General features: G+C 63.8%; 63 protein-coding genes, 1 tRNA gene and 1 pseudogene (2 of these 65 running past the window's edge). 23 read left to right on the top strand and 42 right to left on the bottom strand.

The features are described 5' to 3' along the window. Both J6525_RS12325 and J6525_RS12330 read left to right on the top strand, forming a co-directional pair. Nucleotides 1–176 carry the 3' portion of a hypothetical protein gene (locus J6525_RS12325; RefSeq protein WP_225644686.1) on the top strand. The gene continues 145 nt to the left of window position 1, outside the view, so only the last 176 of its 321 coding nucleotides appear in the window; its start codon lies beyond the left edge, outside the window; the stop codon is at nt 174–176. A 105-nt stretch (nt 177–281) separates the two neighbouring features. Continuing rightward, nucleotides 282–506: a hypothetical protein gene (locus J6525_RS12330; RefSeq protein ID WP_225644688.1), complete on the top strand. Its 225-nt coding sequence runs from the start codon at nt 282–284 to the stop codon at nt 504–506. Between the two features lie 18 nt (nt 507–524). Here J6525_RS12330 and J6525_RS12335 read toward each other — a convergent pair whose 3' ends face one another. The 3 genes from J6525_RS12335 to J6525_RS12345 form a co-directional block, all read right to left on the bottom strand. Continuing rightward, nucleotides 525–692: a hypothetical protein gene (locus tag J6525_RS12335; protein ID WP_225644690.1), complete on the bottom strand. Its 168-nt coding sequence runs from the start codon at nt 690–692 to the stop codon at nt 525–527. A gap of 122 nt (nt 693–814) precedes the next feature. Continuing rightward, nucleotides 815–1081 (bottom strand): PilZ domain-containing protein, encoded by a 267-nt coding sequence (locus J6525_RS47455; protein WP_376708485.1) that lies wholly within the window; start codon nt 1079–1081, stop codon nt 815–817. Nucleotides 1082–1158: 77 nt separating this feature from the next. Then, nucleotides 1159–1575: a hypothetical protein gene (locus J6525_RS12345; protein ID WP_225644692.1), complete on the bottom strand. Its 417-nt coding sequence runs from the start codon at nt 1573–1575 to the stop codon at nt 1159–1161. A 217-nt stretch (nt 1576–1792) separates the two neighbouring features. Between J6525_RS12345 and J6525_RS12350 the strand changes: the two genes are divergently transcribed. Both J6525_RS12350 and J6525_RS12355 read left to right on the top strand, forming a co-directional pair. Beyond that, nucleotides 1793–2062, top strand: a complete 270-nt coding sequence (locus J6525_RS12350) for a hypothetical protein (RefSeq protein ID WP_225644693.1) — start codon at nt 1793–1795, stop codon at nt 2060–2062. Nucleotides 2063–2651: 589 nt separating this feature from the next. Then, nucleotides 2652–2804, top strand: coding sequence for a hypothetical protein (locus J6525_RS12355; RefSeq protein ID WP_225644695.1), 153 nt, complete (start codon nt 2652–2654; stop codon nt 2802–2804). 9 nt (nt 2805–2813) lie between these two features. Here the strand turns inward: J6525_RS12355 and J6525_RS12360 are convergent, their stop codons facing one another. The 19 genes from J6525_RS12360 to J6525_RS12450 all read right to left on the bottom strand — a co-directional run bounded on the left by J6525_RS12360 (nt 2814) and on the right by J6525_RS12450 (nt 17917). Further along, on the bottom strand, nt 2814–3176 hold the full coding sequence (locus tag J6525_RS12360) for a hypothetical protein (RefSeq protein ID WP_225644698.1): 363 nt from the start codon (nt 3174–3176) through the stop codon (nt 2814–2816). After that, complete coding sequence (locus J6525_RS12365) at nt 3154–3429, bottom strand: hypothetical protein (protein WP_225644700.1); 276 nt, start codon at nt 3427–3429, stop codon at nt 3154–3156. Before J6525_RS12365 ends, J6525_RS12360 begins: the two co-directional genes overlap by 23 nt. A gap of 9 nt (nt 3430–3438) precedes the next feature. Then, entirely contained in the window at nt 3439–5898 is a 2460-nt protein-coding gene (locus J6525_RS12370) for a phage tail tape measure protein (protein ID WP_225644702.1), read from the bottom strand. A 196-nt stretch (nt 5899–6094) separates the two neighbouring features. Next, nucleotides 6095–6949 carry a hypothetical protein gene (locus J6525_RS12375; protein WP_225644704.1) on the bottom strand — a complete coding sequence of 285 codons (855 nt, stop codon included), beginning with the start codon at nt 6947–6949 and terminating at the stop codon, nt 6095–6097. Continuing rightward, nucleotides 6946–8208 carry a S49 family peptidase gene (locus J6525_RS12380; RefSeq protein ID WP_225644706.1) on the bottom strand — a complete coding sequence of 421 codons (1263 nt, stop codon included), beginning with the start codon at nt 8206–8208 and terminating at the stop codon, nt 6946–6948. Before J6525_RS12380 ends, J6525_RS12375 begins: the two co-directional genes overlap by 4 nt. After that, nucleotides 8205–8411: a hypothetical protein gene (locus tag J6525_RS12385; protein WP_225644708.1), complete on the bottom strand. Its 207-nt coding sequence runs from the start codon at nt 8409–8411 to the stop codon at nt 8205–8207. The genes J6525_RS12380 and J6525_RS12385 overlap by 4 nt, the downstream gene beginning before the upstream one ends. Nucleotides 8412–8772: 361 nt before the next feature. Continuing rightward, nucleotides 8773–8943: a hypothetical protein gene (locus J6525_RS12390; RefSeq protein WP_225644710.1), complete on the bottom strand. Its 171-nt coding sequence runs from the start codon at nt 8941–8943 to the stop codon at nt 8773–8775. 105 nt (nt 8944–9048) lie between these two features. Further along, nucleotides 9049–10125: an AAA family ATPase gene (locus J6525_RS12395; RefSeq protein WP_225644712.1), complete on the bottom strand. Its 1077-nt coding sequence runs from the start codon at nt 10123–10125 to the stop codon at nt 9049–9051. Nucleotides 10126–10237: 112 nt separating this feature from the next. Beyond that, a complete protein-coding gene (locus J6525_RS12400; RefSeq protein ID WP_225644734.1) occupies nt 10238–10867 on the bottom strand; it encodes a hypothetical protein in 630 nt (209 codons plus the stop codon). A gap of 208 nt (nt 10868–11075) precedes the next feature. Next, nucleotides 11076–11276, bottom strand: coding sequence for a helix-turn-helix transcriptional regulator (locus J6525_RS12405; RefSeq protein ID WP_225644736.1), 201 nt, complete (start codon nt 11274–11276; stop codon nt 11076–11078). 294 nt (nt 11277–11570) lie between these two features. Then, nucleotides 11571–12578: a hypothetical protein gene (locus tag J6525_RS12410; RefSeq protein ID WP_225644739.1), complete on the bottom strand. Its 1008-nt coding sequence runs from the start codon at nt 12576–12578 to the stop codon at nt 11571–11573. 7 nt (nt 12579–12585) lie between these two features. Further along, complete coding sequence (locus J6525_RS12415) at nt 12586–12951, bottom strand: hypothetical protein (protein WP_225644741.1); 366 nt, start codon at nt 12949–12951, stop codon at nt 12586–12588. A 120-nt stretch (nt 12952–13071) separates the two neighbouring features. Continuing rightward, a tRNA-Pro gene (locus J6525_RS12420) sits at nt 13072–13149 on the bottom strand. 99 nt (nt 13150–13248) lie between these two features. Beyond that, on the bottom strand, nt 13249–13842 hold the full coding sequence (locus J6525_RS12425; protein ID WP_225644743.1) for a MerR family transcriptional regulator: 594 nt from the start codon (nt 13840–13842) through the stop codon (nt 13249–13251). 127 nt (nt 13843–13969) lie between these two features. Continuing rightward, entirely contained in the window at nt 13970–14305 is a 336-nt protein-coding gene (locus J6525_RS12430) for an integration host factor subunit alpha (RefSeq protein ID WP_035631661.1), read from the bottom strand. A 130-nt stretch (nt 14306–14435) separates the two neighbouring features. Then, a complete protein-coding gene (locus tag J6525_RS12435) occupies nt 14436–15413 on the bottom strand; it encodes a beta-ketoacyl-ACP synthase III (RefSeq protein ID WP_225644745.1) in 978 nt (325 codons plus the stop codon). Then, nucleotides 15410–16465, bottom strand: a complete 1056-nt coding sequence (gene plsX / locus J6525_RS12440; RefSeq protein WP_225158932.1) for a phosphate acyltransferase PlsX — start codon at nt 16463–16465, stop codon at nt 15410–15412. Before plsX ends, J6525_RS12435 begins: the two co-directional genes overlap by 4 nt. Nucleotides 16466–16775: 310 nt before the next feature. Then, on the bottom strand, nt 16776–17369 hold the full coding sequence (locus J6525_RS12445; RefSeq protein ID WP_225644747.1) for a YceD family protein: 594 nt from the start codon (nt 17367–17369) through the stop codon (nt 16776–16778). Continuing rightward, a complete protein-coding gene (locus J6525_RS12450) occupies nt 17366–17917 on the bottom strand; it encodes a ubiquinol-cytochrome C chaperone family protein (RefSeq protein ID WP_225644749.1) in 552 nt (183 codons plus the stop codon). The genes J6525_RS12445 and J6525_RS12450 overlap by 4 nt, the downstream gene beginning before the upstream one ends. Before the next feature lie 137 nt (nt 17918–18054). Between J6525_RS12450 and J6525_RS12455 the strand changes: the two genes are divergently transcribed. Together J6525_RS12455 and J6525_RS12460 are read left to right on the top strand one after the other, a co-directional pair. Continuing rightward, entirely contained in the window at nt 18055–18531 is a 477-nt protein-coding gene (locus tag J6525_RS12455; RefSeq protein WP_076834359.1) for an outer membrane protein assembly factor BamE, read from the top strand. A 154-nt stretch (nt 18532–18685) separates the two neighbouring features. Then, nucleotides 18686–19693 (top strand): Bug family tripartite tricarboxylate transporter substrate binding protein, encoded by a 1008-nt coding sequence (locus J6525_RS12460; protein ID WP_225644751.1) that lies wholly within the window; start codon nt 18686–18688, stop codon nt 19691–19693. Between the two features lie 42 nt (nt 19694–19735). Here the strand turns inward: J6525_RS12460 and J6525_RS12465 are convergent, their stop codons facing one another. The 9 genes from J6525_RS12465 to glyA all read right to left on the bottom strand — a co-directional run bounded on the left by J6525_RS12465 (nt 19736) and on the right by glyA (nt 28433). Next, a complete protein-coding gene (locus J6525_RS12465) occupies nt 19736–19891 on the bottom strand; it encodes a hypothetical protein (protein ID WP_167350400.1) in 156 nt (51 codons plus the stop codon). Nucleotides 19892–19979: 88 nt separating this feature from the next. Then, nucleotides 19980–22100 carry a sodium-translocating pyrophosphatase gene (locus tag J6525_RS12470; protein ID WP_225644752.1) on the bottom strand — a complete coding sequence of 707 codons (2121 nt, stop codon included), beginning with the start codon at nt 22098–22100 and terminating at the stop codon, nt 19980–19982. Between the two features lie 285 nt (nt 22101–22385). Continuing rightward, nucleotides 22386–23387, bottom strand: coding sequence for a thiamine-phosphate kinase (thiL, locus tag J6525_RS12475; protein WP_092078000.1), 1002 nt, complete (start codon nt 23385–23387; stop codon nt 22386–22388). A gap of 136 nt (nt 23388–23523) precedes the next feature. After that, entirely contained in the window at nt 23524–24018 is a 495-nt protein-coding gene (gene nusB / locus J6525_RS12480; RefSeq protein WP_038385411.1) for a transcription antitermination factor NusB, read from the bottom strand. 2 nt (nt 24019–24020) lie between these two features. Then, complete coding sequence (ribH, locus tag J6525_RS12485) at nt 24021–24512, bottom strand: 6,7-dimethyl-8-ribityllumazine synthase (RefSeq protein ID WP_225644754.1); 492 nt, start codon at nt 24510–24512, stop codon at nt 24021–24023. 234 nt (nt 24513–24746) lie between these two features. Beyond that, a complete protein-coding gene (locus J6525_RS12490) occupies nt 24747–25355 on the bottom strand; it encodes a riboflavin synthase (protein ID WP_092078003.1) in 609 nt (202 codons plus the stop codon). Between the two features lie 110 nt (nt 25356–25465). Next, on the bottom strand, nt 25466–26626 hold the full coding sequence (gene ribD / locus J6525_RS12495; protein ID WP_225644756.1) for a bifunctional diaminohydroxyphosphoribosylaminopyrimidine deaminase/5-amino-6-(5-phosphoribosylamino)uracil reductase RibD: 1161 nt from the start codon (nt 26624–26626) through the stop codon (nt 25466–25468). Next, the gene (gene nrdR / locus J6525_RS12500; RefSeq protein ID WP_016844999.1) at nt 26623–27105 is read right to left on the bottom strand and encodes a transcriptional regulator NrdR; all 483 of its coding nucleotides are present in this window, start codon (nt 27103–27105) and stop codon (nt 26623–26625) included. Before nrdR ends, ribD begins: the two co-directional genes overlap by 4 nt. Before the next feature lie 26 nt (nt 27106–27131). Beyond that, entirely contained in the window at nt 27132–28433 is a 1302-nt protein-coding gene (gene glyA, locus J6525_RS12505) for a serine hydroxymethyltransferase (RefSeq protein ID WP_057020726.1), read from the bottom strand. Between the two features lie 608 nt (nt 28434–29041). Between glyA and J6525_RS12510 the strand changes: the two genes are divergently transcribed. Further along, nucleotides 29042–31318: a TonB-dependent siderophore receptor gene (locus J6525_RS12510; protein ID WP_225644758.1), complete on the top strand. Its 2277-nt coding sequence runs from the start codon at nt 29042–29044 to the stop codon at nt 31316–31318. Nucleotides 31319–31509: 191 nt separating this feature from the next. On the opposite strand, the gene J6525_RS12515 is transcribed toward J6525_RS12510, so the two are convergent. The 3 genes from J6525_RS12515 to J6525_RS12525 are packed head-to-tail and all read right to left on the bottom strand — an operon-like array spanning nt 31510 to nt 34474. Continuing rightward, nucleotides 31510–33009 carry a tripartite tricarboxylate transporter permease gene (locus J6525_RS12515; RefSeq protein ID WP_092078013.1) on the bottom strand — a complete coding sequence of 500 codons (1500 nt, stop codon included), beginning with the start codon at nt 33007–33009 and terminating at the stop codon, nt 31510–31512. Further along, on the bottom strand, nt 33009–33506 hold the full coding sequence (locus J6525_RS12520) for a tripartite tricarboxylate transporter TctB family protein (protein WP_092078416.1): 498 nt from the start codon (nt 33504–33506) through the stop codon (nt 33009–33011). The genes J6525_RS12515 and J6525_RS12520 overlap by 1 nt, the downstream gene beginning before the upstream one ends. Beyond that, nucleotides 33506–34474 carry a Bug family tripartite tricarboxylate transporter substrate binding protein gene (locus J6525_RS12525; protein WP_092078017.1) on the bottom strand — a complete coding sequence of 323 codons (969 nt, stop codon included), beginning with the start codon at nt 34472–34474 and terminating at the stop codon, nt 33506–33508. Before J6525_RS12525 ends, J6525_RS12520 begins: the two co-directional genes overlap by 1 nt. Nucleotides 34475–34804: 330 nt before the next feature. On the opposite strand from J6525_RS12525, the gene J6525_RS12530 reads away from it, so the two are divergent. The 7 genes from J6525_RS12530 (at nt 34805) to J6525_RS12565 (ending at nt 38371) form a co-directional block, all read left to right on the top strand. Next, the gene (locus tag J6525_RS12530; RefSeq protein ID WP_092078020.1) at nt 34805–35038 is read left to right on the top strand and encodes a hypothetical protein; all 234 of its coding nucleotides are present in this window, start codon (nt 34805–34807) and stop codon (nt 35036–35038) included. A gap of 108 nt (nt 35039–35146) precedes the next feature. Further along, complete coding sequence (locus tag J6525_RS12535) at nt 35147–35536, top strand: PRC-barrel domain-containing protein (RefSeq protein ID WP_028340955.1); 390 nt, start codon at nt 35147–35149, stop codon at nt 35534–35536. Between the two features lie 532 nt (nt 35537–36068). Next, on the top strand, nt 36069–36524 hold the full coding sequence (locus J6525_RS12540; protein WP_057020733.1) for an Hsp20 family protein: 456 nt from the start codon (nt 36069–36071) through the stop codon (nt 36522–36524). Nucleotides 36525–36612: 88 nt separating this feature from the next. Continuing rightward, nucleotides 36613–36936 (top strand): hypothetical protein, encoded by a 324-nt coding sequence (locus J6525_RS12545; RefSeq protein WP_092078022.1) that lies wholly within the window; start codon nt 36613–36615, stop codon nt 36934–36936. Between the two features lie 9 nt (nt 36937–36945). Next, complete coding sequence (locus J6525_RS12550; RefSeq protein WP_225644760.1) at nt 36946–37251, top strand: hypothetical protein; 306 nt, start codon at nt 36946–36948, stop codon at nt 37249–37251. Beyond that, entirely contained in the window at nt 37248–37430 is a 183-nt protein-coding gene (locus J6525_RS12555; RefSeq protein ID WP_057020734.1) for a hypothetical protein, read from the top strand. The genes J6525_RS12550 and J6525_RS12555 overlap by 4 nt, the downstream gene beginning before the upstream one ends. 767 nt (nt 37431–38197) lie before the next feature. Further along, the gene (locus tag J6525_RS12565; protein ID WP_225644762.1) at nt 38198–38371 is read left to right on the top strand and encodes a hypothetical protein; all 174 of its coding nucleotides are present in this window, start codon (nt 38198–38200) and stop codon (nt 38369–38371) included. A 330-nt stretch (nt 38372–38701) separates the two neighbouring features. On the opposite strand, the gene J6525_RS12570 is transcribed toward J6525_RS12565, so the two are convergent. After that, nucleotides 38702–38959 carry a DUF3551 domain-containing protein gene (locus tag J6525_RS12570; RefSeq protein ID WP_092078420.1) on the bottom strand — a complete coding sequence of 86 codons (258 nt, stop codon included), beginning with the start codon at nt 38957–38959 and terminating at the stop codon, nt 38702–38704. A 185-nt stretch (nt 38960–39144) separates the two neighbouring features. On the opposite strand from J6525_RS12570, the gene J6525_RS12575 reads away from it, so the two are divergent. After that, on the top strand, nt 39145–39525 hold the full coding sequence (locus J6525_RS12575; RefSeq protein WP_141341081.1) for a hypothetical protein: 381 nt from the start codon (nt 39145–39147) through the stop codon (nt 39523–39525). 243 nt (nt 39526–39768) lie between these two features. On the opposite strand, the gene J6525_RS12580 is transcribed toward J6525_RS12575, so the two are convergent. The 4 genes from J6525_RS12580 to J6525_RS12595 form a co-directional block, all read right to left on the bottom strand. After that, a complete protein-coding gene (locus J6525_RS12580) occupies nt 39769–39990 on the bottom strand; it encodes a hypothetical protein (protein WP_016845010.1) in 222 nt (73 codons plus the stop codon). A gap of 20 nt (nt 39991–40010) precedes the next feature. Continuing rightward, the gene (locus J6525_RS12585) at nt 40011–40241 is read right to left on the bottom strand and encodes a hypothetical protein (protein WP_016845011.1); all 231 of its coding nucleotides are present in this window, start codon (nt 40239–40241) and stop codon (nt 40011–40013) included. Nucleotides 40242–40444: 203 nt separating this feature from the next. Beyond that, nucleotides 40445–40963 carry a transcriptional regulator LdtR gene (gene ldtR / locus J6525_RS12590; protein ID WP_018271925.1) on the bottom strand — a complete coding sequence of 173 codons (519 nt, stop codon included), beginning with the start codon at nt 40961–40963 and terminating at the stop codon, nt 40445–40447. A 664-nt stretch (nt 40964–41627) separates the two neighbouring features. Further along, on the bottom strand, nt 41628–42089 hold the full coding sequence (locus J6525_RS12595; protein ID WP_016845013.1) for a DUF6163 family protein: 462 nt from the start codon (nt 42087–42089) through the stop codon (nt 41628–41630). A 213-nt stretch (nt 42090–42302) separates the two neighbouring features. On the opposite strand from J6525_RS12595, the gene hemB reads away from it, so the two are divergent. The 3 genes from hemB (at nt 42303) to J6525_RS12610 (ending at nt 44974) form a co-directional block, all read left to right on the top strand. Then, complete coding sequence (gene hemB / locus J6525_RS12600) at nt 42303–43367, top strand: porphobilinogen synthase (RefSeq protein WP_092078028.1); 1065 nt, start codon at nt 42303–42305, stop codon at nt 43365–43367. Between the two features lie 186 nt (nt 43368–43553). Further along, nucleotides 43554–44111 (top strand): RDD family protein, encoded by a 558-nt coding sequence (locus J6525_RS12605; RefSeq protein ID WP_092078031.1) that lies wholly within the window; start codon nt 43554–43556, stop codon nt 44109–44111. Between the two features lie 86 nt (nt 44112–44197). Further along, on the top strand, nt 44198–44974 hold the full coding sequence (locus J6525_RS12610) for an arginyltransferase (RefSeq protein ID WP_092078034.1): 777 nt from the start codon (nt 44198–44200) through the stop codon (nt 44972–44974). Here J6525_RS12610 and J6525_RS12615 read toward each other — a convergent pair. After that, nucleotides 44971–46344: an Nramp family divalent metal transporter gene (locus J6525_RS12615; RefSeq protein ID WP_225644764.1), complete on the bottom strand. Its 1374-nt coding sequence runs from the start codon at nt 46342–46344 to the stop codon at nt 44971–44973. The two genes, J6525_RS12610 and J6525_RS12615, sit on opposite strands and share 4 nt — an antisense overlap. A 121-nt stretch (nt 46345–46465) precedes the next feature. Here J6525_RS12615 and J6525_RS12620 point away from each other — a divergent pair, with 121 nt between their 5' ends. The 4 genes from J6525_RS12620 (at nt 46466) to J6525_RS12635 (ending at nt 51398) form a co-directional block, all read left to right on the top strand. Then, a complete protein-coding gene (locus tag J6525_RS12620; RefSeq protein ID WP_225644766.1) occupies nt 46466–47596 on the top strand; it encodes a PspA/IM30 family protein in 1131 nt (376 codons plus the stop codon). Further along, a complete protein-coding gene (locus tag J6525_RS12625; RefSeq protein ID WP_225644767.1) occupies nt 47593–48255 on the top strand; it encodes an OB-fold-containig protein in 663 nt (220 codons plus the stop codon). The genes J6525_RS12620 and J6525_RS12625 overlap by 4 nt, the downstream gene beginning before the upstream one ends. A gap of 3 nt (nt 48256–48258) precedes the next feature. Beyond that, entirely contained in the window at nt 48259–50013 is a 1755-nt protein-coding gene (locus J6525_RS12630; protein ID WP_092078048.1) for a flotillin family protein, read from the top strand. A 143-nt stretch (nt 50014–50156) separates the two neighbouring features. Beyond that, complete coding sequence (locus J6525_RS12635; RefSeq protein ID WP_035631662.1) at nt 50157–51398, top strand: MFS transporter; 1242 nt, start codon at nt 50157–50159, stop codon at nt 51396–51398. A 107-nt stretch (nt 51399–51505) separates the two neighbouring features. On the opposite strand, the gene J6525_RS12640 is transcribed toward J6525_RS12635, so the two are convergent. After that, nucleotides 51506–52762 (bottom strand): adenylate/guanylate cyclase domain-containing protein, encoded by a 1257-nt coding sequence (locus tag J6525_RS12640; protein WP_050384941.1) that lies wholly within the window; start codon nt 52760–52762, stop codon nt 51506–51508. 174 nt (nt 52763–52936) lie between these two features. Between J6525_RS12640 and J6525_RS12645 the strand changes: the two genes are divergently transcribed. Beyond that, complete coding sequence (locus tag J6525_RS12645; RefSeq protein ID WP_092078054.1) at nt 52937–53128, top strand: hypothetical protein; 192 nt, start codon at nt 52937–52939, stop codon at nt 53126–53128. On the opposite strand, the pseudogene J6525_RS12650 reads toward J6525_RS12645, so the two are convergent. Continuing rightward, nucleotides 53129–53796: pseudogene (locus tag J6525_RS12650) on the bottom strand (DMT family transporter) (it continues 212 nt past the right edge of the window). It lies immediately after the preceding gene.

The raw sequence follows: 53796 nt of genomic DNA on the forward strand, positions 1-53796 counted from the left end.
ACACACTGATGGGCGGCCGGTATACGCCGGCCGTCAAAGCCTTCTTCGACCGCGAGTACCGGGTAAAGGGTGATGAGCAGATTTCAACGCCCCATGTGCCGGCCAGATTGGGGGCGTCTCATGGTCGGAGCCCAGCGGCGTTGGGGGCACGGGAAAAGCGGCGGCCGCCAGACTAGAGGCTGATCGGCTAGAGGCGTCGGCGCCGGCCTATGTCTGCGGCCTGCGTTGCCGCCCTCCTCCCGGCATGGCAGGCTGCCTTCATTGGTGATCGGGGGGAATAGATGAACCGTCTTCAAAAATTCGTTGAGCGAGGCGCCTATGGCGAAGGACCCGGCCGAACCGCCTACGCTCTCGATCCAGCCAAACTGCCCGTACCGACCGCGGGCTTCGATTGGCGCGTCGTCAGCGACTTCCGTCCAGGCGCAGCGATCTTGGCCGATCAGGGCTTGAAAGCAATTTTCCAGCAGGCGCTCGAAAACGGCTTCGCGTTGGTATCGCGCGATTGAAACGGCGCTAGGCTCTGATCAAGTCTCGGGCGTTTCACTCGACAATGGGGCCGATTTTTCGGGTCGATCGACGCGCCGTTCGTAGTGAGTTGCCAGCTGCAGAAGCCGCAACTTGATGAAGGGATCAGCTTGTTCAGCAAGCGCCCGCACAGTCCGCGCCCGCTCCTTGCAAAACTCGTCGTCCATGGCGTCCCCGCTGAATGCCCGCGGGATTGTGCCAGTTGAGCGGTTGGACTGTGTGTGATGCAGGTTACATTGCCATAGAAGTTTTCTCCGTTCGCAGACGTTTTGGGAGGCAATCACGCATTTCACTCCGTAGCGAATGCGACGCCAACCCATCCATCTTTGCGCCAGACGACGCTGCAGGAGAAGGCTTTGCTGGGTGGAACGATAAGCGTGAACTGGTCAGGAAGAGACGATGGCGGATCATCTGCCTTCAACGCCGCGCCGTTCTCTGTGATGTCGCGCACGACACAGCACAGTGACATGTCACCAAACCTGATCAACGCATTATCCAACGATGGATTGCGCACAGACTTTCGCCTGTCGGGAAAAGAAATCATTTCCGTGCCCATCAACAACTAATGCAAATAAGATCGATGCTGCGCGAGAAAGCTTGCGTTTCTGCTAACGACGAAACTGGCTGGCCGCTTCACGCTCTGCGCCGATTGGATCGCCCTTTCCCCGGGCGACGCCGCGGCCTCTGACGATGACTTCGGGGAGGATCAGACAATCTTGCAGCTTCCGTCGCGGCTTGCCCCTCAGGCTCGCTAGTTGGCTGATCGTCGACTGATCGGAGCGGCGATCTTCGAACGGCGACCGCCGTTTCGAGGGCGGCCAGGAATTGCCGCCCCTCCTCCGTGATTTCCCAGCCGTTAGCATCGCGAAACACGAACTTAGCCGAGAAGATATTCAGATCAGGCGCATGTTCGGCTAACCGCTTCATGCGATCGGTCCAGTCCTTGCCGCTGTTCATCAAGATCGCAACGGCGTGCCGGACTTCGGCAACGGAGGCCCGCCCGGCGGACTGGCCGGCCAGCACTTTCAAGACGGTCAGTTGGAAGGACACTTCCACGTCTCCGGTCTGGCTGGGTACGCAGTCTCGGCGAGATCGGTTAACCGCCGGTCAAAAATCTGACTGATGCGCCGGCTTATCCCCTCGCCAACTCGAATTTTCCTGATCGATAACCGATCGTTCACCAAAATCACCCTAACTTAATCGTGGCCCTGAAGGCCTCAGACGGTCGCCGTCGTGCGCGTTGAGTATGGTGACGGCGACCCCTTCCATGAGCGAAAAATCAACCAAGAGGCGAAACAGCGTTCAGCGCGACGCTCCGATCGGGCGAGGCGCGAGCGTGGCGCAGGCGGCTTCGATCTGGACGAGTGCTCGCCATAGCTTTTTCAACGGCTTGGTGATTGCAGTTATCACGGGCGCTGTGCTCAGCTTTCTGTTGATCGCCAAGCATTACTCGTGGTCGTTGGGCGGTGGAGGAATTTGCGATCGTGGCGAGCGGCCGCAGATCGGCGCTTCCGATTGCACAAAGCGCCGTTCGTAGTGGACCGCTAGTTGCAGAAGGCGCAGCTTGATAAAGGGATCAGCCCCTTCGGCCAGCGCGCGAACGGTCCATGCCCTCTCCTTGCAGAACTCGTGGTCCAAGTGTCCTCGCTGAAAGCCTACAGCGGGATAGTCTCGGCTAAGCGGCTGGGCTGCGCGTGACGTAGGTTACATTGCCGTGGGTTTTCCCCGCAATTCACCGGATACGTAAAACGTCAAAGCCGCGCGGGCACGCCGTCGCCCGCCTGACGTCAGCCTTCGTAAGCCCCTTGCCGGACCTTGACGGTGGCGTCGACTGTCCGTCGAACGATGCCCGGGTCGCGGGCGGCGATCAACGTTACCCGTTAACCTCAAACAGCAAGGTTAAGAACTGAATGGCGTTGCTGCGCCTCGGTCTACGTCCAATCATTGTGCCAGCCGCGCTGATTGGCTTTGGTCATGCGTACCGCGCGGTCAGGGGCCGCCGTTCTCCGGGAGAGACTGTGGCCCCGCCCAATCTGGCGACCCCGATGACAGACACCAGCTCCAAAAGAACGAGGATGCCCGGCGCAGAAAGCAGCGTCAGTGTCATGTTCGTTTGTGAGGGCTGCATGGCCGTCTACGAAGCCAGCCAAGTATCGCGACCGGCGGCGACTAAGTACTTCAGATGCGAGCAATGCGACGGCATCGTTTATCGGTGGTCCGGCAACTACGATTACGTGCAATGGAAGCGCTATCCGAAGGAACAGGGGGGTAAGCGCTGACCCTGCCCCTCAACGCGGCCGATCATCCACTGGCGCGCGCTGAATGCCACGCAGCACTGGCAGCCGGCTGTAACGACGCAGAACCTTTTCCCATCCGCCCGGCTTAAACGATCGCTTCGTGAAGCCGTCGACCGTCCACGACGCACCCAGGACCTTCTCGCCATCGAATTTCACGATCAACGTTGCTTCCTGCGCGTCGTCGTCGACACGACGACGCAACGACAGGGCCATCTCGTTGAAACGAAACTCATAGGAGCGAACGCGCCCACCCTCGGGAAGATCGAGATAGCCGCCATTATCGTTGCGCCGGAGGATGGCGACGGCGATCTTTACCAGCGACTTGATCCGCTCAGTTCGTTCGACCGTGTTCATGTTCGCCGTTGAGTACCTGAACTTCCGCCGCGATTTTCGCGATGCCCTCGCCGATCGGGATCAAAGTTGGGTTGCGGGTACCGATCAGAGCGATTGCGATGTCGTCGCCAAGCTTGGGGTTTTTCAGGATCGCCGCGACCGCGGTGCAAGCGGCTTCCACAACAGGCAAGAGGGTTGGGAGCCGCCTCAGCGTCGCCGCGATGATGCTGGCCGCTTCAGTGATCGCTGCATCGTCCGCCTGATCGCTCGCCATTTTCAAACCTCAAAAGTGCGGACCCTGCTTCCCGCTGATCGCCGGCGCCGGCGCGGCGGCGTCCGGCGACGAATGCCCCAGCGACCCGGGGCCGTTCCCGTTGTTGATCGTCCCGGCGAGCCGGATCGCGGCTTGCGCTTGCTTCACGACTTCCAGAAGCGACGACCCGGCTTCGACGGTCACCTTGTTTTCGACTTCGCCGTGAACCTCGCCCTGAACGCCGACGTCGACCTTCCCGCCGCCCGCGCCGCCGACGCCCGTTCCGTACGTCATCGTTGGCGAGACTTCAGGGACGTCAGGCGCCATCGGGTAGCCCCACGCGCGGCGGTACATATCGCGCATCGATCCGCCGCGCTGCCGGCGAAGTCGCTCGCCGCTTGTCAGGCCCTCGTAACCGGCATCCTCAACCGACTTGTGCATCGCGTAGAGGCCGCCGACCGTGGCCGCGCCCGCGGCGACGAACGGCAGCGCCGGGGCAGCCGTGGCCCATAGCGCAGAGCCGACGCCAGCGCCTGCGGCGGTCGTCCCTGCGCTTGCTGCGGCGCTGGCAGCCGCGCCAGCGGCCTTGCTGCCGCTAAGGACAGCTGCCGCAGACGTCAGGGCGGCAGCTGAAGCGTCCAGCGCGACCGCCGACGACGTCAAGCCGCCGCCGGTGGTCAGAAGTTGGAGCAATTTATAGCCGCCATAGGCATACGCGGCTTTGCCGGCAACGCCCGCGGCAATTGCGCCGCCGGCGACGACGCCGGGCGGCAGTTCCGCGGATTTCTGGATCGCCTGCCCTAGCAGGTCGGTGATCTTCGTCAGAAGACCGCCCTTGCCGTCGGCATCGAACGCCCGGCCGACAGCGGTTTCGAGGTTCTTAACCGCGCCCTCGAAACGACTGACGGCGCCGTCAAAGCCGGCCATCCGTTCCGCGGCGATCTTGCCGGCGTAGCCTTCCGACCCGCCTTCGATTTCGCCGATGATATGCTTCAGCGTGTCGCCGTCGCCCAGCGCGGTCGCGATGCGGCCGCCCTGCTTCGAACCGAACAGCGCATTCGCCAGCGGGAGATTGTTCGCCAGCTTCGGGATCAGGTCTTTGATGAAAGCGTTCGTGTCGACTTCGTTGACCGACTTGTCACGGTAGCGGCCCGCAGCGCCGGCGATCGACTTCAGCGACTTCGCGTCGGTCCCTTCCAGCTTGTCGCGCAGAAGGGCGGTCACGGCCGGGTTGAACTTCGCCGGGTCGGAAATCATCGCCTTGTCCGCGAAGATTTTGCCAAGCCCCGCGCGCGTGCCCTTGTCCAGCTTCACGCCGTACCGTGCCGCGACGTCTTCGGCGAACGGGTCGACCGCCAAATTGTCCGGAACGCGCTGATAGTTTTTGTAGTTCAGCCCGTTCGCGAGAAGCGCCGTTTTCGCGCCGGCGGTCGGCGCCTGCGCCGTCGACATGAGCGCGCGAAACGCGACGCCGGCTTCGTCGCCGCCGATGTTCGCCTTCTTCAAGATGCCGCCGAAGCCGAGAAGCGACGCTTCGCTGATCTTGCCCATCCGCGCCGGCGTCGCGCCGAACTTGTAAAGCTGCTGGATGTCTTCGGGCGTCATGCCGGAAATCTTCGCAGCCTTGACCTGATAGTCCGCCGTCTGTTGCGCCGACTTCTGCGCTTCTTCCAGCGTTCCCATTGACTTTTTGAAGCCAAAGATCGCGCCTTCCATCTGCTTCACGGCGTCGGGAAGCTTCAAGTCCAGCGCCGATCCCAGCGACGCGGCCGGCCCCATCATGCCCATGATCTGATCGCGCTTGACGCCGCGAGCCGCCAATTCGCGCTGCGCTTCCAGAACCTGAATGTCGTTAAATTTCGTCGTGGCGCCCATATGGATCGCCTGCTTAACGAGCGGCCCCTGTTCTTCGTCCGAAATGCCCATGACGGCCTTCGCGAAGCGGCGTTCGCGATCAAACTCGCGATAGGTATGCGCGACAGCGCGCGCTCCGGCCTTGACTTCATGGCCGGCAAAGGCGCCGACAGCTGCGGCCGCGCCTGAGATCGCGACCTGCCGGTTCTGCCGGCGGACAGCCCGGCGTTCTTCCCTTTCGAGAACGGCGCCGGTCTGTTCGACCGCCTTCCGCAGCCGCGTATGATGCGCGGCCGCCTGCTGGATATCGACGCCCATCCCCTGAAGCGCGCGCTTATTGGCTAGGACGGCGTCCTTCTGCATGTCGAACGCCTTCGCGGTCGCCCGGACCTGCGACTGCGCGCGGCGAAGGTTCTGTTCCATTTCGCGCGTCGGCGCGGCGACGCCCTTCATCGCCCGCGCTGCGCCTTCGACGGCGACCTGTGCGTCGCGATATCGCTGACGGGCAGCCGCGAAGCTGCCCCGCGATACGTCGAACTTGTCGATCGCCGCCATCTGCGTCTTAGCGCGTTCCAACGCCTTCGCGACCTGATCGACAGCCTTCGCAGTCTTTCCAGACTTCGCCAGCCCGTCCATCTTCTTCGCGATCGCGTCGAAGACCTTCCCGGTCTTGTCTTCGGCCGTGATGATTGCCTTGGCTTCGATGATTTTAGCGATTGTCGCCTCCTATTGAGAAGGGCCGCGAGCGTCTTGCCTCGCTCGCGGCCCTGTCGACGCGGTTCGCTTCGGCGGCAGTAGCGGCCTGCGGGGCGTCGATTAGCGTACCGAGGAACTAAGCGGCGTCCGATCCCACATCGTAGAGCGCGATGAACTCTTCGAGAATTGGACGCGCGACTTTGCCGCGTTGGTTCGCTTCAATGGTGGACAAGGTCGCGCCGACTGCATCCGGAACGATGAATTTTCCGTCGAAGAGCGGGCCAGCGCCGTCCCATCGCGGAAAATGCAACTCGGTCGAGATTGGCGGGGCATATCGCGCATCTTCGGCCGGATGATACCGAACGTGGCGGAACTGTCGCTTTATGCATCGGTTCGCCGGAGCATATGGTCCGTTGGACAGCATGCCGCCTTGAACACCATCTTGGTCGCCGACGCGATGGCCCGTTGAGGAGTAGACCCACTGCTCGACTTGCTTGCTCGAAATATCGAGGCGAGGCAGCGACGCGGCGCCACGAGCAAGATCGTCCGCATATACAAGGTGAGAAAAGCCCTCCGGCGCCGCCCTATTCAACAGATCGGTAGCCGTCCGAGCGTCCGCCAATTCGCGGAGCATGGGGCCGAGAATATCCCAAGCGCGTCGAAGCGCCTTCTGTGCAGACGCCGCGGCCTTTGCGTTCGCGTCCTTCTGCTCAGCGTGGCGCCGTGCGAATTCTGCACGCGCCTCGCTGGCAAGAGCGTCTTCATGCTCAGCGACGAGGATTTCGCGGCGCTCTGTCTGAAGCACCGCCTTTCGTTCTGCGGTGGCAATAGCCTCTTCGAATTTGCTGGCCGCGGCGTCGTCCCCGTCGCGGATTGCCTCGCGACGACGGGTTTGCAGGTCAGTGAGCGCCGCCGTTCCGGTCGCAATTTCCTTGTCCAGAGCATCGATCCGGACACTCAGCGCCGCGGACTTTGATTTCGAGAAGATCATGGCGTCTCCTTAGCGGCGGGCTGCCCCGCGATTTCGAGAACTAGACCGAGCGGGGATGCGCCCGCGCGGCGGGCATCTGAGCGAAGAACCTCAGCTTCGGTCGGGCAAAGCATGAGCGCTCCCCTTATCGCTTCGATCGAAATGTTCGTCTGCGATGCAAGGTGTTGAGCGAATTGCCGCCGACCCTGAGCCTCGGGCAAGCTCATTACCGCGTCGATACGCGCCATCGCCGCTGCTAGGCCGCCATCGGCCACGCTCAGTTGAAACCCTTCCGCGCGCCCTTCGGCACGCGCGGATGCGAGATCAGCTGACGTGAACGCCAAAGCTGCGGCAGCCTGTGACAGGCGGCGCGCCGGCGCCGCCGCGGTCAATTGCGCTAGCACGCTTTCAAAAGTACCGACTTCATCGGCAAGACCGACCGCGACTGCATCGGCTCCGATGAAGGTTCGCGCTTCGGTCGCGCGAATTGCGGCTTCGCCCACGCTGGCGCGCCCCTTGGCTACGGTGGCGACGAACAGATCATAGAAGCGATCGATTTCGCCTTGAAGTTCGCCCTTCACTTCGGCCGTCAGTTTTTCGTATGGGTTACCGTCGACCTTCCGCGAGCCAGCGAAAATCAGCGTCGGCACAATTCCCTCATTGTGCAGCCGCTTCGAATAGTCGGCGTGCAGCATCACCACGCCAACCGACCCCGAAACTCCCGAAGAAGTCGTGACGATCCGCGACGCGGCTGATGCGATCGCATAACCGGCGCTAGCGGCCATGCCGTTGATCACAGCGACGACTTCCTTAGCCCGCGCAGCTTCGCGGACGGCGTCGCCGGCTTCGAAAGCGCCGACCGCTTCGCCACCGGGCGTGTCCATGTCCAAGATGATCGACGATACTGCCGGATCAGCGGCGGCTCGGCCGATCGCGAACTTGAACCCTTCATATGACGTCAGGCCGCTGTAGGCGCCCACCCATGCGCCGCGGTTCACAAGCGAGCCGATGACCGGGATAATCGCGACGCCTTCTGCGGTTGTCCGGTACGGCTTGCGGCCGGCAGAGGGGTTCTTAGGATCAACAAGCTCGTAATTCCCGACGAACCTGGAAGAGCCGGGAGCGGCCTTTTTGAGATAATCCGCTTCGACGGCGCCAAGGGTGGCGCTATCGATCCCGATCCGACCGTCGAGAACCGACGCAATCAGCGACAGCTTGTCAGGGTGGATCATAAGCGGCCGGTTAAGAACCCGGTCTGCGACGTGGAACAGGACTGTCATTGTCCGCTTCCTTCAATCGCCATGCGCGCAACTTCGAGGGCGACCCCAGCTGAATTGACCAGCTCCTTCGCTCGGATGGCGCCGATAAGGTCGCCGCCGGCCAGGGCCGTGCGGTATGCGCGCTCGGCTGCGCGGAGCGCCGCCGCAGCGTCCGCCAGATTTCCAGCCTTCCTGGCTGGCGAGAGGTTCTTCCGAATGTTCATCCGTACGCTCGATCGTGATGACGATGCGGCGAACGCTATTCGATGAGAAACGGGGAGCGCGATCCCGAAATAATTGTTGGGCTAACGCATTGGTGCCTCGGTGAATTCTCGGGTCGGCCCGTAAGGAAACCGCAACCTCGATTTCCGGGAATATCCAGATTTTTTGGGGCATTTCGTGCCGCACCCATCGGGCGCCCGTCATACGGTCCCTAAACGTTTTTGAGCGCCGGCCTTGGATGGTTCGGCAGTCCCTTTGCCGCTGACGCCCGTGCGTTATTTCTGAACGGACGGCGTTCGACGCGCGCGCATCCAGCGCGCGCCAGCGGCCAGCCTAATCGATCCACGCGACCATGCTGCTACGTCACAGGGGAATTTCGTCGTTCAGGTCGTGCGGGTAGCGCTCGAATATGTCGTCGATCGCCCGCTGGGTCTGGGACGGTAGCTTGCTGGGCCTTCTCAACTGCTGATCCGGTGCAGGATGCAATTGTTGGCCGTGTTCACCGGTGAACCAACCATCGTCGACATATCTCATCAGACCATCCGTTCTGCTGGTAACCCCAATAAGCCCAATTGGGCTTGTTGGGCTTCTCATTGGGGTTCGGCCAAGCCCAATCCCCAACCCCAACACGCCCCCCTCTTAGAGGGGGGCGTTGGGCCTGTTGGGGGTGGCCCCGGACCCCAACGTGATCGTCTTGTTCTCAAAGGTAATCAGATCAGCGTCCCGGAGTTCGACCAATACCTTCCGGAACTGCTCTGCCGTGCTATCGGCTGATTTGCCTTCAATTAGCTTCCGTTCCCGGGCTGTCTGCAAACAGGCCTGACGGTTGGCGAGACGGTCGACTGCCAATTCCGCAATGAGGGACAGAACCTTTTCGGATCGCGACGGCTCCGCGTTGTGCGCCTCGATGATCGGTCCCTCTTCGTCTTCGGCTATCTCTGCCGAGATCACAATCTCAGGATCAGCATTTTGAGTATCACGGTACTCGATAGGTACGAGCCGGAATGGCAAAGCCTGACCTTCAGCGACGGCATTCGCTTTTGTCACGACGAGCCGCTTAATCTTTCCCTTTGCGTTTTTCACCTGCAATTCGACGTCGACCGCGCCGATCAGTGCGGTCGATCCGCGCATCTCCCCGTCACCACCTTTGCCGGCATGATGAACGAACAGGACCGCAGCTGATGGCACCTGCTCTACGAGCCGCGTGAGACCTTCAACGACGCGCCCCATGTCGCGCGCGCTGTTTTCATCCAGGCCGGGCATGCATCGAGCCAACGTGTCGATCACGATGATGCCGGGGCAGGATCGCTCATGCTCGCAAACCTGACGAACCCGGTTGGCGAGGTCTGTAACCTCGTCTTGGTTCGACAGATCGGGGCGAGCCATTGCGACGTAGAGCGGCGCTTTGGCCTTGCGCCGGATCGCCAATAGGCGTCGCGCGGCCTCCTGGCCGCGCTCGGCAGCTATATAGATCGCCGGCCCCTGAAGCACGTTGCGCCCCAGAAAGGGCCTTCCCTCCGCGATGCAAGTCAGAAGAAGCTGGGCAACCGTTGATTTCCCCTCGCCCGCCGGCGCCACGATCGCGCCGATTTCACCGACGGCGAGCAAGCCCTGGATTACCTCTTCACGAGCCGGCCGCTCCGGAAGAGCGTCCAGCCGATGCAGAGAGAAGCCGCGTTGATTGCGGTTGTTTTTTAGCGGGATTGGATCAGCCATAAATGCCCCGCATGGTGCGCCAGCTCTCTTGTTGCACGATCGGTTTTGATAGGACGGCAGCCGCTCGGATTGCGATCCCGAAGAAATTGCCATGACAACACATTGTTGATCTTCAGGTTTTCTGGTTCGTGCGAAGGCTCTCCGCCAACAAATTTGCGCGTCGTGTCAGCGGCTGATCGTCTGGCGGGAAGTTCGACTTTGCGATCGATGACAACTTGGCCGTGATGGTCTTCAACATCGCAGTCCATCCAAGTTCCGAAAGAGCTTCAACAACCGCCCTCGATCGAACCGGATCAGGCGATCCTTCAGCAGCCAGCTTGATGAACATCCCAAGGAAGGCCGCGGACGATGCGATCCAGTTCGCCTCTGCGACTGTCCGCGGTTGATCGCATTTCGCAATTAGTCCCTGAGACTTGCCCTTCAAAGTGGCGTTGTCCGGACCACCACTCAAATGGAGAAGGATGCCTTCAGCAATGCGCGCATCGATTGGTCGTTTCGAAATCAAGGCGACCACGGCGTAGGCTGCCAAATACCGCGGCAAGCCCATGTAGGCTTCAGCACAGAAGACCATTGCGACGGCAAAGCGATCGTCATCTTCAAAGAAGGCCAGCGTTGTACCGATCGGCCGCCCTCGCTTCGGCCGCGCGAACGCCGCGGCCCGCCGTTGACGGTCTTCTTGCGTTCGCTTTCGACGCGACCGCTTCGCTTGTCCTGTAGTGTTGCTTGATCTATCTGTCGCCATGTCCGGCGTCCCTACAACGTCGGTGGTTTAACGGGCTCGCCTGCGTTGCCGCGCAGAGTGCGAGCCTTTCGCTTTCGAGCGCATTTGCATTGAAAATGGCGGCGCGCTGCGCAGACGAAACAACGCGCCGCCGATGCGCCGACCGGGTACATCCGCCGGCTGGCGCTTGTACTGCGCAGGCGTGCTAACTTGCGCAGCAAGGTAAAGATCAGGCTGACCGGGACTGTTCGGCGTATGCATCCAGATCGGCGACCGTGTATCGGACCAGCGCGCCGAACCGATGATAGGGCGGCCCGAATTTGCGCATGCGCCACTTCGCCAGCGTCGACGTCGACACGTTCAAATATTCCGCAGCGGCGCGGTCGTCGATATAGCGCGATCCCGCGGCGCCTGTGGCCTTCGTTTGCATTCCAAATCCTCCGCATGGCGACGCGCCGAACGCGCCGGAACAGCGAGGAAGATAAGCGCGATCCCAGCTCGCTATGACAAATAAATCGCTGGGATGGGCATGCTGATGACAAAAAAATTCAACAAGGCTGTTTCGGTCCGCGTTCGCGAGGACGAGCGAGCTGAGAGACAAACGAGAAAAAGACCCGAGGGCGCCCGCGTTGCCTTGCTCGTATCTAGCGCCAGCCACCCTTACCGGGACATGCGTTGATGCTCGTGGCGGTCCTCAACGATCCGAGGACTGCCCCGCGGGGGCTTACTCGATAACGATTTCGGGAAGCCGCGGCGTTGGCAGATCAAGACAACCATCCAGATTGATTGATCTGGGTTCATCTTCCGTTTGGCCGATGTGAAGGACTAAGCCTTCACGACGCATGTAGACTTGAAGCGGGGCATCAAGCCGCGACCCCCATTGCCTGATGGTGGCGACGTTCAGCGGCGTTACAAACTGGCGACACTCGTTGATTTCTGCGATCGCGTTTCCGGCTACGCGCATCGCTCGGTTAAAGCGCCGCGCAACGCGATCACGGTCGTCGTCGTCGGCCTTCTCGATGTCGTCCGGCAGGTCCAGATTTTCCAGAAGGCGCTGGGCAGTTTCCACCTTTTGCGCCATCGACGTCCGGGCCGGGTCCAGCAGCTGAGTACCCGTGACAGTCGAATAGCGCGTGTAAAACTGCTTCCCGTCGGTTCCTCCCGATACGACCATAAGCGCGCCGTCGCGCATGTAGCGCCACAAGTCGATCTGAAGGGTCCTCTTCAACTTCGGCCCGAGGATATCTTGCAAGTCGTCCAAATGCCTTGCGATTGGCTTTGCCCGTTCAAGGGCGGATGACGCCTCCTTCGCCTTCCACAGGTTGCCGATCAGATACCTGATGCTGCCTTCGCGTCGGATGCGATCCTGAAGGTCCTTGTATGCGGCTTGGTGTCCTTCAGGGTTGATGCGCCGGAAACAATGCTGGCCCATCAGCCGGACAAGGTGGGTTTCGGGAAACCATGCGATCAGCCCCGTATTGAATTTCGCCGTTACGGGCGTGCAGCACGGGCACGGCGCCTCTTGCCCCTTGGGCAGTTGAAAGTCGGCGACGTACTGGACTTCCGCCCCTTCGCCCGGCTTGGTGTGGGTGTGCCCGCGCCACGTATAGGTGGGGTTGCCCGATTTGACCCAATCGCGCACTTCCTCCACGACCGACTTGTCGGGAAGCGTTGGAAAGTCAGGCTTTGGTCGCAGGGCGCTTTCCGGGATTTCGATGCGATCTAGGGGCATGGCACATTCACTTGGAAGGGCAACTGATCCCGGCCGGCATGTGATTTTTGCAAGCCCAGTCGTGATAGGCGACCCATCCTTGCGCGCCGCATCCGATGCCGCCGACGATCGTGAACAGGGCGACGGCGATGCCGATGGCGGATTGCATCCACGTCAGATCGACCCGCCGGCCGATGATTTCGACCGGCTTCCCATTCCAATACAGGCGCCCATCGTTATCGATGCCGAGACCGTCCGCCTCCCCCATCGAGATCGGTCGCACGTAGCGAGGCCACCGGCTCTTATCGATCGTTTGAACGGGAATGCGCTTCAGTTCGTCTTCGCGCTCGGCGTTCTTTTGTTCTCGCCGAATTCGCTCTTCCTCAGTTTCCACCGCGCCCCACCTTTACCCGGTCGTTTTTGTTTCCGTGCTTACATCGTGCTTACATGACGCCGAACGCAAAAGCGGACCAACAAGGTCCGCGACGCAACACACTGAAATCACTTTGAAAAATGGTCGGAGCGAGAGGATTTGAACCTCCGACCCCTAGTCTCCCAGACTAGTGCGCTAACCGGGCTGCGCCACGCTCCGATGCCGTTCCATTAGCTGCGATCCTGCGTTCGCGCAAGGCAAAGCAGGCTTCTGACGACTGCAATCCGCGCACCGGTTCCCTTGGCGGGCTTCCTTGCCTCAGCCGTCCTTCATCGCCGCGTCGATCATCTGTCGGCAGGCGACCAGCTCTTGCAGCACGCGTTCGAGCCGCTCCCGATCGGCTGACGGAACGGAGGGACGAACCGGCGGCGCGGCGGGCGCCTTGCCCGGCTGGGCGTGCGCCTTGTAGGTCGACAGGATCGGATCCTCGTCGGGATCGACGAATCGGTAGTCGATCCCCTTCTCGTCGCCATCACCCTCCTCGCCGTCGAAATCGAGCCCGTCGCTGCTCTCGAGGTCGTCGGGCTCGGCCATGCTGTTGCCGACGGCTTCCTCGACCGCGCCGAACGAGACCGCCGCGGTCTGGTCGGCGATGCCCTGCACCGATTTGATGCCGTGCTCCTTCAGGATCCGCTGCACACCGCGGATGGTGTAGCCCTCGCCGTACAGCAGCCGGCGGATGCCCTTGAGCAGGTCGACGTCGTCGGGGCGATAATAGCGGCGTCCGCCGCTGCGCTTCATCGGCTTGATCTGCGCGAAGCGCGTTTCCCAGAATCTCAGCACATGCTGGGGAATATCGAGTTCATCAGCGACCTCGCTGATGGTACGGAACGCATCCGGCGCCTTGTCCAAATGCCCGCTCCTTTGAGCTCAATGCCTGGAGCCTTTCCGTTCCGATTGAATCGGAACGGGGCTCCGGATTCTAGGTTTGCCGCGCTTTCTTCACGCGAACCGGGTATCCACTTCGCTTGAAAACGCTCTAGTCGGCCTTGCTGCCGTCGCCATTGGTGACGACATGGCCATTGATCCGCTGCTTCAGGATCGCCGACGGCTTGAACACCATCACCCGCCGCGGCGAAATCGGCACCTCGGTGCCGGTCTTCGGATTACGGCCGATACGCTGGCCCTTCTTGCGCACCATGAAGGAGCCGAATGAGGACAGCTTCACTGTCTCGCCCTTTTCCAGGCAATCAGTGATCTCCTTCAGCACCAACTCGACAAATGCCGACGATTCCGTGCGCGACAGACCCACCTTTTGGTAGACCGCCTCACACAAATCGACGCGCGTAACTGTTTTTCCGGTTCCCGTGGTCATCGCCTGCCCCGCACTCTCGGCGAACAATTTCTTGACTGAAATTAAAAGCTTAGCGCGCAATGGTCAACAGCGACCAGCATCCAGGCGCAGGAAAGATACCGGCAACCTGTCGATACTGTTTGGCGATGCGCTACCAGCGCACGAGCGCCGAGCCCCAGGTGAAGCCGCCCCCCATCGCCTCGAACAGCACCAAATCGCCCTTCTTGACGCGCCCGTCCTTCACGGCGACCGACAGCGCGAGCGGGATCGAGGCCGCCGACGTGTTGCCGTGCTTGTCGACCGTCAGGACCACTTTCTGCGGCGCAATATGAAGCTTATGCGCCGACGCATCGATGATTCGCTTGTTGGCCTGGTGCGGGATGAACCAGGTGATGTCCTCGGCAGTGAAGCCGGTGGCGTTGAAGGCGTCGACGATCACGTCGGTGATCATGCCGACGGCGTGCTTGAACACCTCGCGGCCCTCCATCCGGAGGTATCCGACCGTCCTGGTCGAACCGGGCCCGCCATCGACGAACAGCTTCGCCTTGTGGCGGCCGTCGGAGCGCAGATGCGTCGTCAACACGCCGGGGTCGCTGGTGGTGCCGGAATGCTGCTGCGCCTCCAGCACGACCGCGCCGGCGCCGTCGCCGAACAGCACGCAGGTGCCGCGGTCGCTCCAGTCAAGGATGCGCGAGAAGGTTTCGGCACCGATCACCAGCGCCCGCTTGTGGGTGCCGGCGCGCAGGAAATTATCGGCGGTGGCCAGCGCGAAAACGAAGCCGGAGCAGACCGCCTGCAGGTCGAAGGCGACGCCATGGTTGATGCCGAGCGCGTGCTGGACGGCGACCGCGGTGGCGGGAAAGGTGTTGTCCGGCGTCGAGGTCGCGAGCACGATCAGGTCGATCGACTGCGCATCGACTTGCGCGTGGGCGAGCGCGGCCTGCGCCGCCTTGATCGCCAGATGCGAGGTGAATTCGTCGTCGGCCGCGATGTGGCGCTCGCTGATGCCGGTGCGCTGCACGATCCATTCGTCCGACGTGTCGATCCGGCTGGCCAGTTCGGCATTGGTCAAAACCCGCTCCGGCAAATAAGAGCCGCAGCCGAGCACTACCGAACGTATCGCAGTCACGAGACAGCCTCCTGCGCGGTCTGCGCCTGCACCAGCGCACTGCCGTCGCGATTAAGCATCTGATTGATCTTGGTGAGGAGATCGTAGTGGGCCATCTCATAGCCAACATCGACCGCGTAAGCAAAGCCTTCCGTGTTGACGCCGCCATGGCTCTTGACCACCACGCCCTTCAGGCCGAGCAGCAGGCCGCCATTCGACTTGTTGGGATCGAGCTTGTCGCGCAGCTTCCGGAATGCACCGCGGGCCAGCAGATAGCCGATGCGCGAGATCCAGCTCGAACCGATCGCCTCGCGCAACAGGTCGAACATCTGGCGGGCAGTGCCTTCGGCGGTCTTGAGCGCGATATTGCCGCTGAATCCTTCGGACACGATTACGTCGGCACGCCCCTTGCCGATGCCATCCCCTTCGACGAAGCCGATATAGTTGATGTCAGATAGGGCGCGCAGCATTTCGGCGGCCTCGCGGATTTCCTCATGGCCCTTGACCTCCTCCTCTCCGATGTTGAGGAGGCCGACGGTGGGGCGTTCGATGTTGAACAGCACGCTGGCCATCGCGCTCCCCATCACTGCCAGTGTCGCGAGATGATGGGCGTCGCCGCCGATCGTGGCACCAAGGTCGAGCACCACGGAGTCACCGCGCAGAGTCGGCCAAACTCCGGCGAGCGCCGGGCGGTCGACGCCCGGCAGCGTCCGCAGATTGATGCTGCCCATCGCCATCAGCGCGCCGCTGTTGCCGGCGGAGACCGCGACATCGGCCTCGCCATGCTTCACGGCGTCGATCGCGAGCCACATCGATGACGCCCGCCGGGTCCGCCGCAGCGCCTGGCTCGGCTTCTCATCGTTCTTCACGGCGACGTCGGTATGGATCACTTTCGATACCGCCTTCAGCGCCGGATGCTTGGCGAGCTCCGGCTCGATCTGGGCCCGGTCCCCGATCAACAGGAATTCGCTGTCGGGATGACGGCTCAGCGAGATCGCAGCGCCGGGAATGACGACGGCAGCGCCGACATCGCCCCCCATGGCGTCAAGCGCTATTCGAACCTTTTGAGGCATGAACGTCCCGGAAGCCTGCTTTCCCGCAGCCCTTCAGACGAGGACCGCGAGCTTGAAGTCACCGCCGTTAATGGCGCGCGGCGAAACACCAACTCGCGTCCCGGCCGGGCCGCGACAATAGCGTGTCCTCGGTCCGACACAACCTCTTGACCGCAAATGAGGCAGCTGCCGAACCGTCACGCAACACATCAGAACATACCAGAAATACATTGTATTTCAATGTATTATGACACGCATTTGAAGTAACTAGGAGCAGTGCTCGCGCAAGCTTGCAGGCAAGCCATCCCCGCAAATGTGGCGCCAGGCGCCCTCAACTTCCCTTGGGCTTCTTGCCGTCCGGCTTTTCCGTCAGCGCCTTCAGCGCCGCGAAAGGATGATTTTCCGGGTCAGGCGCTTCAGCCTTCTGTTCAAAGACCGCATCCACCTTGCGCGGATACGGGTCTATGCCGAGAAAAAGCGCATCGGTGGCGAGCCGGCCGATGTCGATGAAACCGCCGACGATCGCCTCCGGCGGGTCCGGCGTTTCCTCATCGCTGTCGTCGGCGTCGTCGATCAGGTCGGCCATTTGCGGGATCTGCTCGGGCGGCGCGAACACCACATCGATCGGCTCATCGATCTCGTTCTCGATCGGATCGAGCGTCACCACGCAGGTCTGCCCGACCGTGGCCTTAACTCTGCCGGTGACATGGTAGCTGCCGTCGCGTTTGGGCTGCAGGTCGAACTCTGCACGTGCGGAGACGACCTCCCTCAACCCAGCAACTTCGGCCATCGCGTTGCGCGCCGCCTCGTCGGCCGCGATCTCGCGATGCAGGCCGGTCTCCGGAATCTGCGCGACATTGACGAGAACCCGCCAGGGGTCGCGGTCGCGCCGTGCATCGGGCTGCCCTGTGGTGCCGCCGCTCATGCCGCCGTCCCCGCAGCCTGTGGTACTGGAAAGCGCCACGCGCCCTTGGCCAACGCCGCGAGATCGGCGCGCGCCAGCTCTTCGATCGCCTCCCTGGCGTAGGCGGCGAGCTCGCGGCCCTTGTCGATGTTCTGACCGTTGAGGATGTTCTTGCAGAACGACTCGGCCAAGGCCGCCTCGCTGTCGGTCAGCGCCAAATCATAGGCTGCGGTGCGGCCGTAGAAGGCTTCACCGAACGCCTGCATGCGCTTCGGCACCGTGAGGTCGCCGACGCCCATTTCGCGCAGATTGTCGTCCATATCGATGCAGAAATGATCAAACAGGGCCTGGGACAGCGCGACGCCGCCCTCGACGGATTTCAGTCGCCGCAGCACCAGCCACAGATGCATCAGAAGCAGGTCAAAACGGCCATTAACCGTGTCCGGAACGCCCAAGTCACGGTAAAACAACGGTTCTCGCGCCTGCGTCACGATCATGCCATAGATGGTCTCAATGGTGCTGCGCGCGGGCACCCGGGGTCTTCTGAAGTGATTGAACGGCCAAAGCATGACGGGTTCCGGCTGCCGGTCCCCAAAGGGTCGCCTGTTGAGAGGTCGCCCATTGGAGCTCGGCATGATTGCAATCCATTGAGCTGCCCGGTACGTCAATGCCTCGGCCGATGCAAGGGGACGGATCAGTTCCGCCGATGAACCACATTCTTTCACGACAGTCTCGCGCCGCTTCCGCGCGCGGGTTCTTTTCGCGTCTCCGCGCCGTCGCGGCGATTGGCCTCGTCTGCGCCGCACTCGGCGGCTGCGCCGGGGAACAATTCCAGAAGGGCTACATCCTGCCCGAGGGGGCGCTCGAGCAGATCCCGATCGGCGCGAGCCAGGACCAGGTGCTCATCGTGCTCGGCACGCCCTCGACGGTCGCAACGCTGGACGGCGAGGTGTTTTATTACATCTCGCAACGGACCTCCCGCCCGGTCGCCTTCATGAATCAGCGGGTGATCGACCAGCGCGTGATCGCGGTCTATTTCGACAAGAACCGGCAGGTGCGCCGACTGGCCAATTACGGCCTGAAGGACGGCAAGATCTTCGACTTCGTCAGCCGGTCCACGCCGACGTCGGGCCAGGAAATGTCCTACCTGACACCGCTCTTCAAGCTGCTGAGCTTCAACTAGAGCGTTTTCGAGCGAAGTGGGCTCCGGTTCGCGTGAGACAACGCGTCAAACCGGAGTCCAGAGCATAAGCCGCTGCGCCAAGTTGTCGCTTGCCCGAGGGGCAAGCGGTCCCCTAGTTTGCTCGCAAACAAGAGCCTGAGCAGGGGGTAAACGCATGACAGCCAAGAGATTTTCCCGTCGTACGGTATTGTCGGGCACGGCCGCATTGACGGCCGCGGCGATCCTGCCGCGCGCGAGCCTCGGCGCCGGTGACTGGTGGCCGACCGAGACCGTCCGCATCATCGTGCCGGCGGCGGCCGGCGGCTCGACCGACGTGATGGGGCGGCTGCTCGCGGCGCATTTGCAGCCGCTCTGGGGCCAGTCGGTGGTGGTGGAGAATCGCTCCGGCGCCGGCGGCACCATCGGCACATCCGAGGTCACACGCGCCAAGGGCGACGGCCACACCATCCTGATAGGCAATCCCGGCCCCAACGCGATCGCCTACAGCATCTTCCGCAACCTGACCTACAAGGCCGACCAGTTGCAGCCGGTCTCCAACATGATCCGGATTCCGAACATTGTGTCGGCGCATCCGTCGACCGGTCTCAAGTCGATCCCCGAATTGATCGCCTTCCTGAAGAAGAATCCGGACAAGCTCACCTACGGCTCGTCCGGCACCGGACAAAGCCCTCACCTCACCGGTGCCTGGTTCCTGCAGCTCACCGGGTTGAAGATGACGCACGTGCCGTTCCGCGGCGCCGGTCCCGCATTGCAGGCCGGGCTCGCCGGCGACATCCAGATCCTGTTCGACAATCTCTATCCGTCGCTGCCGCAGGTGCAGGACGGCAAACTCAACGGCCTCTGTGTCACCACGCCGGAGCGCAGCGATTCCGCACCGAACCTGCCGACAATGCGCGAGGGCGCGCCGGAACTGGCAAAGTTCGACGTCTCGTCCTGGTTCGGCGTGTTCCTGCCGAAGACCGCGCCTGCCCCGGTGCTCGACGAGTTGAACCGCCAGGTCAAGGCGATGCTGGAGCGCGACGACGTCAAGAAGAACATCGCCGGCATGGGCGCGCGCGCCGACTACGGCACGCCCCAGCAATTCTCCGATTTCGTCGATGCCGAGACGAAGAAGTTCGCGGCGATCATCGAGAAGGAAGGGTTGCAGATGGAGGTCAAGTAGCAGCCGCCGTCACGACGTTTCCTGAGCACGTTGCGGCCAACGCTACGAAGACTTGTTGATCTTCTTGACCTTGGCGTCGGTCGCTTCAATCGACATCGCCAGTTCCATGATCGCCTTCGAGAGCAGCTCGATGGCCTCCTTCTGATCCTGCGATTTGGAGGCGCGGAGCGCGTAGTTCCGTGCAGATGAGAGCGACATCGATTGATCTCCGTGTTGTTCGCGTCTGGTTCAAAAATAAAACCCCGCGGCTTTCACCGCGGGGCTTCGTTTCAGTCGTGTCCGCCGCTCAGTGCGCCAGGATCGCCAGCAGCAGCAGCGCCACGATGTTGGTGATCTTGATCATCGGGTTCACCGCCGGGCCCGCCGTGTCCTTGTAGGGATCGCCGACGGTATCGCCGGTCACCGCGGACTTGTGGGCGTCAGAGCCCTTGCCGCCGTAGTGGCCGTCCTCGATGTACTTCTTGGCGTTGTCCCATGCGCCGCCGCCCGAGGTCATCGAGATCGCGACGAACAAACCGGTGACGATGACGCCGAGCAACATGGCACCGACCGCGGAGAATGCCGCCGACTTGCCGGCTGCACCACCGCCCGCGATCACATAGATCAGGAAGTAGACCACGATCGGCGACAGCACCGGCAGCAGCGACGGGATGATCATCTCCTTGATCGCCGCCCGGGTCAGCAGGTCGACCGCCTTGCCGTAGTCCGGCTTGTCGGTGCCCTGCATGATGCCGGGCTTCTCGCGGAACTGACGGCGCACTTCCTCGACGATCGCACCGGCGGCGCGACCGACTGCGGTCATGCCCATCGCACCGAACAGGTACGGCAGCAGACCGCCGAACAGCAGGCCGACCACGACGTAAGGATTGTTCAGGGAGAAGTCCGGGTTGACGCCCTTGAAGTAGGCATGGGCATTGGCGTCGCTGATGAAGAATTTGAGGTCCTGATTATAGGCCGCAAACAGCACCAGCGCACCGAGACCGGCCGAGCCGATCGCGTAGCCCTTGGTCACCGCCTTGGTGGTGTTGCCGACCGCGTCGAGCGCGTCGGTCGACTTGCGCACCTCCTTGGGCAGCCCCGCCATCTCGGCGATGCCGCCGGCGTTGTCGGTGACCGGGCCGAAGGCGTCGAGCGCGACGATCATGCCGGCCAGCGCCAGCATGGTGGCGGTCGCGATCGCGATGCCGAACAGGCCGGCAAGGCTGTAGGTGACGAGGATGCCGGCGATGATCACGATCGCGGGCAGCGCGGTCGCTTCCATCGAGACCGCGAGGCCCTGGATCACGTTGGTGCCGTGACCGGTGACCGAGGCCGAGGCGATCGACTTCACCGGGCGATAGTCGGTGCCGGTGTAGTATTCGGTGATCCAGATGATCAGGCCGGTGACGACGAGACCGACCACGCCACACCAGAACAGCGCCATGCCGGTATAGTCGACGCCGTCGAGCTTGCCGAAGCCGACCAGCCAATTGATCACGAGCGCGACGCCGACCAGCGACAGGATGCCGGTGGCGATCAGGCCCTTATAGAGGGCGCCCATGATGGACTGGCTGGCACCGAGCTTGACGAAGAAGGTGCCGATGATCGAGGTGATGATGCAGATGCCGCCGATCGCGAGCGGCAGCGTCATCATGTTCACCAGGATCGGCGTCTTGGCGAAGAAGATCGCCGCGAGCACCATGGTGGCGACCGCGGTCACCGCGTAGGTCTCGAACAGGTCCGCCGCCATGCCGGCGCAGTCGCCGACATTGTCGCCGACGTTGTCGGCGATGGTGGCCGGGTTACGCGGATCGTCCTCGGGGATGCCGGCCTCGACCTTGCCGACGAGGTCGCCGCCGACGTCCGCACCCTTGGTGAAGATGCCGCCGCCGAGACGGGCGAAGATCGAGATCAGCGAGGCGCCGAAGCCGAGCGCCACCATGGCGTCGACCACGGTGCGGCTGCCCGCTTCCAGACCCATGAACTTGACCAGCACCATGAAGTAGATGGTGACGCCAAGCAGCGCGAGACCGGCAACCAGCATGCCGGTGATCGCGCCCGCCTTGAAGGCGAGCTCGAGGCCGCCGGCGAGCGAGGTGGTTGCCGCCTGCGCGGTGCGGACGTTGGCGCGCACCGAGACGTTCATGCCGATGAAGCCGGCAGCCCCCGACAGGATGGCGCCGATCGCAAAGCCGATCGCCACCGGCAGGCCCAGGAAGTAGGCCAGCACCACGAAGATCACGATACCGACCATGCCGATCGTGGTGTACTGCCGCCGCAGATAGGCCTGTGCGCCCTCGCGCACCGCGGCCGCGATTTCCTGCATGCGCGGATTACCCGCATCCGCGTTCAAGACCGACTGCGTCGCCCAGATCGCGTAGACGATGGAAAGCGCCCCGCAGAGCACAATCAACCATAAAGCTGTCATGTTGCCTCAGATCCTTGATGTAACCCCCGCGCCTTCTTGTGCCGCTAGGGGGCGGCAGGCGCTTATTTTGCGAGGACAATCCTCCCCAAAAACGGATTGCCTCAAATCGGGCGCGACCTTGCCAAAATCGTTACCGCTGTGCAACGCCACCTGTGGCCGAAAACGCCGATATCGGCAGCTATTTAGAAGGAAAATCGGCGCGATCAGGCGCGGGAAGTCCAGAGCCGCTTCCGTTCCGACGCGTTTTCTTAACGCGAACCGGTGCCCACTTCGCTCGAAAACGCTCTAGAAATGGCTGTAGGACAGCCGCTTCAACTTCAGTTCCCGCCCCTGCCCGTCAAGGAAGCTTGGTGGCGACAAGCCTGCGATCAGGCCGCCGATTGCGGTCACCGCGACCTTGGCCTGCCGTGCGTCGCGCAGAAACGCGTCGACATGATCGCTCGGGACCGCGCACAAGAGCTCGTAATCGTCACCGCCGGCCACCAAGGTCTCGATACCGATCGCCTTGCGCGCGAGCAGCCCTGCGGCCGCGGACGACAACGGGATGCTCGGCACGTTGATCACGCCCGCCACACCACTGGCTGCGCAAAGCTTGGTCAGATCGCCGGCAAGACCGTCGGACACATCCATCGCAGCGCTGGCGTGGGTGCGGACGGCCGTGGCCAAGGCGTTGCGCGGCTGCGGAACACGGTAACGGGCAGCAAGAAAATCCCGCCCGACGACATCGTCCGCCAGAGCCGCGGCGACCGGGCCACCCCGGAGCACATCGAGGCCGAGCGCGGCGTCTCCGATCGTGCCGGTGACGAACACACGGTCGCCCGCCTGCGCCCCTGCGCGATGCACCATCGTACCCTGCGGCACCCGGCCGAACGCAGTGATCGAGATCATCAACGGCCCCGGCGTCGAGACCGTGTCGCCACCGAGCAGCGGGCAGCCGAAATGTGCGGCGTCCTCGCCGAGCGCCCGGGCAAACGGCTTCAGCCAGGCCTCCTCGGCGCCGCGCAGCGCCAGCGTCAGCACGAAGCCCGCCGGCACCGCGCCCTTGGCGGCGATGTCGGAGAGGTTCACCCGCAGCGCCTTGCGCGCCAGCGTGTCGGGCGGATCATCGCGGAGGAAATGCACGCCCTCGACGATGGCGTCCGTGGTGACCACGATGTCCTCGCCGGCCGCCCTCAGCGCGGCGGCGTCGTCGTCGAGCCCGAACGCCCCCGGTTCGGTCGCGAGCGGCTTGAAATAGCGCGCGATCAGGGAGTCTTCGCCGGATATCGGTTTGTCGCTCTGCGTCACGATAGCAGCCCCGTCATCCTGAGGTGCGAGCGGAGCGAGCCTCGAAGGATGCACGGCCCCAGCCGGGCCGCCGCCCTTCGAGACGGCCGCTGCGCGGCCTCCTCAGGGTGACGGTCAAGCGATCATATGTCTCCACTCAGCTCCGCACAAACTCGTCGCCGCGGAACTGGCGCGCGATCTGGTCGAGCACGGCGTTGACCATGCCGGTTTCGTCCTTCTCGACGAAGGCGTGCGCGACGTCGACATATTCGGAGACCACCACGCGGCCCGGCACGTCCTTGCGGTGCTCGAGCTCGTAGGAGCCTGCCCGCAGCACCGCGCGCAGGATGGCGTCGATCCGTTTCAGCGGCCAGCCCTTCGACAGCGCCTCGTCGATCAGCGGATCGAGCTTGGCCTGGTCGCGCACCACGCCGGAGACCACGTCGCGGAAAAACGCGGCTTCCGCCGGCAGGTATTTCTCGCCCTCGACCTCGTTGCCGAGCCAGTGGCTCTCGAACTCGGCGAAGATGTCGTTGATGCCGGCGCCGCCAATGTCCATCTGGTAGAGCGCCTGCACCGCCGCGAGCCGTGCCGCGCCGCGGCGGTTGGCTTTTCTGTCGGGAGCTTTCGCGGGCTTCTTGTTGTCAGCCATGGTCAGGCCTTTGCCAGGCGGCGTTTGATCCGCAGCATCGCCAGCGCCGCACGCGCCGCGTCGCCGCCCTTGTTCAGCTCGCTGGCGCGCGCCCGCGCCCAGGCCTGCGCCTCGGTGTCGACGGTGAGGATGCCGTTGCCGAGCGGGAATTTCCGGCTGACGGCCAAATCCATCAATCCGCGCGAGGATTCCTGCGAGACGATTTCGAAATGGATGGTGTCGCCGCGCACCACGCAGCCGAGCGCGATCGCCGCGTCATAGGGCTTGCCGTTCGTTTCAGCCGCATCGATCGCGATCGCGATCGCCGCCGGAATCTCCAGCGCGCCCGGCACCGTGATCACGTCATGGCTGGCGCCTGCGGCCTTGATCTCGGCGAGCGCGCCTTCCAGCAACGCATCCTGGATGTCGTCATAAAACCGCGCCTCGACGATCAGCACGCGTGCGCCGGTAATGTCGGTCTGGTCCTTCAGGGGTGCGCGCCGCGCGTCAGCCATCTACGTATCCATTTCATATTGTTGACATTTACCGATAACGTTGGATGTCAACGTTTCGCGAGTTTGTAGTCGCCCCGACGACTGAAGCCAAGCACGAATGCCTCAGGCACTGTCATTCCGGGATGGTCCGAAGGACCAGACCGCAGGTGCACAATAGTGCACCGGGGAATCTCGAGATTCCGGGTTCGATGCTTCGCATCGCCCCGGAATGACTGCCGCTTGACCGCTATGCCGTCATTTCATCTCCGACAGCCGCGCCGCGTAGCGGGCCATCAGATCGACCTCGATATTGACCTCGCTGCCGGCCTTCCAGCCGCTCAGGGTCGTGACACCAAGCGTGTGCGGGATGATCAGCACCGAAAAGCTGACGTCGTCGACCGTATTCACGGTCAGCGACACGCCGTCCAGCGTGACCGATCCCTTCGCCGCGATGAAACGCGCCAGTTCGCGGCTGGTTCGCAGCTCGAAGCGCGCCATGTCGGGCAGATCGTCGCGCTTGACGATGGTGGCGATGCCGTCGGCATGCCCCGCCACGATGTGACCGCCGAGCTCGTCGCCGATCTTGAGCGCGCGCTCGAGGTTGAGCCGGCCGCCCTGCCCCCAATGCTTGGCGGTGGTCATGCCGAGCGTCTCAGCCGCCGCATCGACATCGAACCAGGTCTTGCCATCGGCGGTGCCGGAGGCGACGACGGTGAGGCAGACGCCATTGCAGGCGATCGAGGCGCCGTCGGCGATCGTGGTCTGGTCGTAGTCGCAGGCAATCCGCATCCGGTGCAGCTGCCCCTGCGCGACCTGCTGCAGGCTGGTGATCTCACCGATATCGGTGACAATTCCCGTGAACACAACAAACCTCTTACTCTTCGTCATGGCCGGGCTTGACCCGGCCATCCACGACTTACTTCACTGCTGGCGACCAAGACGTGGATGCCCGGGTCAAGCCCGGGCATGACGACCTAGGATCGATCGTAGATAGTCAAAACATCTTTGGCCAAGGCTTCGCTAGCACGAAGCCGGAAGGCGGGCGACTGCGTGATTGCGTCGAGCGGCATTGCGTCCAGCGCGGGAACGCCGTCGGCACCGATCGCATCAGGTCCGCGCAACAGCCAGATCTCGTCGACAAGGCCGGCTGCCACGAAAGAATTTGCCACGCGCGATCCGCCCTCGACCAGCAGGCGCGAGATCCCCTTCTCCGCCAGCGCATGCAGGACGGACGGCAGATCGAGCCCTTGGGACGCGCCGGCGGCGACGCGGATCACCTGCGCGCCGGCGGCACCTAGCTTCACCGCGGCAGGCGCCTCCGCCATATCCGAGCTCAGCACCCAGAGCGGCGTCTCGCGCGCCGAATGCACCAGGCGGCTGTCGCCAGCGATCCGCAGCGCGCGGTCCAGCACCAGGCGCACCGGCGAGCGCGCCGCCATGCCGGGCAGCCGGCAGGTCAAAAGCGGATCGTCGGCCTTGACCGTGCCGATGCCGACCAGGATCGCATCGCTCTGCGCGCGCAGCAGATGCACCCGGGTCCGCGCGGCCTCTCCGGTGATCGTAACTGTTTTGCCGCCGCTTGCAGCGATCTTGTCGTCGACGGACACCGCGAGCTTGAGGATCACATGCGGGCGCTTGTCGCGGATACGGCGGAAGTGCCCGGCATGGTCGCGCGCGGCCTCTTCCGCGCACAGCCCGACATCGACCGCGATGCCTGCGGCACGCAGCCCGGCGTGCCCCTGCCCCGCGACTTCCGGATTGGGATCCTCGATCGCCGAGACGACGCGTGCGAGCCCGGCCGCAACCACAGCATCGGCGCAAGGCGGCGAGCGACCGAAATGCGAGCAGGGTTCGAGCGTCACGTAGAGCGTGGCGCCGCGCGCGGCATCGCCGGCGCGCCTGAGTGCCTCGACCTCGGCATGCGGCCGGCCGCCTGCTTGCGTCCAGCCGCGGCCGACGATCACGCCGTCCTTGATGATGACGGCGCCGACCGCCGGATTGGGCCAGGTGCGCCCGAGCCCGCGCCGGCCAAGCGCCAGCGCCAGCTGCATGAAGCGCAGATCGGCCGCCTTTGCCGCTTCCTTGGCCTCTTTGGCCTTCTGCGCGAACTGGTCTTCCAGAATGCGGAAGATCATTTGCGTAGCGTCGCGAGCCGCGGGTCCTCTTCGCCGGTCAATTCGTCGAGCACGGCCTCGAAGTCCTTGGCCTCGCGGAAATTGCGGTAGACCGAGGCGAAGCGCACATAGGCGACGTCGTCGAGCTGGCGCAGATGCTCCATCACGATCTCGCCGATCGCCTCCGAGGAGACCTCGGCCTCACCGCCGCTTTCGAGCTCGCGCACGATGGTGGACACCATCTTCTCCACCCGCTCGGATTCCACCGGGCGCTTGCGCAAGGAGATCTGCAGCGAGCGCACCAGCTTGTCGCGGTCGAACGGCACGCGGCGGCCGTTGCGCTTGATCACGGTCAGCTCGCGCAGCTGCACCCGCTCGAAGGTCGTGAAACGGAAGTTGCAGGCCATGCAGACGCGACGCCTGCGAATGACCGCGGAGTCCTCGGTCGGACGCGAGTCCTTGACCTGCGTGTCGAGAGAATTGCAACTCGGGCAGCGCATCCGACGGGACCTCTAGCAGCGACCTTTTACTGATAGATCGGGAAGCGATCGGTCAGCGCCTTGACGCGCTCCTTGATCGCGGCCTCGACCAGCGGCGCCTTGCCGTCCGGCGACTGCGCCAGCGCGTTCAACACTTCGGCGATCATGCCGCCGACCTGCTTGAACTCGGCGACGCCGAAGCCGCGCGTGGTCGCCGCCGGCGTGCCGAGACGCAGGCCGGACGTGACGAACGGCTTTTCGGGATCGAACGGGATGCCGTTCTTGTTGCAGGTGATGGCGGCGCGCACCAGCGCCTTCTCCGAGATGTTGCCCTTCAGGCCCTTCGGCCTGAGGTCGACAAGCATCAGATGGTTGTCGGTGCCGCCCGAGACGATGTCGAGGCCGTGGCCGCGCAGCGTCTCCGCCAGCGCCTTGGCGTTCTCGACCACGTTCTTGGCGTAGACCTTGAAGTCCGGCCGCAGCGCTTCGGCGAACGCCACCGCCTTGGCGGCGATGACGTGCATCAGCGGACCGCCCTGCAGGCCCGGGAAGATCGCCGAGTTCAGCTTCTTGGCCAGCGTCTCGTCATTGGTGAGGATCAGGCCGCCGCGCGGACCGCGCAGCGACTTGTGCGTCGTCGTGGTGGTGACGTGGGCGTGCGGCACCGGCGAGGCATGGACGCCGCCGGCCACGAGGCCCGCGAAATGCGCCATGTCGACCAGCAGATACGCGCCGACGGAATCCGCGATCTCGCGGAAGCGCTTGAAGTCCCAGGCGCGCGAATAGGCCGAGCCGCCGGCGATGATCAGCTTCGGCTTGACCTGCTCGGCCAGCTTCTGCACCTCGTCCATGTCGATGATCTGGTCCTCGCGGCGCACGGTGTAGTGCGCGGCCTTGAACCACTTGCCTGACATGTTGACCGGCGAACCATGGGTGAGATGGCCGCCGGCCGCGAGGTCGAGGCCCATGAAGGTGTCGCCGGGCTGCAGCAGCGCCAGAAACGCCGCCTGGTTCATCTGGCTGCCGGAGTTCGGCTGGACGTTGGCGAAGCCGGCGCCGAACAGCTTCTTGGCGCGCTCGATCGCCAGCGTCTCGGCAACGTCGACCCACTCGCAACCGCCGTAGTAGCGCGCGCCCGGATAACCCTCCGCGTATTTGTTGGTCATCACCGAGCCCTGCGCCTCCAGCACGGCGCGGCTGACGATGTTTTCGGAGGCGATCAGCTCGATCTCATGACGCTGCCGGCCGAGCTCGCCCTTGATCGCGGCGGCGATCTCGGGATCGGCCTGGGCGAGGGTCGCGGTGAAGAAGGAATCGGGCGCGGAAGCGGTCTTGCTGGATGAGGTCATCGGCGAAATATCTCCACCGCCGCAAGCCTTTAAGCAGGGTGCGGACGGTCACAAGTGGCGGTCGAAGCTGGTTTCAGAGCGTTATCACATCGCCCCAAAATGGCCAAGCGGTTGCGGTCCCTGCCGGTCAATTATGCCAGATATGGTGGGGACGGCGGGGATTGCCAGCCGGCCGGACGGCCGCCCCCGCCGCCCGGTTCCCGCCGCGCGGCCAGCACGGCTGTGGCAGCCGCCAAATAGAACGTGACAACCCCTTCCCGACCGCTCGGGGCCGCGGACAAGACAACCATCGCCTCGAGGTTTCGACGCGTTGCTCGCGCAACCGCGCGACATCGGACTGGCTTGATCATGTCGCGCGCGATCGCGATGCATCGACTCACGAGATGACGAGACAATTTTTGAATCGTTCGATTTTTGAATCGTTCAACACTGGATCGATTCAAGGCTCTCACGCGATGCGTGCAATTGCGCGTCATACGCCGTTGTCTCCCGGTCACACAGCCAAGCTTTGCGTGCAACTTCGACAGCTTCTAACCGCGTGCAGGCTGCTCGCGAAAATCACCGTGATAACGACTCGCTCAAGATTTTTTTTACGGAGCGTGGAATAAATGTCGTGCAGGTGGATTCGGCCGCAGCGGTTTGCTGCTTCGGCTGTCGTTGTGTTTTCGGTTGTTGGTGCGGACGATGTCTTCGCCCAGACGCAATTGCCGTCCGTGACAGTCGAGGCGCCGCAGCGGCAGGCGGCGCGATCGCAGCAGCCTTCGCAACGGACCACGCGCGCACGCAGCGCCTCGCGCCGCGCAACAGTTGCGCCAGTGGGCGCGCAGCCACAACTCGCACGGCAGCCCGCGGGCGCCGGCGGCGGGCACGAACGCGCCAACGGCCCGGTCACCGGCTATCTGGCGCGGCTGAGCGCCAGCGGCACCAAGACCAGCACGCCGATCATCCAGACCCCGCAATCGGTGTCGGTCATCAGCGCCGAGCAGATCCGCGACCAGAAGATCGTCAGCAAGTTCGACGAGGTGCTGCGCTACACGCCGGGCGTCATCGGCGGCACCTATGGCGCCGATTTCCGCAACGACTGGTTCATGATCCGCGGCTTCCCCGCGCAGAACGAGTCGCTGTTCCTCGACGGCCTGCAGCTGTTCTACACCTCCTATGCGAGCTGGAAGCTGCAGCCCTTCAATCTCGAGCGCGTCGAGGTGCTGCGCGGTCCGTCCGGCATCCTGTATGGCGGCTCGGCGCCGGGCGGCCTCGTCAACGCGGTGAGCAAGCTGCCGCAGGCCGAGCCCAATCGCTACATCGAGACCGGCGTCAACAATTTCGGCAACGCCTATACCCAGTTCGACATCGGCGGCGCGACGGCGCAGCCCGGCAATGGCCAGGTGCAGTACCGCCTGGTCGGCCAGGCCCAGGGCGGCGGCACCCAGACCGACTATGTCTACGACAACAATTTCTTCTTTGCCCCATCGGTGACCTGGCGACCCGATGCCGACACCAGCCTCACCGTGTTCGGCATGGCCTCGCACAGCAACACCCGCGCGCTGAACTTCCTGCCCTATGTCGGCACCGTCACCAACGCGCCGTTCGGCCGGATTCCGACCAGCCTGTTCGTCGGCGATCCCAGCGCCGACCAGTTCCGCCGCGACCAGCAGATGGTCGGCTACCAGTTCCAGAAGAGCGTGACCGACAGCGTCGATTTCCGCCAGAACGCGCGCATGGCGCATGTCGATGTCTATTATGCCGGCCTCTATGGACTCGGCTACGCGACGACGCCGGCCGCCGCCGACATCACCCGCGGCAATTTCTACACCCGCGGCATCGCCACCCAGCTCAACCTCGACAATCAGCTCGAATACCGTTTCACCACCGGCGCGCTGCAGCACACCGCACTGGTCGGCGTCGATCTGAAATATTACGGCATCGACGACCGCCAGGGTTTTGGCATGGGCACGAATCTCAACGTGCTCAATCCGGTTTATGGCACCAACCTGCCGTATAGCGGCCCGCTCTATCAGAACGGCTATCTCGCCCAGGGCATGGCCGGCCTCTATCTGCAGGATCAGGTCAAGCTCGACCGCCTGACGGTCGTGCTGTCCGGACGCCAGGACTGGGTCGATCTCACCAACAACAACCGGATCGGCGCGTCCCAGGGCCGCGACGACAGCAAGTTCTCCGGCCGTGTCGGCGCGATCTACAATTTCGACAGCGGCGTTGCGCCCTACGTCTCCTACATGACGGGCTACAATCCGGTCATCGGCACCACCGCGTCCGGCCAATTGCTGCTGCCGGAAACCTCCGAGCAGACCGAGGTCGGCGTCAAATACGAGCCGGTCGGGCTCAACGCACGGTTCGGCGTCGCGTATTTCGACCTCAAGCGCAAGAACGCGCTGACAACAGATCCGAACAACCCGCTGTTCCAGACCCAGAACGGCGAAGTCACCTCGCGCGGCGTCGAGCTCGAGGCGGTCGCGAACATCACGCGCGATTTCAAGCTGGTGGCGAGCTATACCAATTACGAGCTGTTCGTCAGCAAGGACCTCAATCCCGCGCTGATCGGCACCGTGCCGACCAACGCGCCGCAGCAGCTCGCATCAGCGTGGACCGACTACACCTTCCGCGACGGCCCGCTCACGGGCTTCGGCTTCGGCGGCGGCGTGCGTTATGTCGGCTCGTCCTTTGCCGACACCGCGAACACCGCGCGCGTCCCGGGGGTCGTGCTGGGCGATCTCGCACTGCATTACGAATGGGACAACAACTGGCGCGCGGCGCTCAATGTCGTGAACGTCACCGACAAGATCTACGTCGCGAGCTGCGCGACCATCAGCTCCTGCTACTACGGCGATCGCCGCCGCATCACGGCGAGCCTCGCCTACAAATGGTGAGCTGAACTTTCCGTTCACGGAAAATCATGTGACCGAGAGGCGGCATTCGGCCGCCTCGCTTTTTTCGCTGTCGTCAGGGTGGTGTCAGCTTGTCGCGCTAGGTTTCGCGTCGCGGCGATATTTGCCGTGCCCAGACTGGCCCGCTCCGAAATGCGAGCCCCGGAGCGGGCCTTTTACGGTCTGGTCGCGTCCTAGTCCTCGTTCGCCTTGAATCGCCCCAATCCCTTGAGCACGAACGGCGCCAGCAGCGCGATCAGCGCTATGCCGAGCAGCGTCGCCGACATCGGGCTTTGCAGCAGCACCATGGGATCGCCGAGGCTGATTGCCAGCGCGCGGCGCAACTGGCTTTCGGCGATCGGCCCGAGGATCAGCCCGATCACGACGGGCGCGATCGGGAAGTCGAACCGGCGCATCAGAAAGCCCATCACGCCGAACGCAGCCAGCATCGACAGCTCGACGACCGACGGCTTCGCCGCGATCGTGCCCATGGTGGCGAACACCAGGATGCCGGCATAGAGCCAAGGCTGCGGGATCGCGAGCAGCCGCACCCAGAGCCCGACCAGCGGCAGATTGAGCACCAGCAGCATGCCGTTGGCGATGAACAGGCTCGCGATCAGGCCCCACACCAGGTCGGGCCGCTCCGCGAACAACAGCGGCCCCGGGTTGAGGCCGTATTGCTGGAAGCCCGCCAGCATCATTGCCGCCGTTGCCGAGGTCGGCAGCCCGAGCGTCAATAGCGGCACCAGCGTGCCGGCGGCGGACGCGTTGTTCGCCGCTTCCGGCCCTGCGACGCCTTCGATCGCGCCCTTGCCGAACTCCTCGGGATGTTTGGTGAGCCGCCGTTCGGTGGAATAGGACAGGAATGTCGGGATCTCCGCCCCACCCGCCGGCAGCGCCCCGATCGGAAAGCCGAACAGCGTGCCGCGCAGCCACGGCTTCCACGACCGCCGCCAGTCCTCCCGCGTCATCCACAACGAGCCGCGCACCGGCTCGAGCTTCTCCTCGGCGTGATGACGACGCGAGGCGACATAGAGCGCCTCGCCGACCGCGAACAGGCCGACCGCGAGCGTCGTCACCTCGACGCCGTCGAGCAGCTCGGGCATGCCGAAGGCAAGCCGCGCCTGTCCGGTCAGCTTGTCGATGCCGACCAGCCCGAGCGTGAGGCCGATGAACAGGCTGGTGAGGCCGCGGACCGGCGAGTCGCCGAAGGTTGCCGACACCGTCACGAAGGCGACGCACATCAGCGCGAAGTAATCCTCCGGCCCGAAGCGCACGGCGAAATCGACCAGCCATGGCGCGAGAAATGCGAGGCCGATGGTGGCGATGGTGCCGGCGACGAACGAGCCGATCGCCGAGGTCGCCAGCGCCGGGCCGCCGCGGCCGGCCTTGGCCATCTTGTTGCCCTCGAGCGCGGTCGCCATCGACGCGCTCTCGCCCGGCGTATTGATCAGGATCGCGGTGGTCGATCCGCCATACATGCCGCCGTAATAGATGCCGGCGAACATGATCAGCGAGCCGCCGGGATCGAGCTTGTAGGTCACCGGCAGCAGCAGCGCGACCGTCAGCGCCGGACCGATGCCCGGCAACACGCCGACCGCGGTGCCCAGGAACACCCCGATCAGGGCGTAGAGCAGGTTCATCGGCTGCATGGCGACCGCCATGCCGTGCGCCAGCGCGGCAAAAGTGTCCATCACAGCAGTCGCTCCAGCGGGCCGGCGGGAAGGCTCAGCGTCAACAGCTTGTCGAACGCGAGATAAATCAGCGTCGTGATCACGAGCGCGATGGCGGTGTCGACGAGGACGGCGCGGCGGCCAAACGCCGCCGACGTGGTAACGAACAGCGCCGAGGTGGCGAGGATGAAGCCGCCGCCAAGGCCGATGATGGCGATCAGGAGCGCCAGGCCGCCGATGATCAGCCACACCGGTTTCGGATCCATGCTCTCGCGCGGCGGCAGGTTGCCGCGCAGCGCGTCGATCAGATTGCCGATCGCCAGAATGACGAGGCCGATCGCGATGACGACCGGCATCGCCTCCGGCCCCATGCCGTACATCGTGGTGGACGGCAGCTTGCTGGCGTCCCACACCAGCACCGCGGCAAGCCCGGCAAGCGCGGCCGCAATGACCACGCCGGCGCGATCGACCCGCCGCGCCGGCGCCGGCCGGAGGTTTTCAGACGCCGCGTCCGGCATCATGACTTCACGAGGCCGACGGACTTCAGCACCTCGGTCACGCGCGTGATCTCCTTCTTCAGGAAATCCGCGAAGGCGTCGCCACCGAGATAGGCGTCGTCCCAGCCCTTCTGCTTCAGGATCTCCTTCCAGGCATCGGACTTCACCATCTTCTCGACCGCATCGCTCAGCACCTTGCGCTGCTCCGGCGTGATGCCGGGCGGTGCGACCACCGAGCGCCAATTGGCCAGCACGAGATCGATGCCCTGCTCCTTGAAGGTCGGGATGTCGACGCCGGGCAGACGCTGCGCCGACGTCACGCCGAGCGCGCGCAACTTGCCGGCCTTGATCTGCCCTTCATATTCGCTGAGGCCGGAAATGCCGGCCGTGACCTTGCCGCCGAGAATGGCTGCGAGCGACTCGCCGCCGCCCGAGAACGGAATGTAGTTGATCTTCTTGGCGTCGGCGCCGACCGTGCCCGCGAACAGCGCCGCCATCACATGGTCGACGCCGCCGGCCGAGCCGCCGGCAAAGGTCACCTTGGCGATATCGGCCTTCACCGCGGCGGCAAGATCCTGCGCCGTCTTGATCGGCGAGTTCGCCGGCACCACGATGACCTGGGTCTCCTCGGTGAGGCGCGCAATCGGCGTCACCTGATCCAGCGTCACCGGCGACTTGTTCATGGCGAGTGCGCCCACCATGACGAAGCCGTTCACCATCATCTGGTTGCCGTCGCCCTTGGCGCCATTGACGAACTGCGCGATGCCGACACTGCCGCCGGCGCCGGGAACGTTGGTGACCTGGACGCTGCGCGCGACACCGGAGGCGACCAGCGCCTGCTGCATCGAGCGCGCGGTCTGATCCCAGCCGCCGCCGGGCGCCGCCGGCGCCATCAGCTTGAGCTCGAGCTGCTGCGCGGGCGCCGGACCGCTCGCCCCAAGCAACAGCGCGACGACCGCGCCGAACAGGCGCATTTGGGACGGGATCATGGGGCTTCCTCCTGAATTTTCGGAAAGCAGCCTGCCGATCGCCGGCTGCATCCGGTCACGTGATCGCATCGCCGCTCGGACAGCGCGGTCCCTTCGGGTCAGGAATCGCTCGCCGATCTCGCGTCTGCGTATCCCTAGCGACCATTCGCCACAGCCTTCGGCAAGCCGGAGGGCGCGGCTAGCCAGTGCTGCAAATCGCCGCACCATCTCCGATCATTTTTCGCTTGCTTTGATTCGGAGCGCCTCGCCAACGCAAGCCTGTCCTAGGAACCTTCGCCATTTTCTCCCGTTCCACCTCCGCCGATTGGTACGGCTATTGGAGGAGAGAACATGAAGTTTAAGACCATTGTCGCGGCATCTTTGCTTGCCGCTTTCGTCACGCCGGCATTTGCAGCGGATGAATTCTACGTCGTGCAGGACGTGAAGACGAAGAAGTGCACGATCGTCGACAAGAAGCCGGTCGACACGACGACCACCGTCGTCAGCCCGTCGGGCACTGTCTACAAGACGCGCTCCGAGGCCGAGACCGGCATGAAGAGCGTCAAGGTCTGCACCTCGAACTAGAAGGCGATCGCATGCCAGTCATCATTCTCTGGGCTGTGCCGGCGATCATCGTCATCGGCGGCGGCATCTACCTGATCGGCCATATGCACTGAAGCAAGGAGACCTCTCATGAAGAAGTTGGCTATCGGCTGCATCATGGCTGCGGCGTTCGCTACCGCCGCGCATGCAGCAACCACCATGCCCGCCGCGCCGGCGGACAGTTCGACCATCACCAACTACTACAAGCAGAATGTCTACGACCCGAAGGAATCCAAGATCGGGACGATCGACGACGTGCTTGTCGACAAGTCCGGCAAGGTGACCGGTCTCGTCGTCGGTGTCGGCGGCTTCCTCGGCGCCGGCGAGAAGGACGTGATCGTGCCATTCACGGCCGTCAAGTCTCAAAAGAAGGACGACAAGTGGTGGCTTACGCTCGACGAGACCAAGGACAGCCTGAAGGCCGCGCCCGGTTTCAAATACGATCGCGCCAGCACGACGTGGAAGCCGGAGAACAAGTAACACCGACGTCCCGTCTGCTCACTGAGGGCAGACGGGACGCTGCGGCAGATCACTCACTTGATGGTGGCGCGGTCGAAGCTCGCCCGATACGCATCAGGTAACGCGCCAAACCACGAAATGGCCCCAGCACCTTTGGGGGCCTGGAGGCCGGTGCTGGGGCCGTTTGCCTGATCCGGGGCTGAGCTATTGGAGGCAGGCTCCCCCATCCATCAAGAACCGCGCGGTTCCAGCATTAGCTTATGTAAATCGGCGATCCGATTTTCCACGGCGATGTCCTGTCTGCAACACGCCTCCCTCGAGGCGGGCTGATCGCAGGCATTCAAACGGCGCGGCCGCAGGTGGCAGTTCTGACGCGGCAACCGCAAAAATTTTTCGGCCGGGTTCTTGACACGATTTCTCCGGTTTTTATTTTCTTCCGCGCCAGCCCCCATCGCGGAGGCTGGGGCCTGGTCGCCCCTCGGGGCCAGACGAGACGGGCACCGGTCGTGTCCGGTGCCGTTCATATCCATCTTGCTCTATGGAGGATTTGGCTATGCGCACATACGACTTCTCTCCCCTGTTCCGGTCGACCATCGGATTCGACCGGCTCTTTGATCTCGCCGAAGCAGCCCACCGGGCCGGCGAAGATCACTACCCGCCCTACAACATCGAACGGCTGTCCGAAGACAGCTATCAGATCGTGCTCGCGATCGCCGGTTTTGCGCCGGATGAGATTTCCGTCACGGCAGAGCAGAACGTTCTGACTGTCGAAGGCGTCAAGGTCGAGAAGGCCGAGCGCGAATACATCTATCAGGGCATCTCGACGCGCAGATTCAAGCGCCAGTTCAGCCTGGCCGACTACGTCGAGGTCAAGAGCGCGGCGTTCGACAACGGGCTTCTCAGGATCGAGCTGGCGCGCGAAGTGCCGGAGGCGATGAAGCCGCGACGCATCGCGATCAACGCGGCATCGAACACGGCGCCCCGACAGCTCGAAAACGTCGCCGCCTGATTGAACCGGCGAAGCCGCGTCCGACGAACAGGTCGCGGCTTCGTCTTCTCACTCTTCTCAGCAACTCGTCTTTCGAACGGAGGTATCCATGCGGCCGACGACCGCGCCTGCTCATAACGTTATTGGCTTTCATCTGCCGATTGGCGATCACCACCAATATGAGGTCCCGCACGATGTGGTGCGGGATTCTCGCCTGAGCCTGGCCGAGAAACGCGCTCTCCTGGCATCCTGGGCCTCGGACGCCAGCGCTGTAGCGTCCAATCCCGCTTTGCGCGCACCCAAGGGGCTCAAAGCGCCCGTTCCTGTCAGCGACATCCTCGAAGCGCTTCGCGCGCTCGACAGCGATCCGCACCATCCGCCAGGCGGCCGGCCTGCCCGCCTGCGCTCCGTCGACCGCTGCCTGGCTGCATAGGAGCGCGAGATGACAGACATCAGGCTACCGAAGCACGTCATCGACCGCCTCGAGGGACGCTGGCGGTCAAGATTTGGACAGGCAAGGCGCCGGAGCTCAGAACTGTTCGACCACCGGCTTGAACAGTTGCGCGCTCATCGCAACAATATTCATCGGTATCGGCGATTGCTGCAGACCCAGCTCTCCGACCTCGAGCGCGAATTCATCGAAAGACGGCTGTCCGAAGAAACCACGGCAATGCAAGGCCTCGCGGCCGACATTCCATCCCTTCCCTCCTCGTTCGATCGCGCAGCTTGCGAGGAGATCACGCCATGAATGGGCTGCAACAACTGCTCATAAGAGGCAGCGAAAAAGTCATCGGTCACTATCAATTCCTGCTGGATAGCGCGACCTCGGAACAAGAGCGCGAACGCTATCGACGGAGGATCGAGGAAGAACGCCGGATACTAGGCCGGTTGCTCGACGATTCCGATCGGTCGTCACGCGCGGCGTGAGCGATTCATGGCGGCGGGAGAGCAAATCCGCTCGTGATGCCCGCCGCTCGCCTCGCGCGAAGGCCGCAAAGCCACCCGCGTGCCTTCGAACCATCAAAGGACGCGTCCGTTATCCGGAGGCTTGGTACGCATCCGGGAGACGTTGCCTTATGTATCTGATCTACTATTTCGCTGTCTTCCTCGCTGTGACCGGCGCAATCTTTGGCTCATTGGTCACGCTGGAGAAGATCTTTCATTCCATGGGTTCCGCCTAACGATCCCGATCGAAGGTCTCGGATCGGAGCCCTGGTTCGGAATTTCACCCTAGCAAAAGCCAGGCCATGGAGGCGATGAGAGCCACAAGCGACACGGTCGCAGCGCTGACAAAGGCAATCTCCACACCGTCGATATGGTGGTGGTTTGTATGCATTGAGCGTCCTCCTAGATGGGTGCCCGCGGACCTTGAGACAGTAGCCACGCCGCCAAATTGGCGGTGGTTTCGTCATGCCGCGCCTGCCTCAACAGGGTCTCTCGCTCTCGACAGGGAGGAAGGTTCTTGGCCCGTTGACGTAGCCGTTCGGCTTCTTGGGCAAGGCGTTTTTCAAGAGGGAAAATCTGCCTAACCCGGCGTCGTCGCTTCATGGCTCCTCTCTCCAACGCTGACGTTTGGCTGCCCCAAAAGCAAAGTCAAAAAGCCCGGGAAGCCTAAAAAGTTCCTGCCAGCTTCGCGTCAATGAGATCAGACGGATGGAACCGGCGAAACGGCATGGACGTTACAGGGCATGGGCATGGCCAAGGACCTGAAGAAACAGGCCAAGACCGCCGAGCAGGCGGCGGTGCGGACGGCTGACGAATTCGCGGCCGAGCAAATGAAGAGCCTCGCCCAAGCGTTCCGGGCTCAGGCCGAGGTCGTCAAGCGAAACAAGAAAAAGAAGAAAGATGAGCTTCACCGTAAAGGCTAGGTGCAAGTTTGGAGAGATCGTGCACCGTCGTGGCACGGCCGAAGCAGCTCTACGCAAGGCAAAAGAGCTTTCACGGTCGCAGTGTTACGACATCCACATCGTGACACCTGAAGGCCGAGACTACGACTCGTCCGAGTTTGGGGATCTTCCCCGCACGCCACTGGCTGTGCGCGTTGCTCAGAAAGGCCACACCTATCCATAGGGCAGGAGAGGTTCCATAGGGCAGGAGAGGTTTCAAAACGGCAGGCTCAAAAAGCGGCCCCGGCTAACCGCATCACCCTTAGGGTGCGCCCTTCCCCAACCGCCTCGCGCGCGCCATCGGCGCGACAATCAATAGCGGTCGCGATATCCCCGCCGCTGCTGACCATATGCGGCACGAGGATTGATCCCGCAGGTCACGTTCCTTCCGGAAGCTGACGCGAGACACTGGGCGCGGGTTTGGTACATGCAATCGCCGGGATAGCCGACGCCGCGCCCCTGCACGCACCAGCGATAATCCCGGGCGCTGGCTGGGCTCACACTTGCCAGTCCTGCAACGCCGAACGCCAGGACGAACGCCAGGACAGCGAATAGGACGGTTGTGCGCATGATCGGCTCCTCGCAAGCAATCGAGGACCAACGGAGCAGCAAGATTAGCGTTCCCTTCGATAGTGGCCGGCCGGTTAGCAAGATCGCCAGCCGCAGCCGGAGCGGCCGCGCCGAGCGCGAGCGCAGGAACCATGCTCCGTTGGGTCGGTTGTCGGAAACCATCCATCCCACACAAGTCAATCGGCATGCCGTCACGACTGCTTTGGTTTTTAGGGTTTCCGGTTCTGGTTGTTCTGGGTGGTTGCGGCGATCAACTCGAGTGCGATTCAATCGAAACCCGGAAGGCCGTGCTCCAGACCATCTCCAACGATCACCGCAATCCGCTTGTCAATTTCGCCGCCAGGGAATCGACGGCGAAGCCCACTGCGGAAAACGCAAATCCACAATACCTCCTCGGTGAAAAGATCGTCACGACCTCGGCAAGTGAGGACAAGCGAACATTGCAATGCAGCGGCGGCATCTCGGTCTCTGTGGGCGACATCAAGGCTTCCAAGGAAGTCGAATTCACCGTGCAGAAATCGAGCGACGGAAAGTTGGCGGTTTCGGTTGCTCCATTTCAGTTTTGAGTTGCGACAAACTGAGTGCCGTCCTGGCGAAAGCCAGGACCCATTACCCCAAATCTCTGTTGTTGCGCGACGCTGGGGCCGCGATCCCGATCATCGCCAAATGCGGTGGTTATAGGTCCTGGCTTTCGCCAGGACGACGATCGTGCGTGAGGAACCCGCACAGTCACCGCGTCGTTGCGAGCAATCGGCGCCGAGGAAGCCTTGCCGACGACGCAGAATCGGACCGCGAAACCAGGCCCGCCGCTACAGCCCGGTATACCCGGCCTTCACGTGGTCGGTGCTACCGTCGAGCTGGCGCAGATAGGTCAGCCCGCACACCGTCAACCGATGCGGATCGCGCTCGCCGGCGTCGAACAGCGTCTGCACGTACTCTGTCACCTTCGCCCGCGCTTCATCGCTTGCAGCGGGCGTGCGGTTGAGCAGCAGATCATACGTCTGCATGATCCGATCGATAGCGGCTTCCATTGAAGTCTCCGGGTTGACGCTCAGGCGACCACCAGCGTCTCGGCCTCGAACTTCGCGATCGCCTTGTTGGCGAGGCGGAGGCGATTCATCTCACCACGCTGGAACAGCTTCACGATGATGCCGAGCAGGCGCTCATTGGTGGCGAAATTGTCGGGAATGGCGCCGGATTTGCGCAGATAGTTCGAGGCGATCGCGTAGGCGTCACCGACGACCTCGACATTCAGCACCTCAATCCCGCGTTCGAGCAACATATCCCTGCCTCTCCGTTGGCTAACGGATAAGCCGCAGGGAACGCCTTGGTTCCTCGCCGGGGCCCATTTATTTTCGCAGGTGCAGCATGAAAAACGCATCGGCCGGGCATGACCGATGCGTTGACTGGAGCAAGGCTGGACTGAAGGAAGGCTGCCGGTCTTCTCGCGCGGCCGGCTTGGCCATCAGGCGAAAACAGGAAGGCTCAGAGGCGATACAGGATCTGGTCGGTCCAGAAGCGCTCGAGGCGATGCAGCGACTTGTTGAGGCTCGCGAACTCCTCGTTCGAGATGCCGCCGACCTGCTCCACCGTCTTGACGTGCTTCTGATAGAGCGCATCGACGATCTTGCGGACTTCCTGGCCCTGCGGGGTCAGACGGATGCGGACCGAGCGACGATCGACGCGCGAGCGCTGATGATCGAGGAAGCCGAGCTCGACGAGCTTCTTCAGATTGTAGGAGACGTTGGAGCCGAGATAGTAGCCGCGGGTGCGCAGCTCGCCGGCGGTCAACTCCTTGTCGCCGATGTTGTACAGGAGCAGCGCCTGCACCGAGTTGATGTCGGCGCGGCCACGACGATCGAATTCGTCCTTGATGACGTCGAGGAGCCGGCGATGCAGCCGCTCCACCAAAGTCAGGGCTTCGAGATAGAGCGGCTGCACCGGAGCTTGACCGGTAGCGCGATCGGCGGCATCCGCCGCCGTTGTCGCAACGGCTTTCATCATGACACTTCCCCTGTTTGTCGTTTTTATCGACTTTGTTCGACGAAACTTGTGTCCCGCCTGATAGGTCCAACGTAAGGGGGCCGTTTGAATATCCGCTTAAATAAGAGAATAAAGAGATCATGAATTTAAGACAGTGAATCGTGGATTAAGCCCATGGATCAAAGGCTTTTCGCAACTTTTCATTGACGGTGGCGGCCCCTTGTTCACGCTTCGTCTGCCTGCCCTGTCACATTCGGAAACAGCATCGTCTGAATTCGAAACGGTGGCGTAACGGGTATGAGGGAACCCTTTACGGTGACCGATTGGTTACCGGAAAATTCTTTGAAAATTTTATCGGAGTGCAGCGGCGGGACGTGCACGCGATGCGCGCAAGCGGTGCAGATCTGTTGCGGAGAGCAAGACCGGTTCCGCCGTCGGCCCGCGCAAAGCCGGCCGGCACACGCGCCGAGGTCCGGTGAAATGGGCCCCGACGGCAGGTCCCGTAGAGACGGTCCCGCAAGGGAGTGTCTCAAACGGATGCGATCTGTCGGCACCCACCTATCAGAACCAGCAGAGCTGTCTTCTCGTTGCGCGCACGGCTGGCAAATATTGCCGGCCGCGGCCGGCTATTCGTGGCGCTGTCGCCACGGGGCAACAGTGCATCAGGCCATCGCTGCACGCGGGCCTATGGCGGGCGTTCGCGCGCCGACATCCAAGCCAGCGCGAGATAAGCGGCGAGCATCAGCGCCTCGAGCCCGACCACGGTGAGACTGCCGCCATAGATGCCGGGAAACATCAGCTCGATGACCGCCATCGACACCACGGTGGTCAGCCACACCACGGCGCCCCAGGGCGTCGCGAGCCAGAGCCCAACGGCGGCGACCAGCTCGATGACGGCGAAATAGATCGTGGCGGTCTGCCAGGCCATCGACTGGTTCTCGAAGGCCTCCTCCTCGCCGCCGACGAAGCCGGTTACCTGGGCCCAGTGATAGAGGCCCTTGGCGACCGAGACGACAGCCATGATGCGCAGGAAGATGACGAGGCGCCGCGTCCACGCATTGTCGTCCGGCTCGATCCGGTCGGACGAGATCGCGCTCACCGAGATGGCATTGTCCCGCGCCTGATCGCGTGCAGAGGTGTCAGACATCCGAATCGCCGCAGAGCGGCTGCAAAATGGGGTTCATGGGCGCAGTCTTGGCCCGCCGGGGACGCAAAATCAATTGCCGTTGCGGCAAATCAAGGGCGCCACGGATGCAATAGCGGCGCAATGACGGCGGCCCTGACAGGTGCTAGAACCGGACTTATATCAGGTCCAGACCTTATCAGGTCCAGAACTGCCGTCCGTCGAGGAGAAGACAACATGGCGATCAAATTCGGGCGCCCGATCGAACTGCGCGATGCGCCGCGGCGCCAGACTGACGCCCTCGCCTCCCCCTCGCTCGACCTCACGATCCGGATGCGGCGCAATCGCAAGTCGGAATGGGCCCGCCGCCTGGTGCGCGAGAACGTGCTGACCACCAACGACCTGATCTGGCCGATGTTCGTGGTCGATGGCCACAACACCCGCACGCCGGTGGCCTCGATGCCCGGCGTCGACCGGCTCACCGTCGACCAGATCGTCCGCGACGCCGAGCGCGCGGCAAAGCTCAACATCCCCTGCATCGCGCTGTTCCCGTTCACCGAGCCGTCGCTGCGCGACGAGCAGGGCTCGGAGGCGCTCAACCCCGACAATCTGGTCTGCCAGGCGGTGCGCGCGATCAAGAAGGAGTTTCCCGACATCGGCGTGCTCTGCGACGTCGCGCTCGATCCCTTCACCAGCCACGGCCATGACGGGCTGATCGAGGGCGGCAGGATCCTCAACGACGAGACCGTCGCGGTGCTGGTGAAGCAGGCGCTGACCCAGGCCGAAGCCGGCTGCGACGTGATCGCGCCGTCGGACATGATGGACGGCCGGATCGGTGCGATCCGCGAGGCGCTCGACGACAGCGGCTTCGGCGACGTGCAGATCATGTCCTATGCGGCGAAATACGCCTCCGCTTTCTACGGCCCGTTCCGCGACGCGATCGGCTCGGCCAAGACGCTGACCGGCGACAAGCGCACCTACCAGATGGACAGCGCCAATTCCGACGAGGCGCTGCGCGAGGTCGAGCTCGACATCGCCGAGGGCGCCGACATGGTGATGGTGAAGCCGGGCATGCCCTATCTCGACATCGTCCGCCGCGTGAAGGACCATTTCGCGATGCCGACCTTCGTGTACCAAGTGTCCGGCGAGTACGCGATGATCGCGGGCGCCGCCGCCAATGGCTGGATCGACGGCGAGCGCGCGATGATGGAGAGCCTGGTCGGCTTCAAGCGCGCCGGCGCCGACGGCATCCTCACCTATTTCGCGCCGAAGGCCGCCGAAAAGATCAAGACGGAGAGCTGACGGCCGCCGCCCGTTGTTGCGACAAGTGGATCGCTTCGCTCCGCTCGCAATGACGGCGCGAAGGTAGAACCGCTCGATCCAGCCCCCGAATCGCCGGATTATTTCGGCTAGTTAATGTTCGCGCAGGCTTGGCGAACGCGCCTTCTGTTCCCATGTCCTGCGCGGGACTTTCATCGGAGGTTGGTCATGTCTTACGGCAATGACGGCGGCACCTGGCGCAATGAGGCCTGGCGCAACGACGGCGGCGTGCCTCCGCATGCGTTCGACCCAATGATGCAGCCGGACCTGTTCCGCGGCGTGCTGACGCGACGTGTCTTTGCGTTCCTGATCGACCTGTTCGTGCTGTCGGTGCCGGTGATCCTGGCGGTGATTTTCATCGCGGTGTTCGGCCTCGTCACGCTCGGTCTCGGCTGGGCGTTGTTCTGGCTGGTCTCGCCGGCCTCGATCGTCTGGGCGATCGTCTATTACGGCGCCTCGATCGGCGGGCAGCACTCGGCCACCATCGGCATGCGCATGATGGATCTGGAACTGCGCACCTGGTACGGCGCGCGCGGCTATTTCGTGCTCGGCGCCACCCATGCGGTGCTGTTCTGGGTGACGATCTCGTTCCTGTCGCCGCTGGTGCTCCTGATCGGGCTGCTCAACGGCCGCCGCCGGCTGCTGCACGACATCATCCTCGGAACCGTCATTATCAACAGCTCGGTCCGGACCCCGGTCGCCCCGGCCGCGCGGACCTCCTATTAGGCCCGCCTAAACCAATTGACCGTTAGCCTCAGGGGGGCGATGCTCACTCGGCTGCCTTTATTGTTTGTGGAGCCCGACGATCTGACGTGACCCAGCATTCGCGTGATACTCCCCAGTTCTATTTGACGGCGCCGTCGCCCTGCCCGTATTTGCCGGGCCGACATGAGCGGAAGGTTTTCACGCACCTGGTCGGCGACAAAGCGGGCGATCTCAACGACTTGCTGACCCATGGCGGCTTCCGCCGCAGCCAGTCGATCGCCTACCGCCCGGCCTGCGACCAGTGCCGGGCCTGCGTCTCGGTCCGGGTGATCGCCAACGAATTCCGCCCCTCCCGCAACTTCCGCAAGGTGCTGGCGCGCAACGCCGACATCATCGGCGAGCAGCGCACCGCGGTGCCGACCTCGGAGCAATATTCGGTGTTCCGCGCCTATCTCGACCGCCGCCACCGCAACGGCGGGATGGCCGACATGACCGTGCTCGACTACGCCATGATGGTCGAGGACAGCCATGTCGAGACCCGGATCATCGAGTACCGCAAGCGCAATGCCGACAGCACCATCACCGGCCGCGGCGACGAGCTGATGGCGGTGGCGCTGACCGACGTGCTCAGCGACGGGCTGTCGATGGTTTATTCGTTCTTCGAGCCCGGGCTGGAGGCCCGCTCGCTCGGCACCTTCATGATCCTCGACCATATCGCCCGCGCCCGCCGGCAGGGCCTTCCTTACGTCTATCTCGGGTACTGGATCGAGGGCTCCAAGAAGATGGACTACAAGGGCCGCTTCCTGCCGCAGCAGCGGCTCGCGCCGTCGGGCTGGCTCCGCGTCGACGCCTCAGGCGAGGTGCTCGCCGAGCCGCAGGACTAGCTGCCGAAGAACGTATCGATCAGCAGCTTCACGTTCAGGACCACGATCAACCCGGCGACGATCCACGCCGCCACCGCGACGGGACGCGAAATCGCGAACGCGCCCATCTTGCGCTTGTCGGACACGAAGCGCACCAGCGGGATCACCGCGAACGGCAGCTGCATCGACAGCACGACCTGGCTGAACACCAGCAGCTGCGCCGTGCCGCTCTCGCCATAGAGCGCGGCGACCACGATGACCGGGACGATCGCGATGCCGCGGGTCACCAGCCGCTGCAGCCAGTCGGGGAGCCGCAGATCGAGAAAGCCCTGCATCACGATCTGGCCCGCCAGCGTCGCCGTTACCGTCGAGTTGAGGCCGGAGGCGAGCAGCGCCACGGCAAACAGCGTCGAGGCGATACCGAGGCCGAGCAGCGGCGACAGCAGCTCGAACGCCTGGTCGATCTCGGCGACGTCGGAATGGCCGCTCTTATGGAAGGTCGCGGCCGCCAGCACCAGGATCGCGGCATTGACGAACAGCGCCAGCATCAGCGCGATGGTGGAATCGGTGGTCGCCCATTTGATCGCGTCGCGCCGTCCCTCCTCGGTGCGCGGATAGGCGCGGGTCTGCACGATCGAGGAGTGCAGGTAGAGATTATGCGGCATCACGGTCGCGCCGATGATGCCGATCGCGATGTACAGCATCTCCGGATTGGTGACGATCTCGCGCGACGGCACAAAGCCGCGGATCACGGCGGCAACCGGCGGCACGGCGGCCGCGATCTGGACGACGAAGCAGACCGCGATGACGATCAAGAGCGCGATGACGAAGGCCTCGAGGAAGCGGAAGCCGCGGTTCATCAGGAGCAGCAGCAGGAACGCATCCAGCGCCGCCAGCAGCGCGCCGCCAATCAGGGGAATGCCGAACAGCAGCTTGAGCGCGATCGCGGTGCCGATCACCTCGGCGAGGTCGCAGGCGATGATCGCGGCCTCGCAGGCAAGCCAAAGCAGCAGGTTCACCGGCCGCGAATAGGTCGCGCGGCAGGCCTGGGCGAGATCGCGGTCGGTGGCGATGCCGAGCCTTGCGGCGAGCGCCTGCAGCAGGATCGCCATCAGGTTGGAGAGCAGGATGACCGACAGCAGCGTGTAGCCAAACTTCGATCCGCCCGCGAGGTCGGTGGCCCAGTTGCCGGGGTCCATATAACCGACCGAAACCAGATAGCCCGGCCCGGCGAAGGCCAGCAGTCGCCGCCACCAAAGGCCGCCTGACGGCACCGCGACGGTCGCGTTCACCTCCGGCAGGCTGCGCACATGTCCGGCATCGCCCCGCCAGCCGCCTGGCACGGCATTGGGAACGGAAACGGAAGACAGTTCAGGGGTCCGAGCATCCATCCGACAAGGATGGCCGATCTCTCCCGTTACTGCAACTCATTTGCAACTGCATCTAGGCTCACGAAAATGATACCAACCGCGCTGCTTGTAAAGCACTGAGGAAGTGCTTTACGTTAGATGCATGATCAAGCTGCCCGTCGAGACGCCCACCGCAACCCTGCGCTACGCCCTCGCCCCTGACCCTTCAGGCATCGAGGCGATCGAGGCGACCCTTGCGGCCTACGACCGGATGATGGCAATCCTCGCCGAGGTCGCCCCCGTCGGCGCCAACCTCGTCTCGCTGCACGCCCAGGCCTACGAGAAGATCCGCAAGGAGACCGGCCTGCCCGCACGGCTGGTGACGCTCGGCCTGCGCGACCGCACCAATTACATCGCAGGCGCCGCCGTCCGCCGGATACCGCTCGACGACAAGTTGTTCGCAATCAAGGGCCCAACTTCACTGACCATTAGCACTGTCAGCGGACGCGTCTTGGTGCCGTTCGATGTGCCGGGATATGTCTCGGGCTGGGAAAGCCCCTTCCCGGCGCATTTGATCTCGGATGGACGCGGCTACGAAATCCACATCGCCGTCAAATCGAAATCAGCACAACCGGAGGAGAAGACCATGCTTCACGAAGGCATCCTTGCGCGCATGGGCCGGCTTCTTGCCGCCATCGCGAGCCAGACCATCGACAATGTCGAGAACAACAACAAGGTCGCGCTGGTCAAACAGGCGATCCGCGAGATCGACGCCGGCGCCGACGAGGCGCGCTACGCGCTCGGCAAGTCGCGCGCCGAAGAATTCCGCCTGAAGAAGCGGCGCGAAGAACTGGATACCGAAACGACCAATCTGAACGAAAAGATTCGTCTCGCACTTGCGGAAAATCGCGAGGATCTCGCGCGCGCCGGCGTTGCACGGCAAATTGATCTGGAGTCGCAGGTGATCGCGCTGGAACGCGCGATGGATTTCATCGAGCTCGAAATCGACGAGCAGACCAAGGCGCTGCAGGCCATGCTCGGCGCGCGCCGCGAGGCGGAGACGCGCTTGGCCGATCTCGAACAAAGCCTGATCCGCGAGGCCCAGGACGAAACCAGCCGGGGTCCATCGACGACCAATACATTGAGTGCTGAGCGCGCCATGGCGGCGATCGCCCGGGTCACCGGCGTTCCCGCCGCCAGCGTGCTCGGCGACAAGGAGCTTGACGAACTCGATCGCCTGCATCGCGAAAAGGAAATCGCGGCGCGGCTTGAAAGGATCAAGTCAGAAAAATGAGTGCAGTTGGCGACATTCTGCTCGCCCCCGACGTGCGGCCCTTCGCGGTCGCGGCTGCGATCATGGTGGCACTTGGCGGTATCGAACTGCTCAGCACCATGGTCGGACTTTCGATCAGCGAACTCATCGGCAAGGATTTCGCGGTCGAGGCCGAGAGCCACAATGCTCTCAGTGGCCTGTTTCTCTGGATCAACGCCGGACGGCTTCCCCTCCTGATCCTGATCATCCTGATCCTCGGCATCTTCTCGATCGGAGGCTTCCTGCTTCAGGGACTGGCGCACGCCGCAGGCACCGCCATCCCGGTCTCGCTTGCCGCGGTGGTTGCTGCCGCAGGCAGCATCCCCGTGATCAGAAATACCAGCCGCGGCCTCGCCCGCATCATTCCGCGCGACGAGAGCTATGCGGTCAACGACAGCGACTTTGTCGGCAAGGTCGCAACCGTGTCGGTCGGCCCGCTCGATCAGGGCCTGCCCGGCCGGGTCCGTCTCAAGGATGTCTTCGGCAACTGGCACACCGTGTCGGCGCGTGCCAGCGCGGAGTCCGAGGTATTGCCGGTCGGCGCCAGCGTGCTGCTGGTCGATCGCGACGCCAAGGGCTTCATCGCGATTGCCGCTCCAGCCGACCTCGTCGAACAACAACGATCTTCCAACAGGGCATAACACATGTGGGAACTTGCTGTACCCGTCGTTATTGGCGTCATCGTCATCCTCGTTATCGGTCTCCTGTTCGCAAAGCTCTACAAGCGCTCGACGCGCGACGAGGCCTATGTCCGCACCGGCCTCGGCGGCCAGAAGGTGGTGCTCGACGGCGGCTCGCTCGTGCTGCCGATTTTCCACTCCACCGCCGCGGTGAACCTGAAGACGCTACGGCTCGAGGTCGCGCGCGGCGGCCCGGACTCGCTGATCACCAAGGACCGCATGCGCGTCGATATCGGCGCCGAGTTCTATCTGCGCGTCAAACCCGACTCGTCATCGATCGCGCTCGCCGCGCAGACGCTCGGCAACCGCACCAACGACGCCGCCGAGCTGCGCGAACTGGTCGAGGCCAAGTTCGTCGACGGCCTGCGCTCGGTCGCCGCGACCATGAACCTCGAGGAATTGCAGGAGCAGCGCGCCACCTTCGTCAAGGCGGTGCAGGACGCGGTCGGCGCCGACATCCAGAACAACGGTCTCGAGCTTGAATCGGTGTCGCTGACGAAGCTCGACCAGAGCGACATCAAGCACTTCAACCCGAGCAATTTCTTCGATGCGCACGGCCTCACCACGCTGACCAAGATCACCAAGGAGCGTGAGCAGGAGCGCAACCAGATCGTCCGCACCACCGAGGTCAACATCGCCCAGCAGGACCTCGTGGCGCGGCAGACCACGCTGACGATCGAAAGCACCAAGCGCGAGGCCGAGCTCGCCCAGCAGCGCGACATCGCCAACAAGACCGCCGCGATGCGCGCGCAGACGGCGCAGGTCGAACAGACCGCGCTGCAGAACGAGGCCGAATACCGCATCCAGCAGGAGCTCGCGGTCGCCAACAAACAGACCGAGGCCAACCAGGCCCGCGACACCCGCAAGATCGAGGCCGATCTCGCGGTCAAGCGACGCAACACCGAGATGGAGCGCGATCTTCAGATCGTGGCGCAGGAAAGCGCCATCGCGGTCGCGGCCAAGAGCAAGGAGCAGTCGGAGGCCCAGACCATCGCCGAGACCGCACGTGCCGTTGCGATCGCCGCCGAGGAAAAGGTCACCACCGCCCGCGCCACCGAGATCGCCGAGCGCGACAAGATCATCAACGTGATCGCGGCGCGCAAGGCGGCCGAGACCGACGCGATGCCGATCACGGTGATGGCCGAGGCGGAACGCCAGGCCGCCGCCAACAAGGCGGAAGCCACCAACGTGCTCGCCAAGGCCGATGCGGCGGCTGCCACCACCCGCGCTGCCGGCGTCAAGGCGCTCGGCCAGGCCGAAGCCGAGGTCGCGACGATGAAGGCGGAGGCGCGCAACAGACTGAGCGCCGACATGATCGCCTACGATCTCAACCTCGCGCGGATCAACGTGATCCCGAGCGCGCTCGCCGAGGCGGTGAAGCCGATCGAGAAGATTTCCGACATCCGGATCTTTGACACCGGCAGCATGCTCGGTCGCGGCGGCGCCAACGGCCACGCCAACGGCAATGGCGGCCTCGGGCTCGGCGACGGCCTCGCCGCGCAGCTGCTGTCGGTCTCCGCATTCAAGCCGATGATCGACAAGATCCTCTCGGAGGCCGGCTTCCCGGCCGGAGCCGACGCGCTCACCAGCCTGACCAGCGCGCTGGCGCAGCGCAAGGCCGAGGTCGCCGAAACACCGACGGTGGGCATCGAAAGCGCGCCAACCGCGCTGGTCGGCACCATTACGGGCCAACTGGCGCCTGCTCCCAAACCGCAGTGACGGCTTTCAGCCAAGTCTGACTCTGGAAGAGCCCGCCGATCCCCTTCGGCGGGCTTCTGCTTTTGGCGTTATCGGGAAACGGGTGGGATCGGGCCTCTTCCAACCACACACTACCGGGCAGTCGAATGATCAAGGATTCCGTCATGTCCGCCGATACGCCTCGCCTGCCGGCCACCTTCAACCGCCTGGCCTGGTCCAACCTTGCCGCGCAATCGGCCGAACAGATTGCGCTAGCGGCTGCGCCGATCGTCGCCGTGCTGCTGCTCGGCGTCGGCGAAGGCCAGACCGGCCTGTTGCAGACCGCGCTGACGCTGCCCTTCATCCTGTTTGCGATTCCCGCCGGCCTGCTCGCCGACCGCGTGTCGCGGCGCTGGGTGATGGCGGGCTCCGAAGCGCTGCGCGCGGCCGCGCTTGCCGCGATCCTGCTGCTCTTGTGGCTCGGCCTGATGACGCTGCCGCTGCTCGCTTTGCTCGGCTTCATCGCGGTCTGCGGCACGGTCGCCTACAGCGTCGCTGCGCCGGCGCTGGTCCCTTCGCTGGTGACGTCACAGCAATTGCCGGCGGCGAACGCCCGCATCGAGCTCGCGCGTACCGTCGCGTTCGCCAGCGGCCCCGCGCTCGGCGGCGTGCTGGTCGGCTGGGTCGGGGCCGCGCCCGCATTCGGCTTCGCCGCGGCATTGTCGGCGATCGCGGTCGTGCTGCTCGCCGGCATCTACGAGCCGGCGCGGCAGCCTGCCCCGCGGCGCCATCCGTTGCAGGACATCAAGGAAGGCGCGGCCTTCGTGATGCACCACGCCTTGCTGCGGCCGGTGTTCATCACCCAGTTCATCTTCAACACCGCGTCGTTCCTGCTGCTCGCCGTGTTCGTGCCCTATGCGGTGCGCCATCTCGGGCTCAGCGCCACCGGCGTCGGCACCACGCTTGCGATGTACGGCGTCGGCATGGTGGTCGGCGCGCTGTTCGCGACCCGCGTGATGAAGCGGCTGGCGTTCGGCACCGTGATCGGGCTCGGCCCGGTTACCGGCTTCGTCGCCGCAGCCGTGATGGCGCTGACGACCTGGATTGCGACGCCGCTGCTCGCGGGCCTCAGCTTCTTCCTGCTCGGCGTCGGCCCGATCCTGTGGGTGATCTCGACCACCACGCTGCGGCAGTCGGTGACGCCGCCCTCGCTGCTCGGCCGCGTCTCGGCGATCAACATCATGAGTTACGGCGCCCGCCCGCTCGGCTCCGCGCTCGGCGCCATCGTCGGCGGCCTCTACGGCGCCGAAGCCTGCCTCTATCTCGCGGCCGCGATCTTCGCCGCCCAGGCGCTGGTGATCCTGATGTCGCCCGCGGTGTCGCTGACGCGGCAGCCCGACATGGTCGGCGAACCCGCGCGGTGCTGAACGGACTCTCCACCCACGTCATTGCGAGCGAAGCGAAGCAATCCATGTCTCCACTTGCGGAGGGATGGATTGCTTCGTCGCTTCGCTCCTCGCAATGACGGGAAGGTCTAGCTCGCCAGGTACCGTTCGTATTTGCCGCCGACGACCTCGTCGGCGGCAATCGCCGGGTCCAGCGTGTAGAGATCCTGCGCATGTCCGATGCCGCGCAGCACGAAGCGGCCGGTGGAGACCAGATAGTTGCGGCCGGCGGCGTCGAGCCCGGTGCGGAAATCGGTCGAGGTCAGCAATTCCCGATCGACCGAGGCGCACATCGACGCGATCCGGCTGACCTCGTTGACGGCCGGTCCGACCACCGTGAAATCCAGCCGGTCCTCGCTGCCGATATTGCCGTAGAAGACCTGGCCGACATGGAGCCCGACATAGGCCGTGGTGGTCGGCCGGCCCTCGTTCTCGCGGCGATCGTTCAGCACGCGGATGTTATGCCGGAATCTGTGCTCGGCCCGCAGCGCGGCCCGCTTGGCGCCTGCCACGTTCTCGCCGGTGAACATCGCCAGCACGCCGTCGCCGATCAGCTTCAGCACCTCGCCGCCGGCGTCATGGATCGCGTCGATCGATGCCTGCGCATAGTCGTTGAGGAACGGAATGATCTCGTCCGGGCCGATCCGCTCGCTGATCGCGGTGGAGCCGCGCACGTCGGAGTACCACAGCACGGCCTTGATCTTCTCGGTGATGCCGCGCTGCATGCGTCCGCGCAGCACCTGCTCCGCGGTGTCACGGCCGAGATAGACCCGTCCGAGCGTGCGGGCGATCTCGACCTGCGCGGCCGACTTGATCGCGAGCCCGAGCACCGGCACCAGGTCGCGCAGCGCCGCCATGTGGTTCTCGTCGAACCCATCCGAATGGCGGGTGGTGTAGTAGGAGTAGAAGCAGTCCATCTCGCCGATCGTGCCGGCCTCGCCGAAGCGATGCACGAAGGCGGCGAAATGTTTGTGGCCCTTCTCGGCCAACTCGCCGATCATGGAGAAATCGTGCGAGGTGTCGGCGAGATCGATCACTATCTCGTCATGGCCGTTTTCGAGCATGTGATAGAAGGCCGACCGCCGCCAGGTCTGGCTGGCCTCGCCGGTGCTGGTCGAACCGTATTCGAAGATGTCGGCCTCGTTGCTCTCGCCGTCGTTCCAGCGGAAACCGCGTCCCTCGAAGATCGGATGCAGTGTATCGATGAAGACGATCGCCCGCGACAGCGGCATGCCGGCCGCCCGGCAGCGCTCGCAGAAACCGCGCAGCAGGTCGTTTTCCGGCAGGCCCGTCAGACCCTGGCGGACCAGCCAATTCATGAGGCGCAAACGGGGCGTCAGTTCCATAAGCTGGATTATGCCGGGCAATTGGTGCGGGAGGAAGGGCTGGTCGTCGCGTGACAGATGCGAACGCCAATGCGGCATTGCAAGGCCGCCCGCCTCACCATTTCGCGCGGAACACCGCCGCCGAATGGCGCCGATTCCGCTTCCTTTTGTTCGGCCGCTCGCGCACAACAGCGCATGGACAACGACGCTGGCCCGCCAAACCCGATCCGACGCCTCATGCAATGGGCGATCACCCCGCCGCAATCCTATGGGGTCTATCTTGTCGGCCTCATCCTGGTGTTCGTCCTGTCGTTCTACGCCGGCACGCTGAAGCCGACGCACTCGCCTGCCCCGCCGGCGGCCACGCCTGCCGCGCCGCGCGGCTGATCAGACCGATTTGGTTTCCGACGTCGCGATCCAGATGCCTGCAAAGACCGCGATCAGACCGACGATCAGATTGGCCGCGATCGGCTCCCCGACCAATTGCTTCGCAAGCAGCCCGGCAGCGATCGGATTGACCGTCATGGTGTTGGCGACGCGGGTCGGCGAGGCCCGCTCGAGCGCCAGCACCCACAGGATGAAAGCCAGCGCGCCGCCGGCTATGCCGAGATAGAGCCCCGCGATCCATTGCGACGTGCCGAACTCGCGCAGCGTCGCCAGGCTGCCGGTGAACGACCCCACCGCCACCAGCGCGGCCGCGCCGCGCGCCCATGCCGACGGCAAGGAAGCCGAGCGCGCTGGAGCGGCGGATGAACGGCCGCGACAGCACGTTATAGAAGGCCATGCAGAGCACCGCGGCGGCCATGATCAGTTCGCCGCGCCATGCCCCCACCGGCGCCGCCGCCAGCCCGGATGCCAGCGCCGCCGCCACGCCGAGCACCGCGATCGAAACCCCGATCGATTTGCGCATCGTCAGCGGCTCGATGCCGAGCACGGCGCCGACCACCATGGTGGAGAGCGGCAATGTCGCCAGCGCCAGGCTGGCGCGCGCCGCCGTCGTGTAGGACATCGCGAGATTATAAAGCACGAAGAACACGCCGAAGAAGGCGACGCCG

Origin of the sequence: Bradyrhizobium australafricanum (genome assembly GCF_020329495.1) — a bacterium.
Classification (GTDB): domain Bacteria; phylum Pseudomonadota; class Alphaproteobacteria; order Rhizobiales; family Xanthobacteraceae; genus Bradyrhizobium; species Bradyrhizobium australafricanum.

What these genes read in the sequence shown, in the direction of transcription:
- J6525_RS12330 (WP_225644688.1), top strand. Translation starts at nt 282, where the DNA reads ATGAACCGTCTTCAAAAATTCGTTGAGCGAGGCGCCTATGGCGAAGGA.
- J6525_RS12335 (WP_225644690.1), bottom strand. Translation starts at nt 692, where the DNA reads ATGGACGACGAGTTTTGCAAGGAGCGGGCGCGGACTGTGCGGGCGCTT.
- J6525_RS47455 (WP_376708485.1), bottom strand. Translation starts at nt 1,081, where the DNA reads ATGGGCACGGAAATGATTTCTTTTCCCGACAGGCGAAAGTCTGTGCGC.
- J6525_RS12350 (WP_225644693.1), top strand. Translation starts at nt 1,793, where the DNA reads ATGAGCGAAAAATCAACCAAGAGGCGAAACAGCGTTCAGCGCGACGCT.
- J6525_RS12355 (WP_225644695.1), top strand. Translation starts at nt 2,652, where the DNA reads ATGGCCGTCTACGAAGCCAGCCAAGTATCGCGACCGGCGGCGACTAAG.
- J6525_RS12360 (WP_225644698.1), bottom strand. Translation starts at nt 3,176, where the DNA reads ATGAACACGGTCGAACGAACTGAGCGGATCAAGTCGCTGGTAAAGATC.
- J6525_RS12365 (WP_225644700.1), bottom strand. Translation starts at nt 3,429, where the DNA reads ATGGCGAGCGATCAGGCGGACGATGCAGCGATCACTGAAGCGGCCAGC.
- J6525_RS12370 (WP_225644702.1), bottom strand. Translation starts at nt 5,898, where the DNA reads ATGGACGGGCTGGCGAAGTCTGGAAAGACTGCGAAGGCTGTCGATCAG.
- J6525_RS12375 (WP_225644704.1), bottom strand. Translation starts at nt 6,949, where the DNA reads ATGATCTTCTCGAAATCAAAGTCCGCGGCGCTGAGTGTCCGGATCGAT.
- J6525_RS12380 (WP_225644706.1), bottom strand. Translation starts at nt 8,208, where the DNA reads ATGACAGTCCTGTTCCACGTCGCAGACCGGGTTCTTAACCGGCCGCTT.
- J6525_RS12385 (WP_225644708.1), bottom strand. Translation starts at nt 8,411, where the DNA reads ATGAACATTCGGAAGAACCTCTCGCCAGCCAGGAAGGCTGGAAATCTG.
- J6525_RS12390 (WP_225644710.1), bottom strand. Translation starts at nt 8,943, where the DNA reads ATGAGATATGTCGACGATGGTTGGTTCACCGGTGAACACGGCCAACAA.
- J6525_RS12395 (WP_225644712.1), bottom strand. Translation starts at nt 10,125, where the DNA reads ATGGCTGATCCAATCCCGCTAAAAAACAACCGCAATCAACGCGGCTTC.
- J6525_RS12400 (WP_225644734.1), bottom strand. Translation starts at nt 10,867, where the DNA reads ATGGCGACAGATAGATCAAGCAACACTACAGGACAAGCGAAGCGGTCG.
- J6525_RS12405 (WP_225644736.1), bottom strand. Translation starts at nt 11,276, where the DNA reads ATGCAAACGAAGGCCACAGGCGCCGCGGGATCGCGCTATATCGACGAC.
- J6525_RS12410 (WP_225644739.1), bottom strand. Translation starts at nt 12,578, where the DNA reads ATGCCCCTAGATCGCATCGAAATCCCGGAAAGCGCCCTGCGACCAAAG.
- J6525_RS12430 (WP_035631661.1), bottom strand. Translation starts at nt 14,305, where the DNA reads ATGACCACGGGAACCGGAAAAACAGTTACGCGCGTCGATTTGTGTGAG.
- plsX (WP_225158932.1), bottom strand. Translation starts at nt 16,465, where the DNA reads ATGCCTCAAAAGGTTCGAATAGCGCTTGACGCCATGGGGGGCGATGTC.
- J6525_RS12445 (WP_225644747.1), bottom strand. Translation starts at nt 17,369, where the DNA reads ATGAGCGGCGGCACCACAGGGCAGCCCGATGCACGGCGCGACCGCGAC.
- J6525_RS12450 (WP_225644749.1), bottom strand. Translation starts at nt 17,917, where the DNA reads ATGCTTTGGCCGTTCAATCACTTCAGAAGACCCCGGGTGCCCGCGCGC.
- J6525_RS12455 (WP_076834359.1), top strand. Translation starts at nt 18,055, where the DNA reads ATGAACCACATTCTTTCACGACAGTCTCGCGCCGCTTCCGCGCGCGGG.
- J6525_RS12460 (WP_225644751.1), top strand. Translation starts at nt 18,686, where the DNA reads ATGACAGCCAAGAGATTTTCCCGTCGTACGGTATTGTCGGGCACGGCC.
- J6525_RS12465 (WP_167350400.1), bottom strand. Translation starts at nt 19,891, where the DNA reads ATGTCGCTCTCATCTGCACGGAACTACGCGCTCCGCGCCTCCAAATCG.
- J6525_RS12470 (WP_225644752.1), bottom strand. Translation starts at nt 22,100, where the DNA reads ATGACAGCTTTATGGTTGATTGTGCTCTGCGGGGCGCTTTCCATCGTC.
- nusB (WP_038385411.1), bottom strand. Translation starts at nt 24,018, where the DNA reads ATGGCTGACAACAAGAAGCCCGCGAAAGCTCCCGACAGAAAAGCCAAC.
- ribH (WP_225644754.1), bottom strand. Translation starts at nt 24,512, where the DNA reads ATGGCTGACGCGCGGCGCGCACCCCTGAAGGACCAGACCGACATTACC.
- ribD (WP_225644756.1), bottom strand. Translation starts at nt 26,626, where the DNA reads ATGATCTTCCGCATTCTGGAAGACCAGTTCGCGCAGAAGGCCAAAGAG.
- nrdR (WP_016844999.1), bottom strand. Translation starts at nt 27,105, where the DNA reads ATGCGCTGCCCGAGTTGCAATTCTCTCGACACGCAGGTCAAGGACTCG.
- glyA (WP_057020726.1), bottom strand. Translation starts at nt 28,433, where the DNA reads ATGACCTCATCCAGCAAGACCGCTTCCGCGCCCGATTCCTTCTTCACC.
- J6525_RS12510 (WP_225644758.1), top strand. Translation starts at nt 29,042, where the DNA reads ATGTCGTGCAGGTGGATTCGGCCGCAGCGGTTTGCTGCTTCGGCTGTC.
- J6525_RS12515 (WP_092078013.1), bottom strand. Translation starts at nt 33,009, where the DNA reads ATGGACACTTTTGCCGCGCTGGCGCACGGCATGGCGGTCGCCATGCAG.
- J6525_RS12520 (WP_092078416.1), bottom strand. Translation starts at nt 33,506, where the DNA reads ATGCCGGACGCGGCGTCTGAAAACCTCCGGCCGGCGCCGGCGCGGCGG.
- J6525_RS12525 (WP_092078017.1), bottom strand. Translation starts at nt 34,474, where the DNA reads ATGATCCCGTCCCAAATGCGCCTGTTCGGCGCGGTCGTCGCGCTGTTG.
- J6525_RS12530 (WP_092078020.1), top strand. Translation starts at nt 34,805, where the DNA reads ATGAAGTTTAAGACCATTGTCGCGGCATCTTTGCTTGCCGCTTTCGTC.
- J6525_RS12535 (WP_028340955.1), top strand. Translation starts at nt 35,147, where the DNA reads ATGAAGAAGTTGGCTATCGGCTGCATCATGGCTGCGGCGTTCGCTACC.
- J6525_RS12540 (WP_057020733.1), top strand. Translation starts at nt 36,069, where the DNA reads ATGCGCACATACGACTTCTCTCCCCTGTTCCGGTCGACCATCGGATTC.
- J6525_RS12545 (WP_092078022.1), top strand. Translation starts at nt 36,613, where the DNA reads ATGCGGCCGACGACCGCGCCTGCTCATAACGTTATTGGCTTTCATCTG.
- J6525_RS12550 (WP_225644760.1), top strand. Translation starts at nt 36,946, where the DNA reads ATGACAGACATCAGGCTACCGAAGCACGTCATCGACCGCCTCGAGGGA.
- J6525_RS12555 (WP_057020734.1), top strand. Translation starts at nt 37,248, where the DNA reads ATGAATGGGCTGCAACAACTGCTCATAAGAGGCAGCGAAAAAGTCATC.
- J6525_RS12565 (WP_225644762.1), top strand. Translation starts at nt 38,198, where the DNA reads ATGGCCAAGGACCTGAAGAAACAGGCCAAGACCGCCGAGCAGGCGGCG.
- J6525_RS12570 (WP_092078420.1), bottom strand. Translation starts at nt 38,959, where the DNA reads ATGCGCACAACCGTCCTATTCGCTGTCCTGGCGTTCGTCCTGGCGTTC.
- J6525_RS12575 (WP_141341081.1), top strand. Translation starts at nt 39,145, where the DNA reads ATGCCGTCACGACTGCTTTGGTTTTTAGGGTTTCCGGTTCTGGTTGTT.
- J6525_RS12580 (WP_016845010.1), bottom strand. Translation starts at nt 39,990, where the DNA reads ATGGAAGCCGCTATCGATCGGATCATGCAGACGTATGATCTGCTGCTC.
- J6525_RS12585 (WP_016845011.1), bottom strand. Translation starts at nt 40,241, where the DNA reads ATGTTGCTCGAACGCGGGATTGAGGTGCTGAATGTCGAGGTCGTCGGT.
- ldtR (WP_018271925.1), bottom strand. Translation starts at nt 40,963, where the DNA reads ATGATGAAAGCCGTTGCGACAACGGCGGCGGATGCCGCCGATCGCGCT.
- J6525_RS12595 (WP_016845013.1), bottom strand. Translation starts at nt 42,089, where the DNA reads ATGTCTGACACCTCTGCACGCGATCAGGCGCGGGACAATGCCATCTCG.
- hemB (WP_092078028.1), top strand. Translation starts at nt 42,303, where the DNA reads ATGGCGATCAAATTCGGGCGCCCGATCGAACTGCGCGATGCGCCGCGG.
- J6525_RS12605 (WP_092078031.1), top strand. Translation starts at nt 43,554, where the DNA reads ATGTCTTACGGCAATGACGGCGGCACCTGGCGCAATGAGGCCTGGCGC.
- J6525_RS12615 (WP_225644764.1), bottom strand. Translation starts at nt 46,344, where the DNA reads ATGGATGCTCGGACCCCTGAACTGTCTTCCGTTTCCGTTCCCAATGCC.
- J6525_RS12620 (WP_225644766.1), top strand. Translation starts at nt 46,466, where the DNA reads ATGATCAAGCTGCCCGTCGAGACGCCCACCGCAACCCTGCGCTACGCC.
- J6525_RS12625 (WP_225644767.1), top strand. Translation starts at nt 47,593, where the DNA reads ATGAGTGCAGTTGGCGACATTCTGCTCGCCCCCGACGTGCGGCCCTTC.
- J6525_RS12630 (WP_092078048.1), top strand. Translation starts at nt 48,259, where the DNA reads ATGTGGGAACTTGCTGTACCCGTCGTTATTGGCGTCATCGTCATCCTC.
- J6525_RS12635 (WP_035631662.1), top strand. Translation starts at nt 50,157, where the DNA reads ATGTCCGCCGATACGCCTCGCCTGCCGGCCACCTTCAACCGCCTGGCC.
- J6525_RS12640 (WP_050384941.1), bottom strand. Translation starts at nt 52,762, where the DNA reads ATGGAACTGACGCCCCGTTTGCGCCTCATGAATTGGCTGGTCCGCCAG.
- J6525_RS12645 (WP_092078054.1), top strand. Translation starts at nt 52,937, where the DNA reads ATGGACAACGACGCTGGCCCGCCAAACCCGATCCGACGCCTCATGCAA.